Raw genomic sequence first — 43,126 nt, 5'->3', positions numbered from 1 at the left:
GTTGATAGGCCGGATCTGGAAGCACCGTGAGGTGTGGAGGTGACCGGTACTAATAGGCCGAGGGCTTGTCCTCAGTTGCTCGCGTCCACTGTGTTGGTTCTGAAACCACGAACAATCAGACCGTGTTGGTCACCGGTTGGTTGTCTGTTTCATAGTGTTTCGGTGGTCATAGCGTAGGGGAAACGCCCGGTTACATTTCGAACCCGGAAGCTAAGCCTTACAGCGCCGATGGTACTGCAGGGGGGACCCTGTGGGAGAGTAGGACGCCGCCGAACAATCATTGCGAGGAAACCCCGCACCGGGAACGGTGCGGGGTTTTCTGCGTTCAGGAGTCGTTGAAACGATACTGAACTGGGCGGGGCCACAAGGCCCCGCCTTTTTCTATAGGCGACCTGCGGCCTTGAGTTCCAGGTAGGCGTCCGCGAGTGCCGGAGGAAGCTCGTCCGGGGTCGCGTCGACGACCGTGACGCCGTGCCGGCGGAGCTGGTCGGCGATGTGGCGGCGCTCCGACTGGGCCTGTGCCGCCGCCGCGGCCTCGTACACGGCATCCGTGTGGCCGCGGGCCTCGGCCATGGCAGAGATGTGCGGGTCGGCCACCGAGGCCACGAGGAGCGTGTGGCGCTGGGTCAGCTGCGGCAGGACGGGGAGCAGCCCCTCCTCGATCGGGGCCGCGTCGAGGGTCGTGAACAGGACGATCAGGGACCGTCGAGGGGCCGACCGGAGAGCGGTGGCGGTGAGGCCACGCGCGTCGGTCTCCACCAGCTCCGGCTCCACGGTCGCCAGGGCGTTGACCAGCGAGGGAAGGAGGTCGCCCGCGGTGCGGCCCTGGAGCAGGGCGCGCACCCGGCGGTCGTAGGCGAGGAGATCGACGCGGTCGCCGGCCCGCGAGGCCAGGGCGGCCAGGAGCAGGGCGGCGTCCATGGAGGCGTCGAGGCGAGGGGCGTCTCCCACGCGACCGGCCGAAGTTCGGCCGGTGTCGAGGACGAGCAGGATGTGCCGGTCGCGTTCGGGGCGCCAGGTGCGTACGGCGACGGTGGAGTGGCGGGCCGTCGCGCGCCAGTCGATGGAACGGGTGTCGTCGCCGGGGACGTACTCGCGCAGGCTGTCGAACTCCGTGCCCTCGCCGCGGGTGAGGACGCTGGTGCGGCCGTCGAGTTCGCGGAGCCGGGACAGCTTGGAGGGGAGGTGTTTGCGGCTGGTGAACGGGGGGAGCACACGGACGGTCCAGGGGACCCGGTGGGTGCCTTGGCGGGTGAGGAGGCCCAGAGGGCCGTACGACCGGATGGTGACGCGGTCCGCGTGGCGGTCGCCGCGGCGGGTGGGGCGCAGGCGGGTGGTCACGCGGCGGCGTTCGCCGGCGGGCACTGTCAGGCTGTGGCGTGAGGCCGCCGTTTCGGTGCTGGGCTGCCAGCTGCTGGGCGGCCAGGCGTCGCGCAGGCGGGCCCGGAGCGGGCGCCCCGACGGGTTGGTGACCGTCAGGGTCACGTCGGCGGTGTCGCCCAGACGGGCAGAGGTGTCGCCGGAGCGGGTGAGGCCGAGGCGGCGCACGGGGGCGGCCAGGGCGAAGTCGCAGGCGCAGGCCGCGGCCAGCGGGGCGTTGACCGCGAGGATGCCCGTCCAGCTGGGGTCCCAGATACCGACGGGGACGGAGGCCAGGGCCGCGATGAGCGCGGCGCGTCCGGTGAGTGCCATCAGCGGGGAACGGGGACGTGGGCGAGGATCGCGTTGATCACCGAGTCCGCGGTCACGCCCTCCATCTCGGCCTCCGGACGGAGTTGTACGCGGTGCCGGAGGGTGGGGAGGGCCAGGGCCTTCACGTCGTCGGGGGTGACGTAGTCGCGGCCCGTGAGCCAGGCCCAGGCGCGGGCCGTCGACAGCAGTGCCGTGGCGCCGCGCGGGGAGACGCCGAGGGTGAGCGACGGCGACTCACGGGTGGCGCGGCAGATGTCGACGACGTAGGCGGTGATCTCCGGGGAGACGGTCGTCTTGGCGGCCTCCGCGCGGGCGGCGTCCAGGTCGGCGGCGCTCGCGACGGGGCGTACGCCGGCGGCGTGCAGGTCGCGCGGGTTGAAGCCGGCGGCGTGGCGGGTGAGGACGTCGATCTCGTCCTGGCGGGTGGGGAGGGGGACGGTGAGTTTGAGGAGGAAGCGGTCCAGCTGGGCTTCCGGGAGGGGGTAGGTGCCCTCGTACTCGACCGGGTTCTGGGTGGCCGCGACGAGGAAGGGCTCGGGGAGCGGGCGGGGGGTGCCGTCCACCGTGACCTGGCGTTCCTCCATGGCTTCGAGGAGGGAGGACTGGGTCTTCGGGGGCGTGCGGTTGATCTCGTCGGCGAGGAGGAGGTTGGTGAAGACCGGGCCGGGCTGGAAGGAGAACTCGGTGGTGCGGGCGTCGTAGACCAGGGAGCCGGTGACGTCGCTGGGCATCAGGTCCGGGGTGAACTGGACGCGTTTGGTGTCGAGTTCGGTGGCCGCGGCGAGGGTGCGGACGAGGAGGGTCTTGGCGACGCCGGGGACGCCTTCGAGCAGGACGTGGCCGCGGCAGAGCAGGGCTACGACGAGACCGGTGACGGCGGCGTCCTGGCCGACCACGGCCTTGGCGATCTCGGCGCGCAGGGCTTCGAGGGCGGCGCGGGCATTGCCCGGGGCCGCGGTCTGCCCGGCGTTGTCAGTGGTCGGGTCCATCATGGACGGCGTACCTCTCTTTCGAGGGCGTCGAGTTGGTCGGCGAGTGCGATCAGGGCCGCGTCGTCGCCGGGCGGCGGGCCGAAGAGGAGGGTGTGCAGGGCTTGTCCGTCGCCGTGTGCGCCGTGGAGGTGGGCGGACAGGGCGGGGAGCAGGGACTCGGGCGAGTCCGCCTGGGTGACGGGGACGCCTACGAGAGGGGCGAGGCGGGTGCGGGTGGCGGAGCGAAGAGCGGTGGCGGCGCGGTCGCGGGCGTTCGCCTTGCGGTAGAGGCGGGCGCGGCCTTCGACGGTTTCGGAGGCGCGGATCGCGACGGGGAGTTTTTCGGGCACCAGGGGGCCGAGTCGGCGTGCCCGCCACAGGGCGGCGAGGGCGGCGGCGACGAAGAGTTGGAGGGTGCCCCAGAGCCAGCCGGACGGGAGCAGGTCGAAGAAGCCGCGTTCGTCGTCCGGGTCCGGGAGGTCGGAGAGGGAGGGGAGGTACCAGACCAGGTGGTCGCGGGAGCCGAGGAGTTGGAGGGCGAGCGAGGCGTTGCCGTGCTCGTCGAGGTGGTTGTTGAAGAGGATGTCGCGGGCGCCGAGGACGACGGTGTCGCCCGGGGAGCCCTCGGCGGACGCCTCCGTGGAGGGGTCGGGGATGCGCAGGAGGGTGGCCAGGCGCCGGCTGGGATAGCAGGCGTCGGATTCGAGGTGGGTGCTGTAGCGGATGCCGCCGGTGTCGGCGCTGCCCGCGCGCCGTGCGGCGGGCAGGTCGCAGGCGGGGGCCAGTGTCGAGTCGACGCTGAGCGCGGGGTCGGCGGTGACGCCGGGAGCGAGGCGTTCGACGGCGGGGCCGCCGGGGGCGACCAGGACGGTGCGTCCGCCGGAGCCGGTCGTCGCGGAGTGCAGTCGCGTCTGCTGGCGCTCCGTCAGGAGGTCGGGCACGGCGACCAGCAGGGTGGTGTCGGGTCCGGCCGCGGCCCGCGCTTCGTCCAGGGTGGTGACCACGCGCGTGGAGACCCCCCGGTCGGCGAGGAGTTCGGCGACGGCGCGGCTGCCGTAGGGGTCGGCGGAGCGCGGGTCGAGTTCGCCGTGCCGGGCGTCGGAGCGGACGACCGCGATGGCGACGGCCCCGACGAGCAGCAGGACGAGGGCGAGTGCGATGCCCCGCGCGCGGGTCCACACCTGGCGGGCGGTGGGCGAGGCCGCGGTGGTGGGGAGCGTGGCCTCGGTGGTCATTCGGCGGCTCCCCGGCGGGTGTCCCGGTCCGTGGCGTCGCCCGTGCGGTGGCCGGCCGTGCTGCTCGCCAGGTGCGGTTTGCTGCGGTCCAGGTCGTGGTCGAGTTCGGTGAGGCGCCGGTACGACTCCTCGCTGCCGGGCCGGCCGCCGTACGCGACGTCGTCGAAGTCCCGTGCGGCGGCGCGCAGCCGGTCCTTGTGGTCGGGCAGGGCCCGGCCGGCCTCGGTGGCCGCCTCGTCGGCGGTGCGGCCGGGGCGGATGTCGAGCAGGGCGCGTTCCTCGAGGGCGCGGACGACGGCCCGCATGCGTTCCTGGACGGCCTGGTTCCAGTGTCCTTGGGCGGCGTGTGCCTGGGCGGCGGCGCGGTGGTCGGCGGCGCTGTGGGGACGGTCGTCGAAGAGGACGGGGGCGGAGACGGGTCCGCGGCGCGGGGTGCCCAGGCGCCACCAGAGGGCGCCCAGCACGGCCAGGACGGCCACGACGACGACCACCAGGCCCAGCGTGCCGCCGGGTGTCGCGGTGGACGCCTTGCCGAACAGCTCCTCGATCCAGTCCCAGAAGGCGTTCAGGGCCCGCTGGAACCAGCTGGGGTCGTTCTCGTGGTACATCCGCTTGGACAGCTCGCGCCGGGCGGCGTCGCGCGCGGGGTCGCGCGGGATCGTCACCGGTGGTTCGTCGCCGGAGCGCGACACCGTTCGTGCGGCGGTGCGTGTCAGCACCTCCGTGAGAACTCCCCCCGTCGGACTCACCCCGTCAGCTCCCCGGGACGGCGCCGGAGGCACCGGAGCCCTGCGGGCCGGAGCCCTGGGCCCCGGCGGCGCGGGCCAGTTCGAGGTCGAGGGCCTCGCGGCGGATGCGCTGGTCGATGTAGAGCAGCACGGTCACGCCCGCCGTGATCGGGAACGTGATCATGGAGCCGATCACCGAGCCGATGCCGCTGACGACGAGGAAGGTCCAGCCGAGGTCGCCGGTGCCGTCCAGGAAGCCGCCGACGCCGTCGCCGCCGAGGGTCGCGGCGAGGAAGGCGAAGGGGATGACGATGATCGACGCGACGACGTTGGCGATGACCGTGGCGAGCAGCTGGATGCCGAAGACGCGCCACCAGGAGCCGCGCACCAGCTTCACCGAGCGGCCCATCGCCTTCTTGATGCCCTGCTTCTCCAGCATCAGCGCGGGGGACGCCAGCGAGAAGCGGACCATGAGCCAGACGGCGACGACGCCGCCCGCCAGGAAGCCCAGGGCGGTCAGGGCCACTCCGGCCTCGCCGCCCGCGGTGGCGGTGACGAGGAGACCGGGTGTCATACCGGCCGTGACGAGTCCGGCGACGATGAGGAGCAGCAGGAGGATCAGGCCGAACAGCTTCAGCACCTGGGGGCGGGCGTCGCGCCACGCCTCGCCGGTGGTCACCGGCCTGCCGAGTACGGCGCGGCTGGTGACGGTGGTGAGCAGGGCCGTGGCCAGTACGGTGCCGATCAGGGAGATCAGGAAGATGACCCCCGAGTTGATCGTGGTGTCGGCCAGCGCGTCGCCGAGTTCGCTCAGGGTGGCGTCGGGGTCGTTGAGGGCCTCGCTGCCGGTGTCGTCCAGGACGAGGCCCTGGAGCAGCACGACGATGACCTCGGTGAAGATGGCGACGGTCAGGGAGATGCCGAGGACGGTGCGCCAGTAGGTGCGCATGGTGGAGACGGCACCGTCGAGGATCTCGCCCACGCCGAGCGGGCGGAGCGGGATCACGCCGGGCTTGGCCGCGGGCGGAGGACCGCCCCAGCCGCCTCCCCAGCCGCCGTGTCCACCGGGGGCGCCGTAGCCGCCGTGGCCCCCGCGCGGGCCGCCGTAGCCTCCGTAGCCGCCTCCGGGAGGTCCGGGCGGCGGGGTGCCCCAGCCCGGGCCGGGCGGTGGGGGAGGCGGGGCCTGGCCCCGGTCCGCGGGGCCGGTGGGCGCGGACCACTGGCCGGGGGGCGGCTGCTCCTTGGACCACTTCGTGCCGGGGCTCGTCGGTTCCGCACCCGGCCGGTCCGCGGGCGGCGCGGGCTGATCGGGGCCGGCGGGGCGGTCGGCCGGCCCGGCCGGACCGGACGCGCCGGGCTCGTGCCCGTCGGACGGGGCGGATCCGGGCGATGCCCAGCCCGGAGTGTCGTTCATCGTCGCTCCTTCACGGTGCGCGTCCGCGGTCGCGGCGGCGGGTTGGCGCCCATCGTGCCATGGGGGCGTCGGGTGCGGACCGGGCGCGGTAGGGCCTGCGCACCTTCAATTGTCCGTCGTACAGGGGGCAGACTGACCGCATGGCTGATCAGGACGCGCGAAACGGCGAGGACAAGCGGCCCACCGGGATACCGGCCCTTCGCTGGGAGGAACCCCCCGAGGGTCCGGTGCTGGTGCTGCTGGACCAGACCAGGTTGCCCGCCGAGGAGGTCGAGCTGGTCTGCACGGACCCGGCCGCGCTGGTCGAGGCGATCCGCTCGCTCGCCGTGCGCGGGGCACCGCTGCTGGGCATCGCGGGCGGCTACGGGGTCGCGCTCGCCGCCGTGCGGGGCTTCGAGGTCGAGGAGGCCGCGGCGGCGCTGGCGGGGGCGCGCCCGACCGCGGTGAACCTCGCCGTCGGGGTGCGCCGGGCGCAGGCCGCGCACCGGGAGGCGCTCGCCAGGACCGGTGACACCCGGCAGGCCGCCCGGGCGGCGCTGTCCGCGGCAAGGGCGCTGCACCGGGAGGACACCGAGGCCAGCGCCCGGATGGCCGCGCACGGACTCGCCCTGCTCGACGAGCTGCTGCCCGCCGGAGGGCACCGCGTCCTCACGCACTGCAACACCGGTTCGCTGGTGTCGGGCGGTGAGGGGACCGCCTTCGCGGTGGCGCTCGCGGCGCACCGGTCGGGACGGCTGCGCCGCCTGTGGGTGGACGAAACGCGTCCCTTGCTGCAAGGTGCTCGCCTGACGGCATACGAGGCGGCCCGCAACGACATGGCGTATACCTTGCTCACCGACAACGCGGCGGGTTCGCTGTTCGCGGCGGGTGAGGTGGACGCGGTACTGATCGGCGCGGACCGCATCGCGGCCGACGGTTCGGTCGCGAACAAGGTGGGGAGCTATCCGCTCGCGGTGCTCGCGCGGTACCACCATGTGCCGTTCGTCGTGGTGGCTCCGGTCACGACGGTGGATCCGGACACGCCGGACGGGGCGTCCATCGAAGTGGAACAGCGCCCCGGATATGAAGTGACCGAGGTCACAGCACCTCAGGTGCCGGTGGCGGGAGCGGGAGGCGGGATTCCGGTGGCACCTCTGGGGACCCAGGCGTACAACCCGGCGTTCGATGTGACTCCGCCCGAACTGGTGACGGCGATCGTCACCGAGGAGGGTGTGGTTTCGCCCGTGACGACAGAGGCCCTGGCCTTGCTGTGTGCCAGGTCACGCCAGGTAACGATTAGCTAATGGGATGATGTCGTTTATGAAGGGACGAGTCCTTGTCGTCGACGACGACACCGCACTGGCCGAGATGCTCGGCATTGTGCTGCGTGGTGAGGGTTTTGAGCCGTCTTTCGTAGCCGACGGCGACAAGGCGTTGGCCGCCTTCCGGGAGACCAAGCCCGACCTGGTACTGCTCGACCTGATGCTGCCCGGACGGGACGGCATCGAGGTGTGCCGCCTGATCAGGGCGGAGTCGGGTGTGCCGATCGTGATGCTGACGGCGAAGAGTGACACCGTCGACGTCGTGGTGGGTCTGGAGTCGGGCGCCGACGACTACATCGTGAAGCCGTTCAAGCCGAAGGAGCTGGTGGCCCGGATCCGGGCGCGGCTGCGGAGGTCCGAGGAACCGGCGCCGGAGCAGCTCGCCATAGGCGACCTGGTCATCGACGTGGCCGGTCACTCCGTGAAGCGGGACGGACAGTCGATCGCGCTGACGCCGCTGGAGTTCGACCTGCTGGTGGCGCTGGCCCGCAAGCCGTGGCAGGTGTTCACGCGCGAGGTGCTCCTCGAGCAGGTCTGGGGCTACCGGCACGCCGCCGACACCCGCCTGGTCAACGTGCACGTCCAGCGGCTGCGCTCCAAGGTCGAGAAGGACCCGGAGAAGCCGGAGATCGTGGTGACCGTCCGCGGCGTCGGCTACAAGGCCGGACCGAGCTGACATGGCCAGGGACAGTGCCGCTTCGGCGCCCGGGTCCGGGGCCCGCGCCGGACGGCCTGTCGGCCACCCGAGCGCCGGCTCCCGCCTCTTCGGTCGTGTGCTGGAGGGCGGGCTGCTGCACGGCGGGGTGCAGGGCAGCCCGGTGCTCCGTCTGTTCATGCGCTGGGTGCGCCGTCCCCTGCTGCCGGTCATGCGGCTGTGGCGGCGCAACATCCAGCTCAAGGTCGTCGCCACCACCCTGCTGATGTCGCTGGGCGTGGTGCTGCTGCTCGGCTTCGTGGTGATCGGGCAGGTCCGCAACGGACTGCTGGACGCCAAGGTGAAGGCCTCCCAGAGCCAGGCCACCGGCGGCTTCACGGCGGCCAAGCAGAAGGCCGAGGAGGCGGCGAGCACCAACGGCGACGACGGCACCCCCGCGGACGGGCGTCCCTCGCAGAACGTCATCCAGTGGATGAGCGAGCTGGTGAAGTCGCTCTCCAGCGGTGGCCAGAGCGCCTTCGACGTGGTCACCCTCCCCATGGGCGGGGAGAGCGGCAGCGGACGCGGTCCGCGCGCCTCCGGATCGGTCGACTGGGCGGTGAGCGTCCCCGAGGCCCTGCGCGAGCGGATCGACGGCGACACCGCGGCCGCCCAGAGCTACACCCGGATCGTCTACAACTCCGATCAGCCCTCCCAGCCCGGACTGGTCATCGGCAAGCAGGTCAACGACCCGAACGGCGAGCCGTACCAGCTGTACTACCTCTTCCCGCTCACCCAGGAGGAGAAGTCGCTCAGTCTGGTCAGGGGCACTCTGGCGACCGCCGGGCTCTTCGTCGTCGTGCTGCTCGGGGCCATCGCCTGGCTGGTGGTGCGCCAGGTCGTCACGCCCGTCCGGATGGCGGCGAGCATCGCCGAGCGGCTGTCCGCGGGACGGCTTCAGGAACGGATGAAGGTCACCGGAGAGGACGACATCGCCCGGCTCGGCGAGGCCTTCAACAAGATGGCGCAGAACCTCCAGCTCAAGATCAGCCAGCTGGAGGACCTGTCGCGGATGCAGCGGCGGTTCGTCTCCGACGTGTCGCACGAGCTGCGCACGCCGCTGACGACCGTACGGATGGCGGCCGACGTCATCCACGACGCGCGCGTGGACTTCGATCCGGTGACCGCGCGGTCGGCCGAACTGCTCGCCGACCAGCTGGACCGGTTCGAGACGCTGCTCGCCGACCTGCTGGAGATCAGCCGCTTCGACGCGGGCGCCGCCGCGCTGGAGGCGGAGCCGATAGACCTCAGGGAGGTCGTACGGCGCGTCGTCAGCGGTGCGGAGCCGCTCGCCGAGCGCAAGGGCACGGGGATACGCGTGGTCGGCGACCAGCAGCCCGTCGTCGCCGAGGCGGACGCCCGGCGGGTCGAGCGCGTGCTGCGCAACCTCGTCGTCAACGCCGTCGAGCACGGCGAGGGCCGGGACGTCGTCGTCAAGCTCGCCGCCGCCGGGGGCGCCGTCGCCGTCGCGGTGCGCGACTACGGCGTCGGACTCAAGCCGGGCGAGGCCACCCGGGTCTTCAGCCGCTTCTGGCGGGCCGACCCGGCACGCGCCCGTACCACCGGCGGTACGGGGCTCGGGCTGTCGATCGCCCTGGAGGACGCGCGGCTGCACGGCGGCTGGCTGCAGGCCTGGGGCGAGCCCGGCGGTGGCTCGCAGTTCCGGCTGACGCTGCCCAGGACGGCGGACGAGCCGCTCAGGGGGTCACCGATACCGTTGGAGCCGACGGACTCGCGCCGCAACCGCGGGCTCAACGACGCGGGCCTCGCCGACCCGGCGGTGGCGCGCGGCACGGACAAGTCGGTCGGCGTCCCGGCGCAGGTGCCGGCCGGGCAGGTCTCCGCGGTGTCCGCGCGGGGGCCGATAACGCCGCGGCAGGCCGCGGTGGCACCCACGGCGGATCCGACGGCACTGCCGGGCAACGGCGCGCGCGTGGTGCCGAGGCCCGTGTCGGGCGCGCGGAAGCAGGACGGCGGACCGGCACCGGAGGCGGCGGGCCGCCAGGACGCCGGTCCCGAGGACTCGAGCAGGCAGGGGGAGGCATCTCGTGGGCGCTGACCGCGGGAGGGGCGGTCGGCGGGGGCCGGCACGCGTGGTGGCGTACGCCGTCAGCGGTGTCGTACTGCTGGCCGGATGTGCGGCCATGCCCGACAGCGGGGATCTCAGGGGCGTGGAGTCCACGCCCCGGCAGGACCCGCAGGTGCGGGTGTTCGCGATGCCGCCGCGGGAGGACGCCCCGCCCGCCGACATCGTGCAGGGCTTCCTGGAGGCGCTGACCAGCGACGATCCGCACTATGAGACGGCGCGCAAGTACCTGACCGGCGACGCCGCGAAGAACTGGCGGCCGGACGAGTCGGCGACGGTGCTCGCGGGCGGGCCGGGAACGGAGTCCGACCACTCGGGCAACCGTGAGGACGCCAACGACTACTCGGTCACGCTGACCGGCACCAGGGTCGCCACGGTCGACGCGCAGCAGTCGTACGCGCCGGCCGACGGCGTGTACCGCGAGTCGGTGCACCTCACTCGGGACGGCAAGTCCAAGCAGTGGCGCATCGATTCGCTGCCGCCGGGCGTCGTGATGGGCAAGTCGGACTTCCAGCGCAACTACATGTCGGTCAACCGGTACTACTTCGCCTCGAACACCCCGGTGCGGGCGGACGCCGAGACGGGACCGGTGCGGGAGCCGGCGGCCGTCGCCGATCCCGTCTACGTGCGCCGGCGGGTGGATCCGATGACCCAGGTGGTGCGTTCCCTGCTCAGCGGGCCGACGAGGCTGCTGGGCCCCGTGGTCAGGTCCAGCTTCCCGACCGGGACGGCGCTGGCGAAGAACGCCGGCTCGCTGACACCCGACGACCGCAGCAAGCTGACCGTTCCGCTGAACGACAAGGCGGCGCGGGCCGGCGCGGACAAGTGTGACGAGATGGCCGCGCAGCTCCTGTTCACGCTGCGGAACCTCACCCCGGCGGTGCAGGAGGTCGAGCTGCGCTCGGGCGGTGAGCAGTTGTGTTCGCTCTCCGAGGACCGAGCCGAGACGGTGGCGACGCGCGGTTCTGCGCAGCCGCCCGACTACCTGTACTTCGTCGACGACCAGGACCGCCTGGTACGGATCGCGGCCGGCAGCAACGGGACCCGGGCCGAACCCGTGCCCGGCCCGCTGGGCGAGGGGCAGCAGGCCCTGCGGTCGGTGGCGGTGTCGCGCGACGAACACAGCGCGGCCGGGATCAGTCTCGACAACAAGTTGCTGTACGTCGGTTCGCTGGTGTCGGGCGGTTCGCTCGGCGACCCCGTGCTGACCAGCCAGGGCAAGAAGGAGTCGGACCGGCTGACCCCGCCCAGTTGGGATGCGCAGGGCGACCTGTGGATCGCCGACCGCAACCCGGCCGACCCGCGGTTGCTGCTGCTGAAGGAGGGCGCGGGCGATCCGGTGGAGGTGAGGACCCCGGGCCTCGACGGGCGCGTCCAGGCCGTGCGGGTGGCCGCCGACGGGGTGCGGATCGCGCTCGTCGTGGAGAAGGACGGCAAGCGGTCGCTGCTCATCGGGCGGATCGAACGGGACGGGAAGGCGGGCGACGTGCCCGCGGTCACCGTGCTCGAACTGCGCTCCGCGACCCCCGAGCTGGAGGAGGTCACGGCCATGTCCTGGGCCGGCGACGCGCGGCTCGTAGTGGTGGGGCGCGAGCGTGGGGGCGTCCAGCAGATCGGATACGTCCAGGTCGACGGCTCGACGCCGGAGGCATCGGTGCCCGCGGCCCTGACCGGCGTCAAGGAGATCGCCGCGACCGAGGACGAGCGGCTGCCGCTGGTGGCGTATTCGGAGGACCTCATCGTGCGGCTGCCGTCCGGGCTGCAGTGGCAGAAGGTGAGCGAGGGGACCGCACCGGTCTATCCGGGGTGAGGCCTCCCGTCCGGCCGGGGTGAGGCGTCCGCCGTTTCGTGGTCCGACGGGGTTTTCCACAGAGGGCCGGCCGACGTTTTCCACAGGCCTGGCGGGGCTTCGCGGGCAGGGGCACAGTGGTGGCCATGCGCGGATTGCGGACATGCCTGACACGGCGGACATGGCGGAGAGGGTGGGCGGACCTCACGGACCTGGTGCTGCCCGCCGAGTGCGGCGGCTGCGGCACGGCTCGGGCGGTGCTGTGCCCCCGGTGCCGTACGGCGCTGGGCGGAGCCCCGCCGTGCCGCGTGCGTCCGGAGCCGGAGCCGCCCGGCCTGCCCGCGGTGCATGCGGCGGCGCCGTACGCGGACGAGGTGCGGGCGGCTTTGCTGGCCCACAAGGAGCGGGGCGTGCTCGCCCTCGCGGCACCGCTCGGCGTGGCGCTGGCACAAGCGGTGCGGGCGGGTCTCGGGGCGGCGGGGCCGGACGCCGGTGGCGTGGGGGCCGGTGTGGTGGGGGCCGGAGCGGCAGGTCCCGTCCGGGCACGGGGACCGGTGCTGCTCGTGCCCGTGCCGTCGGCGCGCAGAGCGGTGCGGACACGGGGGCACGATCCGGCGCGGCGGATCGCCCTCGCGGCGGCGGCGGAGCTGCGGCGCACCGGGACGTCCGCCCGGGTGCTCGCCGTACTGCGGCAGCGTCACGCCGTGGCGGACCAGTCGGGGCTCGACGCCCGGCGGCGGCTGGACAATCTCTCCGGCGCGCTGGCGGTGGCTCCGGGCGGCGGCGGGCTGCTGCGCGGCGGTGGGGCGGTCGTCCTGGTCGACGACCTGATGACGACGGGGGCGTCGCTTGCCGAGGCTGCCCGCGCGGTGCGCGCGGCGACGGCTGCCGCCGTTGAGTCGCGGGCGGGGCCGGCTGCGTACGGGACGGAGAGATCGGCCGTGTATCCGGCCGCGGCAGGGGAAGGCAGAGAGGAACGGAAGACCGGACCCCGAATGGCGGGTCCATACGGAGGCGGTGGCGTGATCCGTGAAGCGATCTGCGCGGCAGTGGTCGCGGCTTCACCAGATTCTTTCGAAATAAACCGGAACTGACTGAGAACTTACGTCGTTGCAGGTAATGAGGGAGTCAATTCACCGGAACGGAGGTACGCCGCGGTAGAGGGTGACGACATCCGTCCGGGCGAGATATGTTCGGTTGTGAGGCAAAGCCGCAGGCCACACCTCTCAAATCCGAATGCCGTGCTGCGGGTTTTACCGTCATCACCCGCACCGGTGGAGTGGAGATCCCGCCCACGGGGGAGGAGGTGGACGTCACCGAGTCCGAGGTTTCGGGATGGACCGGAACCTGGTGCAAAAGGGAGATGCTCCGCCGTCGAGCGGAGCGATCCGGGAACGGAGTTCTGCGTGGACATCGTCGTCAAGGGCCGCAAGACCGAGGTGCCCGAGCGGTTCCGGAAGCACGTGGCCGAGAAGCTGAAGCTGGAGAAGATCCAGAAGCTCGATGGCAAGGTGATCAGCCTCGACGTCGAGGTGTCCAAGGAGCCGAACCCCCGGCAGGCCGACCGCTGTGACCGAGTGGAGATCACACTCCGCTCCCGCGGTCCGGTGATCCGGGCGGAGGCGGCGGCGAGCGACCCCTACGCGGCGCTCGACCTGGCGGCGGAGAAGCTCGGCGCACGGCTGCGCAAGCAGCACGACAAGCGCTTCTCGCGCCGCGGCGCCCGCCGGATCTCGGCGGCCGAGGTCGCCGACCACGTACCCGGCGCGGCGACACTCAACGGGAACGGCGACGTCGTCCCGACGGAGAAGCAGGACGGCGTACCCACCAAGAAGATCGGCTCGCTGGAGGTCCAGGGCGACGGTCCGCTCGTCGTCCGGGAGAAGACCCACGTGGCCGCACCCATGTCCCTCGACCAGGCGCTCTACGAGATGGAGCTGGTCGGGCACGACTTCTACCTGTTCGTCGATTCCGAGACGAAGGAGCCCAGCGTCGTCTACCGGCGGCACGCCTACGACTACGGCGTGATCCACCTGACCACGGACACGATGGTCACTCAGGCGCACGCCCCCGACGCGGGCGATGCGCTCGGCGGCTGACACACGCCGCCGGGTGACAGCGGTTCGGTGCCCCTGGAGCGCGTGTGCGCCCCCAGGGGCACCGGTGTGCGACGGTGCGCGAGGGTGTGCGACCCCAGAGCTGCCCGTTCGGTCACCCCGCTGTCGGCCGGGCATGGAATCATGGCGGCAACGGCCCAACCGGTGGGTCGTTGCTCTGGGTTGGCGATGGCTCAGGACCACGTGCCACAGCCTTCAGGGGGAGGAACGATGGCGGACAGTTTCGGACCGATGCGGGGCGCGGGCGTCGACCACGGGATCGACGACGCGGTCGCCGGCATGGGCCCGGACGCGGGCTCCGCACGCGAGGAGCCGATCAGGGTGCTGGTCGTGGACGACCACGCCCTCTTCCGCCGCGGTCTGGAGATCGTGCTCGCGGCCGAGGAGGACATCCAGGTCGTCGGAGAGGCCGGTGACGGCGCCGAGGCCGTGGAGAAGGCGGCCGACCTGCTGCCGGACATCGTCCTGATGGATGTGCGGATGCCCAAGCGGGGCGGTATCGAAGCCTGCACCTCCATCAAGGAGGTGGCTCCCAGTGCCAAGATCATCATGCTGACGATCAGCGACGAGGAGGCCGACCTCTACGACGCGATCAAGGCGGGCGCGACCGGTTATCTCCTCAAGGAGATCTCGACGGACGAGGTGGCCACCGCCATTCGCGCGGTGGCCGACGGACAGTCCCAGATCAGTCCGTCCATGGCCTCGAAACTGCTGACCGAGTTCAAGTCGATGATCCAGCGCACCGACGAACGCCGGCTGGTGCCCGCGCCGCGGCTCACGGATCGCGAGCTGGAGGTCCTGAAGCTCGTCGCCACGGGAATGAACAACCGCGACATCGCCAAGGAACTGTTCATTTCCGAGAACACCGTGAAGAACCACGTGCGCAACATCCTGGAGAAACTCCAGCTGCACTCCAGGATGGAGGCCGTGGTGTACGCGATGCGGGAGAAGATCCTCGAGATCCGGTGAGTTGGTGACCCGGTGAGCCCGTTCCCGGTCAGTCGAGCAGTCGGGCCAGCTCCCGGGTGAGGGGCTCACGCAGATCCGGAGTCTCGACCCGCTCCACCCGTACGTTCGTGCAGTCCACCCAGCTTGCCGCCTCGACGAGTGCCTGGGCCACCGCCGGGGCCGCCTTCGGACCGTCCAGCGTGACCTGCTTGGCGACCAGGGTGCGCCCCTCGCGGGCCGGGTCCACCCGGCCGACGAGCCGGCCGCCGGCCAGGACCGGCATCGCGAAGTAGCCGTGCACCCGCTTCTGCCGGGGTACGTAGGCCTCCAGCCGGTGGGTGAAACCGAAGATCCGCTCCGTGCGCGACCGCTCCCAGATCAGCGAGTCGAAGGGGGAGAGCAGCGTCGTGCGGTGACGGCCCCGCGGGGTCGTCTCCAGAGCCGCGGGGTCCGCCCACGCCGGCCGGCCCCAGCCCGCCACCGTGACCGGCACCAGGCCCGAGTCGGCGATCACCGCGTCGACCTGCTCGGCCTTGAGCCGGTGGTAGTCCGCGATGTCCGCGCGCGTGCCGACGCCCAGGGACTGGCCGGCCAGGCGGACCAGGCGGCGCAGGCACTCCGTGTCGTCCAGGTCGTCGTGCAGCAGCGCGGCCGGGACGGCGCGCTCCGCCAGGTCGTACACCCGCTTCCAGCCGCGGCGCTCCACGCACACCACCTCGCCGTACATGAGCGCGCGCTCGACGGCGACCTTCGTGCCCGACCAGTCCCACCACTCGCTGGTCCTCTTCGCGCCGCCCAGGTCCGTCGCGGTGAGGGGGCCCTCCTCGCGGAGCTGCTTGACGACGCGGTCGTAGTCGCCCTCGGGGAGGTCGTGGTTCCAGTGCGGGCGGTTGCGGTACGCACGGCGTCGGAAGGCGAAGTGGGGCCACTCCTCGATCGGGAGGATGCAGGCGGCGTGGGACCAGTACTCGAAGGCGTGGGTGTCCGTCCAGTAGGCGTCGTCGACGGTCCGGCGGCCGACCGCGCCGAGGCGGGCGTAGGGGATCAGCTCGTGGGAGCGGGCCAGGACCGAGATCGTGTCGAGCTGCACCGCGCCCAGGTGACGGAGGACGCCGCGGACGCCCGCGCGGCGGTCGGGGGCGCCGAGGAAGCCCTGTGCGCGGAGGGCGAGGCGGCGGGCCTCGGCTGCGGACAGTTCCGTGGCGGGGGGCGGGAGGGTCGTCATACGTCCGCACGATAGGGGGTGGGTCTGACAGCGGGGCCCGCGCGTGGTGCGGTGAGGTGCGGTGCGGTACGACGGGGGTGAGGCGCGGTCGGTTCAGGGGCAGCGTTCACGGGTGCCCGGTGTGGGGGCTGGGCCTGGGTGGGGACGCGGCCCGGCGTTGCGGGGTGCCGCTGCGCCCACCCGTGCCGCCCCAGCGGCACGACTGCCCGCAGCGAGGGGGAGGGGGGAGGGGCGGCATGCCCGCAGCTGGGGGGGCGGTGCGGGGCGACTGTCCGCAGTTATGCCGGGGTCGGGAGGTACGGGGACGTGGACGGGAGGGCGAGGTCCGAGGGGAGGAGGGAGCCGATCCAGCAGTCGCGGCGGACGCCCTTGTTGTTGATCGCGGAGCGCAACGTGCCCTCGATGGTGAAGCCCGCGCGCTGGGCCACCGCGCGGGAGGCCGTGTTGCCGACCTCGGCGCGCCACTCCAGGCGGTCCACGGCCCGCTCGGTGAAGGCCCAGCGGGCGGCCGTGACGGAGGCCTCGGTGATGTAGCCCCGGCCGCGGTGCTCCTTGGTGCCCCAGAACCCGATCTCGCCGGTGCCCAGCGAGATCATCGTGACGGCGAGCATGCCCACCAGGTCCCCGGGCGGGAGGAAGAGGCCGAAGGTGAACATCGAGTCGTTCGCCCAGCCGTCGGGGACCATCTGCTCCGTGAAGCCCCGGGCGTGCTCCGGGAGGTAGGGCGAGGGGATCGTCGTCCAGCGCTGGATGTCGGGATCCTGCGCGGCGGCGTACACGGCCTCGGCGTCGCGGGGGCCGACCGTGCGCAGGACGAGGCGGTCGGTGGTGAGCGTGACGGGTTCCATCGGCCGATTCTGCGCGGCGTCCCGTGGAGGCGCCAATATTTTTGCCGTGCGTGAACATCCGGTCACCTCTCGTGCGATTCGCCGGAAGGTGCGGCACCATCCGCGGGGCCCGGACGTTGAAAGGGGTGACGGCAGACAGGGATGCTGGTTGCAGGGAGCGGACGGTCCCCGTCGCAGCAGGCCTCCCGGGGCAGCGGGGTCCTCGCATACGATGGCCGTTGCCCGATCCGTCACAGGAAACCGACCGTCCCAGGCCCGACCGGCAAGGAGACCAACCCCCGTGTCCGTCCTCTCGAAGCTCATGCGTGCAGGCGAAGGCAAGATCCTGCGCAAGCTGCACCGCATCGCGGACCAGGTCAACTCCATCGAAGAGGACTTCGCTGACCTCTCCGACGCCGAGCTGCGGGCCCTCACCGACGAGTACAAGCAGCGCTACGCCGACGGTGAGAGCCTTGACGACCTGCTGCCCGAAGCCTTCGCCACCGTCCGCGAAGCCGCCAAGCGCGTCCTGGGCCAGCGGCACTACGACGTACAGATCATGGGTGGCGCGGCCCTGCACATGGGCTACGTGGCCGAGATGAAGACCGGTGAGGGCAAGACCCTCGTCGGCACGCTGCCCGCCTATCTCAACGCCCTGTCCGGCGAGGGCGTGCACATCGTCACGGTCAACGACTACCTGGCCGAGCGCGACTCCGAGATGATGGGCCGCGTCCACAAGTTCCTCGGTCTGAACGTCGGGTGCATCCTCGCCAACCAGACGCCTGCCCAGCGCCGTGAGATGTACGGCTGCGACATCACCTACGGCACGAACAACGAGTTCGGCTTCGACTACCTGCGCGACAACATGGCGTGGTCCAAGGACGAGCTCGTCCAGCGCGGCCACAACTTCGCCATCGTCGACGAGGTCGACTCCATCCTCGTCGACGAGGCCCGTACGCCGCTGATCATCTCCGGCCCGGCCGACCAGGCCACCAAGTGGTATGGCGACTTCGCCAAGCTGGTCACCCGCCTGAAGAAGGGCGAGGCCGGCAACACCCTCAAGGGCATCGAGGAGACCGGCGACTACGAGGTCGACGAGAAGAAGCGCACCGTCGCCATCCACGAGTCGGGCGTGTCCAAGGTCGAGGACTGGCTGGGCATCGACAACCTCTACGAGTCGGTGAACACCCCGCTGGTCGGCTACCTGAACAACGCCATCAAGGCCAAGGAACTGTTCAAGAAGGACAAGGACTACGTCGTCCTCGACGGCGAAGTCATGATCGTCGACGAGCACACGGGCCGTATCCTCGCCGGTCGCCGCTACAACGAGGGCATGCACCAGGCGATCGAGGCGAAGGAAGGGGTGGACATCAAGGACGAGAACCAGACGCTCGCCACGATCACCCTCCAGAACTTCTTCCGCCTCTACAAGCGCCACGACCACAACGGCAAGGAACAGCCCGGCCTGTCCGGCATGACCGGTACGGCGATGACCGAGGCCGCCGAGTTCCACCAGATCTACAAGCTCGGCGTGGTGCCCATCCCGACCAACCGGCCGATGGTGCGCAAGGACCAGTCGGACCTGATCTACCGCACCGAGGTCGCCAAGTTCGAGGCCGTCGTCGACGACATCGAGGAGAAGCACCGCAAGGGCCAGCCGATCCTCGTCGGCACCACCTCGGTCGAGAAGTCCGAGTACCTCTCGCAGCAGCTCAGCAAGCGCGGCGTCCAGCACGAGGTGCTCAACGCCAAGCAGCACGACCGGGAGGCGACGATCGTCGCCCAGGCGGGCCGCAAGGGCTCCGTGACGGTGGCCACGAACATGGCCGGCCGTGGTACGGACATCAAGCTCGGCGGCAACCCGGAGGACCTCGCCGAGGCCGAGCTGCGCCAGCGCGGTCTCGACCCCGAGGAGCACATCGAGGAGTGGGCCGCGGCCCTGCCCGCCGCGCTGGAGCGTGCCGAGCAGGCGGTCAAGGCCGAGTTCGAAGAGGTCAAGGAGCTGGGCGGCCTCTACGTCCTGGGCACCGAGCGGCACGAGTCGCGGCGCATCGACAACCAGCTGCGCGGTCGTTCCGGCCGTCAGGGCGACCCCGGTGAGTCCCGCTTCTACCTCTCCCTGGGCGACGACCTGATGCGGCTGTTCAAGGCCCAGATGGTCGAGCGCGTGATGTCCATGGCGAACGTGCCGGACGACGTGCCGATCGAGAACAAGATGGTCACGCGCGCGATCGCGTCCGCCCAGTCGCAGGTCGAGACGCAGAACTTCGAGACCCGCAAGAACGTCCTGAAGTACGACGAGGTCCTCAACCGCCAGCGCGAGGTCATCTACGGCGAGCGTCGCCGTGTCCTGGAGGGCGAGGACCTCCAGGAGCAGATCCAGCACTTCACGAACGACACGATCGACGCCTACGTGCAGGCCGAGACCGCCGAGGGCTTCCCCGAGGACTGGGACCTCGACCGGCTGTGGGGCGCCTTCAAGCAGCTCTACCCGGTGAAGGTCACCGTCGAGGAGCTGGAGGAGGCGGCGGGCGACCGGGCCGGACTGACCGCCGACTACATCGCGGAGTCCATCAAGGACGACGTCCAGGAGCAGTACGAGGCGCGGGAGAAGCAGCTCGGCTCCGAGATCATGCGCGAGCTGGAGCGCCGGGTCGTCCTGTCGGTCCTGGACCGCAAGTGGCGTGAGCACCTCTACGAGATGGACTACCTCCAGGAGGGCATCGGCCTGCGCGCCATGGCGCAGAAGGACCCGCTGGTCGAGTACCAGCGCGAGGGCTTCGACATGTTCCAGGCCATGATGGACGGCATCAAGGAGGAGTCCGTCGGCTACCTGTTCAACCTGGAGGTCCAGGTCGAGCAGCAGGTCGAGGAGGTTCCGGTCGAGGACACGGCCCCGTCGCTCGACAAGGGCGCGCAGGACGCGGTTCCGGCCCAGGCGGGCGCCCGTCCGGAGATCCGGGCCAAGGGCCTCGACGCGCCGCAGCGCCGTGACCTGCACTTCTCCGCTCCGACCGTGGACGGCGAGGGCGGTGTCGTCGAGGGCGAGTTCACCGACGGCGAGCCCGCCCAGGCCCAGTCCGACGGGCTCACGCGCGCGGAGCGCCGCAAGCAGGCCAAGGGCGGGCGGCGCCGCAAGAAGTGACGGCGCGGTGCCCGCGGGCGCCGTGACGGTGGGAAGGGCCGGTCATCTCGGGTGACCGGCCCTTCGGCCTGTCCTGGCGGCGGTCGTGTCTCCTGGCGGCCTTGTTCCGGCGGGCCGGCCGGAAACGGTCAGTCGTCGTCCGCGCGGGTTCTGCGGGGGCCGCCCACTTCCACCGCCGTGCAGCGCCAGCGCAGGTCCCTACCCCGCTCCAGGCGGAACGCCATGGCCCGCAGCCGGTCACCCGCCCCGATGCGCGCGAAGACCTCCAGCGCGCCCGGCCGGGGCTCGAAGTAGCCGATGTCGCGGACGACGGGGGAGGTGCCACGGGTGCGCAGCGGTCCGCGTTCGGCGAGGTGGGCCAGGTCGTCGTAGGCGCGGCCGACAGTGTGGCGGAGCATCGAGTGGACGGGGCGCCGACCGCTGAGGACGCCGAGCAGGAGCTCGGCGAAGTGGTCGGTGGGGCGCAGCTGTGGGACGGGCCGGCGAGGCGTCTGAGCGGGGACGACGGGCGTCGCGGAGGGCCGGGCGACCCGTCGGTGGCTTCCGGGTGCGATCCGCCCCTGGGAGAGGGCTGCGACAGGGGCCGAGGCGGCGTTCGCGGTGCGGGCGGCGGCGGAGGCGGTGGTCGGGCGGTCGGCGACCGGGACCGTGGTCGGGCGGCCGGGGACGGAGGCCGTGGCCGGGTCCGGCGCCGACTTCGGGGCGGGGGCGCCCGGGGGCCCGGTGACCGGAGCGGGCCCTGCGCCACGGCCCGGTCCGGCCGTGGGCGGGCGGGTGTCCGCCGGCCGCGTACGCGACCGCTGGGACCGGCCCGGAGACCCCGGCGGGCGTCCACCGGACGCCGCAGCACGCGTCCCGCGCGCCCCCGGCCTGCGAGGCGGCACACCCCCCGGCGCACGGAGCGGGATACCGCCGGGTTCGCCGGACAGGGTGTCGTCGGGCCCGCCGGACACGCGGGGCTCGGTGTCGCCGGGCCTACGGGACGGGGCGCCGCCGGGTTCGCCGGGCGGCGTGGCCCCCGGGCGGTACGACGGCGTGGCCCCCGGGCGGTACGACGGCGAGGCCGCCGGGGCATAGGAGGGCGTGACACCCGGGTCGCCGTAAGGCGGTGGCGGTGGCGGTGAGGTGGGAGGGGAGGTGGGGGCGGTGGGGCGGGACTGGGTTCGGGTCATGACCTTGCGCATGGGGGTCCCCGTTCGGCGGCCCGGGTGATACCGGGCGGTAACTTCGCGGTCGGTGATCTTGTACGGGGTGGACGGGCGGCACGGCAAGGACGCGGACGGTCGGGTCGCGGGGGTCGGGAGGTTCACCTATCAGAGTGATGCGGGGGAGTGGAGAGGCCGGGACTGCGGGGCGGGGCGGGTGAATTCCGGGACCGGGGTAGACGCGTCGGACGCCATGGGCGGGGACTCGAAAGGGGACACCCGCACGTATCCTGAAGGCTCTCCCCCGGGTCGCCGAGTGCTCCGACGGCGTCCCCGGCGTCCCGACCACGAAAGCGGCAGACTCATGCGCGTCTACGTCCCCCTGACCCTGTCCGGCCTCGCCGAGGCGCACCGGGCGGGGGAACTGGGGGCCGGGCCGCTCGTCGCGTACGCCGTCACACCGGCGCTGCGCGAGTGGTACCTGTCGGACGACATCGAGGAGCTGGAGTACGCCGCCCTCGGCCGGGCCGCCCTGGCCTCGCTGCGGCTGCTGGCGGCCGGCCCGGGCGCGGCACGGCGCCGGGTCGTGGTCGCCGCCGACGTCCCCGACGGCGCCGCCGTGGCCGACCCCGACCGGGGAGTCGATCCGGCGGCGCTGGGCGAGGTCCGGGTCTCCGGACCGCTGCCGCTGGCCAAGGCGGCCGCGGTGCACGTCGACTCCGCCGACGCCGAGGCGGACGTGCGTGCCGCGGCCGAGGCCCTCGCCGCGGCGGACGGCGGGGACGACGACGCCCAGTTCGTCGTGGACGGCGCGGAGGACCACGAGCTGCTCTGGTACGCGACGCAGGAGATCCCGAACCTGGTGTGACCAGGTACGTCGCATCGCGGTGTCCCGATTGTCAGTGGTGCCGGGTACGTTTTCGGGCATGGGGATGCAGACGGGCGCACACATCGTGTGGGACTGGAACGGCACGCTGTTCCACGACAACGACGCGATCATCGGAGCGACGAACGCGGCGTTCGCCGAGCTGGGGCTGGCGCCGATCACACTGGAGCGGTACCGGGCGCTGTACTGCGTGCCGGTGCCGAAGTTCTACGAGCGGCTGATGGGGCGGCTGCCCACCGACGCCGAGTGGGAGGTCATGGACGCGGCCTTCCAGCGCCACTACAGCGTGCACCGGAGCCGGTGCACGCTCGCGGACGGCGTCACGGAGCTGCTCACCCGGTGGCGGTCGGCGGGGCGCAGCCAGTCGATCCTCAGCATGTACGGCCACGACGAGCTGGTGCCGCTGGTCAAGGGCCTCGGGATCGAGACGCACTTCATACGCGTCGACGGCCGGACCGGGCCGTCCGGGGGCAGCAAGGCCGAGCACATGGTGCGGCACCTCGCGCAGCTGGCGCTGTCCGGGGTGGAGCCCGCCCGCACGGTGGTGATCGGGGACGCCGCCGACGACGCGGTGGCGGCGAGGCACGTGGGCGCCGGGGCGGTGCTCTACACCGGGGGGTCGCACAGCCGGGCCAGCCTCGAGGGGGTCGGGGTGCCGGTGGTGGACACGCTGGGAGAGGCCGTGGCGGTGGCGGAGCGACTGGCGGGATGACGGCGGCGTCCGGTACCCCGGACCACTCCGTTACCCGGGCGTAGCTGTGCGGAACGTCCAAGTCGAGGGCCCGGTTTTGTACACATGCGGCTCATGACGAGGAGCCCGTGCGGGGCGATAGCCTTGTGCCGTGATCAGCGCGATAGTTCGCGGGGGCACTGGTGCCCCTGCCCTGCGCCCGGCACCCGCGGACGACATCCGTGGCCGGGCGGCGGTCGCTGATCCTCGCGGGCGGGACGGGGCATCGAAGACCCCCGGTACGGCGCCGCGCACTCCCCGGACGGTGACGGCGAGAGCGAAGTCACACCCGGTGGGAGCGGCGACATTGGCTGATATGCCCCCGCTCCTCTCATCTTGCGGCATAGCGTCGGAGCAGACCGGACACCCCGTGTCCCGACGTCATGCCGGAAGGCAGGAGACCGTACTTCCTTCTACGTCACGCAACGGCGCGCGACAGGAGTCAGAGGACAATGCAGACCAAGCTGGACGAAGCCAAGGCCGAGCTGCTCGAAAGGGCTGCGCGGGTAGCTGAGAACAGCCCGGTCGGGGGGCACCTACCGACCGGGACGACGGGCGAGGGAACTCCGGGCACCCCGGACGGCCCGGACGGCGCCCCGGACTACGCATCCGTGTTCGCGTTCCTCCAGCGCTACTACCGGCACACCGCCCCGGAGGACCTCGCCGACCGCGACCCGGTCGACATCTTCGGGGCCGCCGTCTCGCACTACCGGCTGGCCGAGAACCGCCCGCAGGGCACGGCGAACGTCCGCGTGCACACCCCGACGGTCGAGGAGAACGGCTGGACGTGCAGCCACTCCGTCGTCGAGGTGGTCACCGACGACATGCCCTTCCTCGTCGACTCCGTGACCAACGAGCTGACCCGACAGGGCCGCGGCATCCACGTCGTCGTCCACCCGCAGATCGTGGTGCGGCGCGACATCGCCGGCAAGCTCGTCGAGGTGCTCGCCGGTCCGCCCGCCGCCGACCTGCCGCACGACGCGCACGTCGAGTCCTGGATCCACGTCGAGATCGACCGCGAGACCGACCGCGGCGACCTGAAGCAGATCACCGCCGACCTGCTGCGCGTCCTGAACGACGTCCGCGAGACCGTCGAGGACTGGGGCAAGATGCGCGACGCGGCCGTGCGCATCGCGGACCAGCTGTCGACCGAGGCGACCCCCGAGGACCTTCCCGCGCGCGAGCTGGAGGAGGCCCGCGAGCTGCTGCGCTGGCTGGCCGACGACCACTTCACCTTCCTCGGCTACCGCGAGTATCAGCTGCGCGAGGACGACTCCCTCGCCGCCGTCGCCGGTACCGGCCTCGGCATCCTGCGCTCCGACCCGCACCACGCGGCCGACGAGAGCCACCCCGTCAGCCCGTCCTTCGAGCGGCTGCCCGCCGACGCCCGGGCCAAGGCCCGCGAGCACCGGCTGCTGGTGCTGACCAAGGCGAACAGCCGGGCCACCGTGCACCGCCCCTCGTACCTCGACTACGTCGGCGTCAAGAAGTTCGACGAGAACGGCAACGTCGTCGGCGAGCGCCGCTTCCTCGGCCTGTTCTCCTCCGCCGCCTACACCGAGTCCGTCCGCCGGGTGCCGGTGGTGCGGCGCAAGGTGGAGGAAGTGCTGGAGCGGGCCGGCTTCTCGCCCAACAGCCACGACGGGCGGGACCTGCTGCAGATCCTGGAGACCTACCCGCGCGACGAGATGTTCCAGACCTCGGTCGAGGAGCTGGAGCCGATCGTCACCTCCGTGCTCTACCTCCAGGAGCGGCGCCGCCTGCGGCTCTACCTGCGCCAGGACGAGTACGGCCGCTACTACTCGGCCCTCGTCTACCTCCCCCGCGACCGCTACACCACCGGTGTCCGGCTGCGGATCATCGACATCCTCAAGGAGGAGCTCGGCGGCACCAGCGTCGACTTCACGGCCTGGAACACCGAGTCGATCCTGTCCCGGCTGCACTTCGTGGTCCGCGTCCCGCAGGGCACCGAGCTGCCGCATCTGTCCGACGCCGACAAGGAGCGCGTCGAGGCCCGTCTCGTCGAGGCCGCCCGCTCCTGGGCCGACGGATTCGGCGAGGCGCTGACCGCCGAGTTCGGCGAGGAACGCGCCGCGGAGCTGCTGCGCCACTACGGGTCCGCCTTCCCCGAGGGCTACAAGGCCGACCACGGTCCGCGCTCCGCCGTCGCCGACCTCGGCCACCTGGAGCAGCTCGACGAGGAGAAGACCTTCGCGCTGAGCCTGTACGAGCCGGTCGGCGCCGCGCCCGAGGAGCGGCGCTTCAAGATCTACCAGAAGGGCGGCTCGGTCTCCCTGTCCGCCGTGCTGCCGGTGCTCAGCCGGCTCGGCGTCGAGGTCACCGACGAGCGCCCCTACGAGCTGCGCTGCGCGGACCGCACCACGGCCTGGATCTACGACTTCGGTCTGCGGATGCCCAAGGCCCCGTCCGGTGGCGCCGACTACCTCGGCGACGACGCCCGCGAGCGCGTCCAGGACGCCTTCGCCGCCACCTGGACCGGCAAGGCGGAGAACGACGGCTTCAACGCCCTCGTGCTCAGCGCCGGACTGACCTGGCGCGAGGCGATGGTGCTGCGCGCGTACGCCAAGTACCTGCGGCAGGCCGGTTCGACGTTCAGCCAGGACTACATGGAGGACACCCTCCGCAACAACGTCCACACCACGCGCCTGCTCATCAACCTGTTCGAGGCGCGGATGGCGCCCGAGCGGCAGCGCGCCGGGCGGGAGATCGTCGACGCCCTGCTCGAAGAGGTCGACGCGGCCCTCGACCAGGTGGCGAGTCTCGACGAGGACCGGATCCTGCGGTCCTTCCTCACCGTCATCAAGGCGACGCTGCGGACCAACTTCTTCCAGGAGGCGAGCGGCGGCGTGCCGCACGACTACGTCTCCATGAAGTTCGACCCGCAGGCCATCCCCGACCTGCCCGCGCCGCGCCCGGCGTTCGAGATCTGGGTGTACTCGCCGCGCGTCGAGGGCGTGCACCTGCGCTTCGGCAAGGTCGCGCGCGGTGGTCTGCGCTGGTCGGACCGGAGGGAGGACTTCCGGACCGAGATCCTCGGCCTGGTCAAGGCGCAGATGGTGAAGAACACCGTCATCGTGCCGGTCGGCGCCAAGGGCGGCTTCGTCGCCAAGCAGCTGCCCGACCCGAGCGTCGACCGCGACGCCTGGATGGCGGAGGGCATCGCCAGCTACAGGACGTTCATCTCGGCGCTGCTCGACATCACCGACAACATGGTGGCCGGCGAGGTCGTGCACCCCGCCGACGTCGTCCGGCACGACGAGGACGACACCTACCTCGTCGTCGCCGCCGACAAGGGCACCGCGAAGTTCTCCGACATCGCCAACGAGGTCGCCGAGTCCTACAACTTCTGGCTCGGCGACGCCTTCGCCTCCGGCGGCAGCGCGGGCTACGACCACAAGGGCATGGGCATCACCGCCCGCGGCGCCTGGGAGTCCGTCAAGCGGCACTTCCGGGAGCTGGGCGTGGACACCCAGACCCAGGACTTCACGGTCGTCGGCATCGGCGACATGTCCGGTGACGTCTTCGGCAACGGCATGCTGCTCAGCGAGCACATCCGCCTGGTCGCCGCCTTCGACCACCGGCACATCTTCATCGACCCGACGCCGGACGCCGCCACCTCCTACGCCGAGCGCCGCCGGCTGTTCGAGCTGCCCCGCTCGTCCTGGGAGGACTACAACACCGAGCTGCTCTCGGCGGGCGGCGGGATCTTCCCGCGCACGGCCAAGTCCATCCCGGTCAACGCGCACGTCCGCGAGGCCCTCGGTATCGAGCCGGGCATCACCAAGGTGACCCCGGCCGAGCTGATGAAGGCGATCCTCAGCTCCCCGGTGGACCTGCTGTGGAACGGCGGCATCGGCACGTACGTCAAGGCGTCCACCGAGTCCAACGCGGACGTCGGCGACAAGGGCAACGACGCCATCCGCGTCGACGGCAAGGATCTGCGGGTCCAGGTCGTCGGCGAGGGCGGCAACCTCGGCCTGACCCAGCTGGGCCGGATCGAGTTCGCGCTGCGGGGCGGCCGGATCAACACCGACGCCATCGACAACAGCGCGGGCGTGGACACCTCCGACCACGAGGTGAACATCAAGATCCTGCTCAACGGTCTCGTCAAGGACGGCGACATGACCGTCAAGCAGCGCAACAAGCTGCTCGCCCAGATGACCGACGAGGTCGGCGCGCTGGTCCTGCGCAACAACTACGCGCAGAACACCGCGATCGCCAACGCGCTCGCCCAGTCCAGGGACATGCTCCACGCCCAGCAGCGCTTCATGCGGCACCTGGTCAGGGAGGGCCACCTCAACCGGGCCCTGGAGTTCCTGCCCACCGACCGCCAGATCCGCGAGCGGCTGAGCAGCGGACACGGGCTGACCGGCCCGGAGACGGCCGTGCTGCTGGCGTACACGAAGATCACCGTCGCCGAGGAGCTGCTGCACACCTCGCTGCCGGACGACCCGTACCTCAAGGGTCTGCTGCACGCCTACTTCCCGACGGCGCTGCGCGAGCAGTTCGCCGAGCAGGTCGACAGCCACCCGCTGCGCCGCGAGATCACGACGACCGTCCTGGTCAACGACACGGTCAACACGGGCGGTACGACGTATCTGCACCGGATGCGCGAGGAGACCGGCGCGTCGCTCGAGGAGATCGTGCGGGCCCAGACCGTGGCCCGGGCGATCTTCAGCTCCTCCCCGGTGTGGGACGCGGTGGAGGCCCTGGACACCAAGGTCGACGCCGCCGTCCAGACCCGGATCCGGCTGCACTCGCGCCGCCTGGTCGAGCGCGGCACGCGCTGGCTGCTCAACAACCGGCCGCAGCCGCTGGAGCTGGCCGAGACGGTGGAGTTCTTCGCCGAGCGGGTCGAGCAGGTGTGGTCGCAGCTGCCGAAGCTGCTGCGCGGCGCGGACGCGGAGTGGTACCAGCACATCCATGACGAGCTGACCGCCGCCGGGGTGCCGGACGAGCCGGCCACGCGGGTGGCCGGGTTCTCCTCGGCCTTCGCGACGCTGGACATCGTGTCGGTGGCCGACCGCATGGGCAAGGAGCCGCTGGACGTCGCGGAGGTGTACTACGACCTCGCCGACCGGCTGGGTGTCACCCAGCTGATGGACCGGATCAGTGACCTGCCGCGGGACGACCGCTGGCAGTCCATGGCCCGCGCGGCGATCCGCGAGGACCTGTACGCGGCGCACGCGGCGCTGACCGCGGACGTCCTGGCGGTGGGCAACGGGTCGTCTACGCCGGAGCAGCGGTTCAAGGCGTGGGAGGAGAAGAACGCGGCGATTCTCGGGCGGGCGCGGACGACGCTGGAGGAGATCCGGCAGTCGGACGCGTTTGATCTGTCCAACCTTTCGGTGGCCATGCGGACGATGCGGACGCTGCTGCGTACGCATTCGTAGGTCGGCGGTTGCGGTGGTTGCGCCGCTTGCCGTGTGAGGCGCCCCGGGCCGGGTTCGGTCCGGGGCGCCTTGGCGTGTGCGGCGGGGTGGGAGCTGGGCGGAGGTGGGTGCGCAGCCCGGCGTTGCGGGGTGCCGCGCGCCCACCCGTGCCGCCCCAGCGGCACGATTGCCCGCAGGAAAGTCAGCGCAGGACGTTGGCCAGCAGGCGGGCCGCTCTCCGTGTCCTGGGTGTGGACAGGCGGCGGGCGGCTGGGCGGAGGACCGTGGCGGTGGCGCCCACCGGCTGCCAGGTGATCTGGAGGCGGCCCGGGTTGTGGCCCTCCGGGCGGAGCGTGATCCGGTGGGGCGTGAGACCGGTGCGGTAGGGGACGCGCGCCGTGAGGGGCGGGAAGGCCAGCGGCGCCAGGAGGATGCCCGTGTGGGTGCGGCCGCGATGGCGGAGGCGGAGCACGGGATGGCGGGTACCCGCGAAGCCGTGCAGGGGGAGTCGGGCCGCCGCCAGGTCCAGGCGGACGCGGCCCTCGAAGAGGCCGGGGCGGACGGGTGACAGGCGGAAGGGCACCGTGAGACGGCGGCGGCCGGGGGAGAGGTGGAGCACCGCGCGCTGGGGCCCGACGGGGAGGCGCAGGGCCGGGTCGTAGGTGCGGACGGTGAGGTCGACCGACGCACCGGGGCCGCGCGTGATCTCCGTGATCTCGTGCCGGAGCAGGGCGGTGAAGAACGGGCGGGTGTCCAGTTCGAGGTCGGTCAGGTCCAGCTCGCGCCGGGCCTCGGGAGAAGCCGGGACCTCCTCGCCCCAGTACACGCGGCCGCTCTCCTCGTCCGGTGTCACCCGGCGCGGTGCCACGTCGTGGCCGAGCCCCCGGGCCGCCGTGCGGACGTCGGACAGGCGCCGGTCGCGCAGCAGCCGCAGGACGATCCGTTCGGCGCGGGGCAGCCGGGCGTAGGCGCCCTCGGCGAGCGTGTCGAGGTAGGGGTTCATGAGGTCCGCGAAGGAGGCCAGCCAGGTGTCGTCGCGGTAGGGGAGGTCACCGGCGTACATCCGGAAGTCGTGCTTGAGGAACTTGAAGTCCTTGTCCTCGCGCAGCGCCTCGTGCCCGCTCTCGGCCAGGAACGCGTCGATGAGGCGCTGCACGTGGACGCGGTCGCGGACGTTGGTGAGCTTGTGCCGCTGGTTGGAGATGGAGGCGGCGTCGGAGGCGGCGTAGGGGGCGATGTACCAGCGGTAGACCGGGTCGGGGACGACGGTGAAGGTCTTGGCCAGGCAGTACGCCTGGGCCGAGAAGAGCTGGTCCTCGTAGTGGATGCCCTCGGGGAAGCGCAGGCCGTGCCGGTCGAGGAAGGCGCGGGAGTACATCTTGCTGGTGGAGAGGTGCTCGAAGAACAGCCGCGGGTCGGCCTCGATGCCGTCGAGGGTGCGGCGTTCGGCGACCAGGTGCGGCATCCAGGTCGTGCGGCGTCCGCCGTCCACGCGGATGCGGTGCACGGCGCCCATGGCGAAGTCCAGGTCGCGTTCGCGGTGGGCGGCGAGCAGGACCTCGACGGCACGCTCGGGGAGTTCGTCGTCGCTGTCCAGGAACATCAGGTACGGCGCCCGCGCGATCTCCAGGGCGCGGTTGCGCGGGGCGCTGCACCCGCCGCTGTTCTCGGGCAGCCGGAGGTACACGATCCGCGGGTCGTGGGCCGCCAGTTCGCGGGCCACCTCCTCGGTCGCGTCGGTCGAGTGGTCGTCGCTGATGACGACCTCGATGTTCGCGTGGGTCTGGCGCAGCACGGAGGCGACGGCGCGGGGCAGGCGCTCCGCGTCGTTGTAGACGATGACCGTGACGGTGACGTCCGGGATCCTCATGGGCGGGAGGATGGCGGTGGCCGGGCTCGTGGCGGCTGTCCTCATGACGCGCAGGCCTCCTCGGGGCTCGGGGCCGGGGTGCGGTCCTCGACCGGCAGGACCGGGGGCAGCGTCCGCTCGTCCTCGCCGAGGAAGACCCGGCGCACGACGCGTTCGGCGGCGCGGCCGTCGTCGTACTCGCAGAACCGGCGCCGGAAGGCGGTCCGGGCCTTCGTCGCGCGCTCGTCGTGCCAGGCGTCGGAGGTGAGGATCTCCGTCAGCTCCGCCTGGGTGCGGGCGACCGGCCCGGGGGCCTCGGCCATCAGGTCGAAGTAGACGCCGCGGGTGGTGCGGTAGGTCTCCCAGTCGTCGGCGTGGATGACGATCGGGCGGTCGAGGTTGGCGTAGTCGAACATGATCGACGAGTAGTCGGTGACCAGCGCGTCGGCGGTCAGGCACAGCTCCTCGACGGGTTCGTAGGACGAGACGTCGACGAGGCGGCCGGTGCGGCGCAGGCCCGCCAGCGGGGCCGAGGGGGCGGCGGCACTGTCGTAGAAGTAGTGGGCGCGCACCAGCAGAACCGTTTCTTCACCGAGTCGGTCGGCGAGGGCCGCGAGGTCCAGGCGCGGCGTCCAACCGGCCTCGTAGTCGCGGTGGGTGGGCGCGTAGAGGACCGCGCGGCGGCCGGGCGCGATGCCGAGGCGTTCGCGGGCCGCGCGGACCTCGGCGGGACCGGCGGTGTAGTACACGTCGTTGCGCGGATAGCCGTGGTCGAGGGAGAGGTGGCGGGACGGGTAGGCCCGCTGCCACATGCGGGTGGAGTGGCTGTTGGCGGAGACGCTGTAGTCCCACTTGTCGACGCGCTCCAGCAGCGCCTGGAAGTCCAGGCCGTGGGCGGCGGCGGGGTACGGCAGCTGGTCCACGCCCATGCGTTTGAGCGGGGTTCCGTGGTGGGTCTGGAGGTGGACGGTGCCGGGGCGTTTGACCACCGCGTCCGGGAAGTTGACGTTGTTGACCAGGTACTTGGCGCGGGCCAGCACCTCCCAGTAGCGGCGGGTGCCGGGCACGACGTGGTCGGTGCCGGGCGGCAGCAGCGCCGCGCCCTGCGCCGTGACCACCCACACCGGGTGGACGCCCGGGGCGAGTTCGGCGAGTTTGGCGGCGATCGCGGCCGGGTTGCAGGCCACCCCGCGGTTCCAGTACGCCGAGAAGACCGCGAGGTGCGGGTCGAGGGGGCGGGCCAGGGCGGCGCGGTACTGGAGGGTGCGCAGCCGGGTGCCGGCCCGGCGTCTGCCGGTGCGCGCGGCGGAGCGCACCCCGCGGCGGGCGTGGCTGGCGGTCTGGAGGGCGCGGTACCTGCCGTAGGCGCCCTCCTCCAGGAGCGAGCGGCGTACGCCCTCCAGTCCGGCCGGGCGCCTCAGTCCCTCGGGGCGGTGGCGCCGGGCGGTCACCGACGCCCGGTGGAAGAACTCCCGCGCCACGTCGTCCGGCATCCCGGCCCGGGCGAAGGTGTGCAGGCAGTCGCGGATCATCAGGTCGTACAGGACGCCGTGGACGGCGGGCCGGTCGGCGGTGAGGCCGAGGAGCGCCTCGTAGCGGTCGACCAGCGCGTACCGCTCGGCGGGTGTGGGCGGCGGCAGGCTCTCGGGGCGCAGCCGGCGGTCCTCGTACGCCGGGTGCGGCAGGCAGGCGACACGGTCGGCGAGCAGCAGCGCGGCGTACGCGGCGAACGGCTCGTCCTCGGTGGTCAGGAGCCGTTCACGGGCCCGCCAGAAGGCGGCGCGTACGGCACGGTTGCCGAGCAGCGGGGTCAGGCGGAGCAGCCCCGCGCGGTCGTCCAGGGCGAGATCGGCGCGGCCCGCGCGGGCGAGGCGGGGGCCGTCGGGGGAGGGGAGGCCCGAGGCCCGCCAGGAGCCGCGGACGTGGTCGAGGAGCAGGACCTCCACGGCGTCGGGGAGGGCGCCGGCGCGTTCGGCGACGGCGTGCGGGGCGCCGACGGGCAGCCCGTCCTTGGCGTGCACGAAGTGCAGCCACCGGCCCCGCGCCCGGGCCGCCCCCGCCGAGCGGGCCGCGGCGTCACCGGCCCCGTCCGGCAGGGGCAGCACGGTGAAGGCCGGGGCGTGCCGCTCGGCGACCTCCCGCGCCCAGTCCCCGACGGCGGCGACGATCACCTCCACGCCGGTGAGGGGATGGGCGTCCAGGGAGTCGAGGAGGGCGGGCAGGTGGTCCTGGACGTTGGGGCCGTGGACGATGACGCTGAGGTCGGGGGTCGTCTCGGACATCGCGGGACTCCTTCGCTGCGTCGCTCCCGGAGCACTCCTCTGGGTCGGCTTCTATTCGGACATAGTGACATCAATCAGGCAAAAGGATTAATCGTGGCTGCCGTGCGTACGCCTCCCGGGGGACAGGGCGCTCACGCGACCGCCTTGGCCTTGGGGGCGGGGTCGGGCGCGGCCTTGGGTTTCGCCGCCGGGCCCGGGCCTGCGGTGAACTTCTCGTACTCCTTGAGGACGTCCTCCGTCGGCCCGTCCATCCGCAGTTCGCCGCGCTCCAGCCACAGCACCCGGTCGCAGGTGTCGCGGATGGACTTGTTGCTGTGGCTGACCAGGAACACCGTGCCGGCGTGCTTGCGCAGCTCCCGGATGCGCCGCTCGGACCGCTGCTGGAAGGAGCGGTCGCCGGTGGCCAGGGCCTCGTCGACGAGGAGGACGTCGTGGTCCTTGGCGGCGGCGATGGAGAACCGCAGGCGGGCCGCCATGCCGGAGGAGTACGTGCGCATCGGCAGGGTGATGAAGTCGCCCTTGTCGTTGATCCCGGAGAAGTCGACGATCTCCTGGTACCGCTCCTTGACCTGGGCGCGGGACATGCCCATCGCCAGGCCGCCGAGGTACACGTTGCGCTCGCCGGTGAGGTCGTTCATCAGGGCGGCGTTGACGCCGAGCAGGGAGGGCTGCCCGTCGGTGCAGATGCGGCCGTTCTCCACGGGAAGCAGGCCCGCGACCGCCTTGAGCAGCGTCGACTTGCCCGAACCGTTGGTGCCGATCAGGCCGATGGCCTCGCCCCGGTACGCCACGAAGGACACGTTCTTCACGGCGTGCACCCGGCGCACGCCCGCGGCCTTCTCGGTCTTCTTGCGGCGCAGGATGCGGTTGAGGGCGGCGGTCGCGGAGCCGCGGCCGGCGCCGGTGCCGTTGACCCGGTAGACGATGTCGACGCCGTCGACGACGACGGTGGGCACGCGCTCGCCCGCCTGCTCGGTGGCAGTGCTGTTGTTGTCAGCCACGACCGTAGGTCTCCTCGGCCTTCCAGAAGTAGATGAAGCCGCCGATCCCGGCGACCAGGGCCCAGCCCACCGCCAGCGCCCACACATGGGGCGGCAGCTGGCTTCCGCCGAAGGTGTCGATCAGGGCGAAGCGCATCAGGTCGATGTAGACGACGGCGGGGTTGAGCTGAAGGGCGGTGCCGACCCAGGACGGCAGGCCGCTGTCCGGGCCGGTCATGTGCTCGATGCTGAACATGACGCCCGAGGCGTACATCCAGGTGCGCAGCAGGAACGGCATCAGCTGGGCCATGTCGGGGATCTTCGAGCCCACCCGGGCCATGACCATCGCCACGCCCGCGTTGAACAGGAACTGGAGCACCAGTGCCGGGAGGGCGAGCAGCCAGGACGGGGCGGGCGGCACGCCGAAGGCCAGCAGGATCACGAGGAGCGCGGCCATCGAGAACAGCAGCTGCTGGAGCTGCTGGAGGCAGAACGACACCGGCAGCGCGGCGCGGGGGAAGTGCAGGGCGCGGACGAGGCCGAGGTTGCCGGAGATGGCGCGGGTGCCCGCCATGATCGAGCTCTGCGTGAACGTCCACACGAACACGCCGGTGACCAGGAACGGGACGAAGTCCTCCACGCCGCGCTTGGTGTCCATCAGCAGGCCGAAGATGAAGTAGTACACCGCCGCGTTGAGCAGGGGCGTCATCACCTGCCAGAGCTGGCCCAGCTTGGCCTGGCTGTACTGGGCGGTGAGCTTGGCGGTGGAGAAGGCGCCGATGAAGTGCCGGCGCGCCCACAGCTCGCGGACGTACTGGGGCAGGGAGGGGCGGGCGCCGCTGACCGTCAGTCCGTGCCGGGCGGCGAGCGCGGCGAGGTCGGTCTCGGCGGCGGGGCCGGACTCGGTGGTGAGGGGGGCGGCCTGGGCCGATGCCCGGGTCGGGGGAGGGGGGTCGAGGACCTGGCTCACATCCGGTGCTTTCGCTCGGGGGAGGGGGCGAGAGGGCGACGCCCGTCGTTCACCTGGGTGACCGTGTGGGTTCATCTACGTCGGGACGGCACCGTATCGTCGTGACGTGAGCGTAGGCCGTGACGACGCCGGAACGCAACCGTTTCGTCGTTACGCCCTATGCTTGACTCGCATGACGACCAACGCCGCCGCCGACGAGCCGACGCCGCGCCCGCGCCGCCGGGCCCCCGCCGGGGCGGCGGTGCTCCGCGAGGACGTGACCGAGGCCATTCGCGCGGCGGTCTTCGAGGAGCTGGCGGCGGTGGGCTACGCCCGCATGTCCATCGAGGGCATCGCGCGCCGCGCGGGGGTCGGCAAGACCGCCGTCTACCGGCGCTGGCGCTCCAAGCTGCACCTGGTGCTCGACATCGTCTCCGCGCTCGCCGTGCAGGGGCTGCCCGCGCCGGACACCGGCTCCCTGGAGGGGGACCTGCGGCTGCTGTACGAGGTGACGTCCCGTGCCCTGCGCCACCCGGTGGCCTCGCAGATCATCCCCGACCTCCAGGCGGAGGCGGCCCGCAACGCCGACATCGCCGAGGCGTTGCAGAAGACCCTGCGGGAGGGCCAGGACGGCGTCGCCAGCAAGATCCTCGCGGCGGCGGCCGAACGCGGCGAGCTGGACCCCGGCCTCGACACCGACCTGGCCCTCGACCTGATCTCGGGCCCGCTGTACTGGCGCTCGGTGGTCGTCCGCGGGGCGAAGCCGCCGAAGGGCTACCTGGGATCGCTGGCACGGGCCACGGCGGAGGGGCTCAAGGCGCTCTGAGCCCCGCGGCGGTTGTCAGTGGGTCCTGTCACCATGCCCCCATGGAACGAGTGGAACCGACGGAGCCCGTGGACGTGTCCGGACTGACGGAGCTCGTGGACGTGGTCGGACCGACGGAGCCCGTGGCCGTGGTCGGACCGACGGAACCCGCGGCGGTCGTGCGGGAGTTCTGGGTCCGGATGCAGGCCCGGGACTGGGAGGGCCTCGGTGCGCTGCTCGCCGACGACCTGGTGGTGGAGTGGCCGGTCAGCGCCGAGCGGATCGAGGGCCGGGCGAACTTCGTGGGCGTCAACGCGGAGTATCCGGAGGGCTGGTCGATCGAGGTGATACGCATCGTGGCCGAGGGCGCGACCGTGGTCTCCGAGGTGGAGGTCCCGCACGAGACGATGGGCGTCCACCGGGCCCTGTCGCTGTGGACCGTACGGGACGGGCGCATCACCGGGGGCCGTGAGTACTGGACGGAGCCGGGCTCGGACCCGTCCCCGCAGTGGCGGGCGTCCTTCGTGCGACCGCTGTAGCCGGCTCGCCCCACCCTCACCAGCCGGCGAGCCGGACGACCTGCGCCGCGATGTCCGGCACCGCCCGGCCGTCGGTCGGTACCCGCACCGTGCCCACCGGGGCCTCCTCGGCCAGCCGCCGCGCCATGCGCAGACTCCGCTCGATGTGGACGCCGAGCTGCGATCCCGTCTCGCGCACGGCGAGCCGTTGCCGCACGGTGGCCTCGTCGGCGGTCAGCAGGACGCAGGTGACCCTGACCTCGTCCCCGCCCATGGCCCGCCCGATCATCGGCGCCTCGAGGATGCTCACCGTGTTGGTGTAGAGCAGCCGGCGCTGACCGAGCGCCGCGTAGTTCGCCCACACCGCGGCGATGTTCCGCTCGGTGATCGCCGTGCGGTGCGGGTCGCCGTCGGGTGCGGGATGGATCTGGTCCATGCCGTCCCCCTCGATCAGGCAGTGCGCGGTTCCGGCCGCCCGCAGCAGCGCGGACACCTCCCAGCCGACGGTGCTCTTGCCGACGCCGGAGCCGCCGCCGAGGAGTAACAGGTCGTAGGTGCCGGCTTCTTGGTCCATGTGGGCAGTGTGCGTCATGACCGGTCGGCATACGATCGGACCGTGACGATCACCTACCGGTGGCGGGGCGACGTCGACAACGCGCTCCTCGGCGCGCTGCACGCCGACGGCTTCGGCCACCCGGCCGACGGGACCGACTGGCGGACACGGCTGGAGCGGCACAGCCTCGGCTGGGTCTGCGCCTGGGAGAACGGCTCGCTGGTCGGCTTCGTCAACGTCGCCTGGGACGGCGGAGCACACGCCTTCCTCCTGGACACGGTGGTCGCCCGGCACTGCCGGTCACGCGGAGTCGGCGCCCAACTGGTCGCGGTCGCCGCCGAACAGGCCCGGGCAGCGGCGTGCGAGTGGCTGCACGTCGACTTCGAGGACCACCTGCGCCCGTTCTACCTCGACGCCTGCGGCTTCAGGGAGACGTCGGCCGGGCTCATCGCCCTGTGACCCGACGCCCCTTGACCGGGCTGGAGGGGGAGACTGGGCCCATGACCCCGACAGATCCCAAGGCCGACCTCCGCTTCTACCTCCAGTCCGCCCGCGACGCCCTGCTCTGGAAGCTCGAAGGGCTCTCCGAGTACGACATACGGCGCCCGGCGACGCCGACCGGTACCAACCTCCTCGGGCTGGTGAAGCATGCCGCCACCGTGGAACTGGGCTATCTCGGCGAGGTCTTCGGGCGGCCGTCGGCCGAGCCGTTGCCCTGGATGGGGGAGGGCACCGAGGCCGAGGCGGACATGTGGGTCACCGCCGACGAGTCGCGCGAGTACGTCGTCGGGGTGTACCGCCGGGCGTGGGCCCACGCGGACGCGACGATCGAGGCGCTGGCGTTGGACACGGTCGGCAAGGTGCCCTGGTGGTCGGCGGGCAAGGACGAGGTGACGTTGCACCATGCCGTGATCCGCGTGATCGCGGACACCCAGCGGCACGCCGGTCACGCCGACATCGTCCGGGAGCTGACCGACGGCGCCGTGGGGATGCGCGAGGACAACGTCGGGGTGCCGGAAGGGGACGCCGCGTGGTGGGCGGCGTACCGGGACCGGATCGAGCACGCGGCTCGGGAAGCCGGGCGCCGGGGGACGTCGGACCGGACCCGATGAGGCGGGCGTGGACGGGCCCGGTGCTGCTGCTGATCGCTGGAGCGGGGGCCGTGACCGGGCCGTTCGTCCAGGGGCGCACCGGGACGTGTGCCGTGCTGCTGCTGGTGTTCGTGCTGCTGGCCGGGCTGACCTCGCCCCTGGTGTTCCCGAGGTCGGTCGGCGCGGCGGAGGCGTGGCGGCGCAGTGCCGCAGACGGGCGGCCGGTGGTGTTCTGGCGGCCGGGCTGCGCCTACTGCCTGCGGCTGCGCCTCCGGCTGGGGCGCAAGGCCCGGCGGTTGCACTGGGTCGACATCTGGCGGGACGAGGCCGGCGCGGCAGCGGTGCGCGAGGTCAACGACGGCAACGAGACCGTGCCCACGCTGCTCGTGGCGGGCCGGGCCCACACCAATCCCGACCCGGCATGGGTGCGCGAGCAGGTCTCGTCGCCCCGCTGACCCGGCGCCCCCCGGGGCGTCAGTCCCGCGCCGCCTCCGGGTGGAGCCGTACCCAGCCCGCCCATGCCGACGCGATCATGTCCTCGACGTCGTACTTGGCCTTCCAGTCCAGTTCGACGGCGGCGCGGTCGGCCGAGGCGACGACGCGCGCCGGGTCGCCGGGGCGGCGGGGGGTGACCGTCGGCGGCTGGCCGTAGCCGGTGAGGGCGTTGATGCGGTCGATCATCTCGCGGACGGAGACGCCCTCGCCGCGGCCGATGTTCAGCGTGAGGGAGGTGCCGGGGGAGGACTGGAGAACGCGGGCCGCGGCCACGTGGGCCTCGGCCAGGTCGACGACGTGGATGTAGTCGCGCACACAGGTGCCGTCCGGCGTCGCGTAGTCGTCGCCGAAGATCCGGGGGGCCGCGGACTCCGTGAGCTTCTCGAAGACCATCGGGACGAGGTTGTAGACGCCGGTGTCGGCCAGGTCCGGGCTCGCCGCGCCCGCCACGTTGAAGTAGCGCAGGGACGCCGTGGCCAGCCCCGCGGCCTTGCCCGTGGCCCGGACCAGCCACTCGCCGGCCAGCTTGGTCTCGCCGTACGGCGACATCGGCACGCAGGGCGTCTCCTCGGTCACGAGGTCGACGTCGGGCATGCCGTACACCGCGGCGGAGGAGGAGAAGACGAAGGACGGGACCCCGGCCGCGGTGACCGCGTCCAGCAGGACGCGCAGGCCCTCCACGTTCTGCCGGTAGTAGTGCAGCGGCAGGTCCACCGACTCGCCGACCTGCTTCTTGGCGGCCAGGTGCACCACGCCGGTGACGGAGTGGTCGGCCAGGGCGCGGGCGACCCGCTCGCCGTCCAGGACCGAGCCCACCACCAGGGGCACGCCGTCGGGCACGCGCTCGGCGATCCCCGTGGACAGGTCGTCGTACACCACGGCCTTCTCGCCCGCTTCGGTCATCGCCCGTACGACGTGCGCCCCGATGTATCCGGCGCCGCCGGTGATCAGCCAGGTCATTGCGGCTGTCCCCTTCGTTCGGTGGTCCTTGGTAGCCATGATCCGTCATCGCGGCACCCGCCGGGCGCCCGCACCCGTCAGGACGGTTCGGGTGCCGGACCGGTGCCGTACGCGTCCAGCGCCGCCGTGAGCCGGTCGAGGCGGGCGCGCAGGTCCTGCACCTCGGTCAGGTCGAGGCCGGTCGCCGCGGCGATCCGGCGGGGCACCTCGACGGCCCGCTCGCGCAGCGCCGTGCCCTCCGCGGTCAGCCGCACCTCCACCGACCGCTCGTCGCGCGTGCTGCGCTCGCGCCGGACCAGGCCGGCCGCCTCCAGCCGCTTGAGCAGGGGCGACAGCGTGCCGGAGTCGAGACGGAGGTGCTCGCCGAGCCGCTTCACGGGCAGCTCGCCGTGCTCCCACAGCACCAGCAGTACCAGGTACTGGGAGTAGGTGAGCCCCAGGTCCTTGAGGACCACGCGGTAGACGCTGCCGAAGGCGCGCGACGCGGCGCTCAGGGAGAAACAGATCTGCTGGTCCAGGCGGAGCCAGTCGGTCGCGGGCTCCGTCACGGGCTCCGTTGCGGGCTCGGTCGCGGGCGTGCTCATGCGGTCCAGCGTAACCGACCGGCCTTGCCCGCTATTTAGTTGTGTGCAATCTAGTTGCGTACAATCAAATGGCGTGCTCTACTTGTGGCTGTCAGGCAGGCAGCCCCCCGAACTCCTGAGAAGGACGGTTCTCCCATGGACGCGCTCTACACCGCCGCCGCCACCGCCACCCACGGCCGTGACGGCCGTGCCGTCAGCTCCGACGGCACGCTCGACCTCGCCCTCGGCATCCCCGTCGAGATGGGCGGCAACGGGCAGGGCACCAACCCCGAGCAGCTCTTCGCCGCCGGGTACGCGGCCTGTTTCGGCAGCGCCCTCGGCGTGGTCGGCCGGGCGGCCAAGGTCGACGTCAGCGACGCCGCGGTGACCGCGGAGGTCGGCATCGGCAAGCAGGGCGAGGGCTTCGCGCTCGCCGTCACCCTCCGGGTCGAGCTGCCCGAGGGCCTCGACGAGGAGACCGGCCGCAAGCTGGTCGAGCAGGCCCACCAGGTCTGCCCCTACTCCAACGCCACCCGCGGCAACATCCCGGTCGACCTCGTTATCGAGTAGTCACGACGGCCCGGCGGCTCGGCCGACCCGCGCCAGCACCTCCCCCGTCCGCTCGCTCCACGCCACCACCACCGCCTCCTCGGGCACCGGGTGCCAGCGCGTCAGCAGCAGCCAGCGGACGTGGTAGCGGCGGACGACGGCGGCGCGCTCGGCGCGGGTCGAGCCGGGCGCCAGGTACGCCTTCACGTCGGCCACCCGCCGCCCGCGCTCCCGCTCGTCCAGCGCCGGGTCCGGCCAGGCGGGCGCCGCGAGGTTCGGCCCGTACCCGGCGATGGCGTGCCCGGCGTAGTAGCCGTCGGTGATCACGACCTCGCCGGGGCCGATGTGCCGGGCCGCCCACGTGTACGCCGGCCAGTCCGGCGGCTGCTCGAAGCCGACCGGGTCCAGTGCCCGCGGCACCACCGCCCCCGCGTGGACCGCGAGGAACCCCAGCAGGGCGCCCGCGGTCGCGGCCCAGCCCAGCACCGCCCGCCATCGCCCCCACGGCCGGGGCGCCGCCAGTTCCACCGCCAGGGCGAACTGCAGCGGCACCAGCGTGAGCCCCAGGATCCGGCCGTAGGTGTAGTGCCCGCTCAGCCAGCCGTACGCCACCACCGCGCAGTCCAGCGCGAACATCAGCACCAGCGGGTCCCGGCCCGAGCGGCGCCCGCGCGCCCACAGGGCCGGCAGGCCGAGCAGGGCCAGCCAGAACTGACCGGGCAGGTCGAGGTAGAGGACCCGGTGCATGGCGTCCACGCTGTCGTCGCCGGCCAGCGCGAACACGTCGAAGTACGGCCAGCCGGCCGCCGCTCCCACCGCCACGCCGCCCGTCAGCGCCCACCGCCCCACGACCGGCCCGCGCCACCCGCGCTGCCATCCGGTCACCAGTGCCACCGCGCCGAGCGCCGCCGCCACCGAGGTGATCGGGTGGACGAGGAGGATCAGGCCGTACAGGACGCCCAGCGCCCCGTATCCGGGCAGGCCGCGCAGTCCGCTCGGCCCCACGTACCGCACCCGGCGCCCGTCCCGCGCCCGCGCCCCGGTCAGCGCCCAGGCCCAGAAGGTCAGCCCGATCGCGAAGGTCGACGGGTAGCCGAGGTTGCCCGTCATCGACATCAGCCCGAGGTAGCCGCTCCACCAGGCCCGCTCGGTGCCCCACAGCAGGGTCATGGCGCCCAGCGCCAGCACCGGCGCCCACGGACGCGGGGTCAGCACCCGGACGAAGCGGTTCAGGCCGGTCAGCAGCACCAGCAGGTTCAGCGGCCCGGCGAGCCGCACCACCTCCCAGCCGCCCAGCCCCGTCAGCCGGGCGAACGCGCCCTGCGCCACCGCGTACGGCGAGTAGTACGCGCTGCCCGCGCCCGGCAGGTCGGCCATCGGGTGGCGGGGGTGGAGCAGGTCCGCCTTCAGGCGCTCCACGACGGCCGCGTGCTGGCCCGCGTCGCAGCACAGCGGCACCGCCCAGTACGCCAGCGTCATCACAAGGAAGAACAGGAATCCGGCGACCTGGTAGGGGGTGGGGCGCCAGGCGCGTCCGCCGCGCAGTGCCGTCGCACCGCGCACGGGCCGCCGGACGAGGACGTCGGCGCTCACGAAGCAGAGGAGGTGTGGGGCATTCGGGACATTTGGCGTATGTTCCCGGTGGGGTCACCCCCGCCAATCGCTCACCGGTCCAAGTCACCCGGGCGGCGGACGCCCAGGACGCCCAGGACGCTCAGCCGATCGCGCCCGCGCGCTTCGGCTGCCCCTGCGCAGGCAGCGGCACCCGTCCGCCGCGCACCACCGGCGCCAGCAGCAGCGGCACCCCCACCACCGGCAGCAGCCACGCCAGCACGATCAGCCGCTCGCCCCAGATGTTGATGTCCGGGTGCCCGGCCTGGGTGAGGAGCCCGGTGCACGCCGCCGCCACCAGGAAGCCGCCGACCGCGCCCCCGCGCCGGAGCGCGCCCCACGCCCCGGCGGCCAGCGCCGCCACGAACAGCGGCTGCCACGCCTGCCGGCGCAGCCACTCCACCCAGAAGTTTCCCTGCAACTGCCAGAACTCCGGCCACGGGTGCTTGCGGTCGGGGCGGTTGAAGTGGTCGGTCAGCAGGTCCTGGAGGCTGTCCGCCTCGGACGGGTAGTGCAGCAGCCGCGCCAGCAGCAGGGTCGCGGCCGCGCCGGCCAGGCCGACGGCCGCGAGCGCCAGCACGTCCCGGGACGCCGGACCGCCCCGCCCCCGCAGCCGCCGGGCCCGCCGCCGGTACCGCCGCACGGCGATCACCCCACCGGCCGCCGCCAGGCACAGGCCGAGGAACAGCGCCTGGGAGTGCTTGACCGTGAACAGGGCGATCAGCGAACCGGCGACCACCGCCAGTCCGGTCCGGTTCCGCCCCGCCCGCAGCACCAGCGCGCAGCCCCACACCGCCGCCAGGGTCAGCGCCATCAGCAGGCCCTCGGTCATCGGGCGCATCGCCGTCGTCCCGCACGGCAGCACGTAGTACAGCGCCTGCCCGGCCAGCGCGAGCGGCACCGCCACCGACAGGGTCCGCAGGATCAGGAAGACCAGGACCCCGCCCGCGCACGCGACGACGACGCCCGCCGTCCACAGGCCCCACGTCACCCCGAAGGCCAGGACGAACGGCACCAGGAACGCCGGATAGCCCGGCCGCGCCTCGAAGATCGCCATGAAGCGCTCCGGCATGTACGGCACGGTGTGCCCGCCGGTCTGCCCGGCCGCCAGCCGCGGCCGGACCACCGCCCACTCCTGCTTGCGGCACTCGGCCAGCACCCCGGCGGTGGGGTCGGCGCGGTGGAAGCGGACCACGTGCACGCTCTGGTCCCGGCGGGCCCGCTCCGCCCGGCTCGCGCACACGTAGTCGATGGTGGCCGTCGCCGCCGCGCGCTTGCTCTCACCGGTCAGACTCAGGGCGTACGACAGGTAGTTCCTGGTGTCGGGGGTGTCCCGGCCGGTGACGTTCGCCAGCTGGAGGGCTGCGAACACGGCGGCCAGGAGCAGCACCCCGACGACGGCGCCCCGGCCGCTCACCCGGCTGGCGGGTCTCATGTGGAGGGCAGCAGGTCGCGTCCGGACGGGACGGCTCGGGCGCCGGGGACGCCGGAGGGCTCCGGCGCGGGCATCGGCTCGCCCAGGAGCAGCGTCCGCACCACCCGTTCGGCGGCCCTCCCGTCCTCGTACTCGCAGTACCGGGCGCGGAAGGACGCCC

At 72.5% G+C, this 43,126-nt stretch carries 35 protein-coding genes and 1 rRNA gene (1 of these 36 only partly in view); 18 read left to right on the top strand and 18 right to left on the bottom strand.

Annotation, left to right across the window (positions count from 1 at the left end):
- Positions 1-158: 158 nt before the first annotated feature.
- Positions 159-275 (top strand): 5S ribosomal RNA (gene rrf, locus ACFYZ3_RS17085).
- A gap of 106 nt (positions 276-381) precedes the next feature.
- Here rrf and ACFYZ3_RS17080 read toward each other — a convergent pair.
- The 5 genes from ACFYZ3_RS17080 to ACFYZ3_RS17060 are packed head-to-tail and all read right to left on the bottom strand — an operon-like array spanning position 382 to position 6,040.
- Complete coding sequence (locus ACFYZ3_RS17080; RefSeq protein WP_388517847.1) at positions 382-1,692, bottom strand: DUF58 domain-containing protein; 1,311 nt, start codon at positions 1,690-1,692, stop codon at positions 382-384.
- Positions 1,692-2,681 carry an AAA family ATPase gene (locus ACFYZ3_RS17075; RefSeq protein WP_388517900.1) on the bottom strand — a complete coding sequence of 330 codons (990 nt, stop codon included), beginning with the start codon at positions 2,679-2,681 and terminating at the stop codon, positions 1,692-1,694. Before ACFYZ3_RS17075 ends, ACFYZ3_RS17080 begins: the two co-directional genes overlap by 1 nt.
- A complete protein-coding gene (locus ACFYZ3_RS17070) occupies positions 2,681-3,898 on the bottom strand; it encodes a DUF4350 domain-containing protein (RefSeq protein ID WP_388517844.1) in 1,218 nt (405 codons plus the stop codon). The genes ACFYZ3_RS17075 and ACFYZ3_RS17070 overlap by 1 nt, the downstream gene beginning before the upstream one ends.
- The gene (locus ACFYZ3_RS17065) at positions 3,895-4,617 is read right to left on the bottom strand and encodes a DUF4129 domain-containing protein (protein ID WP_388517841.1); all 723 of its coding nucleotides are present in this window, start codon (positions 4,615-4,617) and stop codon (positions 3,895-3,897) included. Before ACFYZ3_RS17065 ends, ACFYZ3_RS17070 begins: the two co-directional genes overlap by 4 nt.
- 34 nt (positions 4,618-4,651) lie before the next feature.
- A complete protein-coding gene (locus ACFYZ3_RS17060; protein WP_388517838.1) occupies positions 4,652-6,040 on the bottom strand; it encodes a glycerophosphoryl diester phosphodiesterase membrane domain-containing protein in 1,389 nt (462 codons plus the stop codon).
- Between the two features lie 140 nt (positions 6,041-6,180).
- Between ACFYZ3_RS17060 and mtnA the strand changes: the two genes are divergently transcribed.
- From mtnA to ACFYZ3_RS17025, 7 genes are all read left to right on the top strand, one after another.
- Positions 6,181-7,323 carry an S-methyl-5-thioribose-1-phosphate isomerase gene (gene mtnA / locus ACFYZ3_RS17055; protein WP_388517835.1) on the top strand — a complete coding sequence of 381 codons (1,143 nt, stop codon included), beginning with the start codon at positions 6,181-6,183 and terminating at the stop codon, positions 7,321-7,323.
- 4 nt (positions 7,324-7,327) lie between these two features.
- Positions 7,328-8,017 carry a two-component system response regulator MtrA gene (mtrA, locus tag ACFYZ3_RS17050; RefSeq protein ID WP_003975799.1) on the top strand — a complete coding sequence of 230 codons (690 nt, stop codon included), beginning with the start codon at positions 7,328-7,330 and terminating at the stop codon, positions 8,015-8,017.
- A 1-nt stretch (position 8,018) separates the two neighbouring features.
- Positions 8,019-10,094 carry a two-component system sensor histidine kinase MtrB gene (gene mtrB, locus ACFYZ3_RS17045; protein WP_388517831.1) on the top strand — a complete coding sequence of 692 codons (2,076 nt, stop codon included), beginning with the start codon at positions 8,019-8,021 and terminating at the stop codon, positions 10,092-10,094.
- Positions 10,084-11,931: an LpqB family beta-propeller domain-containing protein gene (locus ACFYZ3_RS17040; RefSeq protein ID WP_388517828.1), complete on the top strand. Its 1,848-nt coding sequence runs from the start codon at positions 10,084-10,086 to the stop codon at positions 11,929-11,931. Before mtrB ends, ACFYZ3_RS17040 begins: the two co-directional genes overlap by 11 nt.
- Before the next feature lie 125 nt (positions 11,932-12,056).
- Positions 12,057-13,004: a ComF family protein gene (locus ACFYZ3_RS17035; RefSeq protein WP_388517826.1), complete on the top strand. Its 948-nt coding sequence runs from the start codon at positions 12,057-12,059 to the stop codon at positions 13,002-13,004.
- A gap of 312 nt (positions 13,005-13,316) precedes the next feature.
- Positions 13,317-14,009 (top strand): ribosome hibernation-promoting factor, HPF/YfiA family, encoded by a 693-nt coding sequence (gene hpf, locus ACFYZ3_RS17030; RefSeq protein ID WP_016326377.1) that lies wholly within the window; start codon positions 13,317-13,319, stop codon positions 14,007-14,009.
- A gap of 228 nt (positions 14,010-14,237) precedes the next feature.
- Positions 14,238-14,996: a response regulator gene (locus ACFYZ3_RS17025; RefSeq protein ID WP_388517823.1), complete on the top strand. Its 759-nt coding sequence runs from the start codon at positions 14,238-14,240 to the stop codon at positions 14,994-14,996.
- 28 nt (positions 14,997-15,024) lie between these two features.
- Here the strand turns inward: ACFYZ3_RS17025 and ACFYZ3_RS17020 are convergent, their stop codons facing one another.
- Together ACFYZ3_RS17020 and ACFYZ3_RS17015 are read right to left on the bottom strand one after the other, a co-directional pair.
- Positions 15,025-16,200 carry a winged helix-turn-helix domain-containing protein gene (locus ACFYZ3_RS17020; RefSeq protein WP_388517820.1) on the bottom strand — a complete coding sequence of 392 codons (1,176 nt, stop codon included), beginning with the start codon at positions 16,198-16,200 and terminating at the stop codon, positions 15,025-15,027.
- A gap of 278 nt (positions 16,201-16,478) precedes the next feature.
- Entirely contained in the window at positions 16,479-17,048 is a 570-nt protein-coding gene (locus tag ACFYZ3_RS17015; RefSeq protein WP_388517818.1) for a GNAT family N-acetyltransferase, read from the bottom strand.
- A gap of 280 nt (positions 17,049-17,328) precedes the next feature.
- Here ACFYZ3_RS17015 and secA point away from each other — a divergent pair, with 280 nt between their 5' ends.
- Positions 17,329-20,172: a preprotein translocase subunit SecA gene (gene secA / locus ACFYZ3_RS17010; protein WP_388517815.1), complete on the top strand. Its 2,844-nt coding sequence runs from the start codon at positions 17,329-17,331 to the stop codon at positions 20,170-20,172.
- A gap of 128 nt (positions 20,173-20,300) precedes the next feature.
- Here secA and ACFYZ3_RS17005 read toward each other — a convergent pair whose 3' ends face one another.
- Entirely contained in the window at positions 20,301-20,570 is a 270-nt protein-coding gene (locus tag ACFYZ3_RS17005) for an Rv3235 family protein (protein ID WP_003975808.1), read from the bottom strand.
- 1,111 nt (positions 20,571-21,681) lie between these two features.
- On the opposite strand from ACFYZ3_RS17005, the gene ACFYZ3_RS17000 reads away from it, so the two are divergent.
- The 3 genes from ACFYZ3_RS17000 to ACFYZ3_RS16990 all read left to right on the top strand — a co-directional run bounded on the left by ACFYZ3_RS17000 (position 21,682) and on the right by ACFYZ3_RS16990 (position 28,347).
- Positions 21,682-22,185 carry a DUF6912 family protein gene (locus ACFYZ3_RS17000; protein ID WP_388517812.1) on the top strand — a complete coding sequence of 168 codons (504 nt, stop codon included), beginning with the start codon at positions 21,682-21,684 and terminating at the stop codon, positions 22,183-22,185.
- 58 nt (positions 22,186-22,243) lie between these two features.
- Positions 22,244-22,915, top strand: a complete 672-nt coding sequence (locus ACFYZ3_RS16995; protein ID WP_388517809.1) for an HAD family hydrolase — start codon at positions 22,244-22,246, stop codon at positions 22,913-22,915.
- 470 nt (positions 22,916-23,385) lie between these two features.
- Positions 23,386-28,347 (top strand): NAD-glutamate dehydrogenase, encoded by a 4,962-nt coding sequence (locus ACFYZ3_RS16990; RefSeq protein ID WP_388517806.1) that lies wholly within the window; start codon positions 23,386-23,388, stop codon positions 28,345-28,347.
- Between the two features lie 181 nt (positions 28,348-28,528).
- Here ACFYZ3_RS16990 and ACFYZ3_RS16985 read toward each other — a convergent pair whose 3' ends face one another.
- The 4 genes from ACFYZ3_RS16985 to ACFYZ3_RS16970 form a co-directional block, all read right to left on the bottom strand.
- Entirely contained in the window at positions 28,529-30,196 is a 1,668-nt protein-coding gene (locus tag ACFYZ3_RS16985; RefSeq protein WP_388517803.1) for a glycosyltransferase family 2 protein, read from the bottom strand.
- A gap of 41 nt (positions 30,197-30,237) precedes the next feature.
- On the bottom strand, positions 30,238-32,457 hold the full coding sequence (locus ACFYZ3_RS16980) for a CDP-glycerol glycerophosphotransferase family protein (RefSeq protein ID WP_388517800.1): 2,220 nt from the start codon (positions 32,455-32,457) through the stop codon (positions 30,238-30,240).
- 131 nt (positions 32,458-32,588) lie between these two features.
- On the bottom strand, positions 32,589-33,458 hold the full coding sequence (locus ACFYZ3_RS16975) for an ABC transporter ATP-binding protein (protein WP_388517797.1): 870 nt from the start codon (positions 33,456-33,458) through the stop codon (positions 32,589-32,591).
- Entirely contained in the window at positions 33,451-34,407 is a 957-nt protein-coding gene (locus tag ACFYZ3_RS16970) for an ABC transporter permease (RefSeq protein ID WP_388517794.1), read from the bottom strand. Before ACFYZ3_RS16970 ends, ACFYZ3_RS16975 begins: the two co-directional genes overlap by 8 nt.
- A gap of 172 nt (positions 34,408-34,579) precedes the next feature.
- On the opposite strand from ACFYZ3_RS16970, the gene ACFYZ3_RS16965 reads away from it, so the two are divergent.
- Positions 34,580-35,212: a TetR/AcrR family transcriptional regulator gene (locus ACFYZ3_RS16965; RefSeq protein ID WP_388517792.1), complete on the top strand. Its 633-nt coding sequence runs from the start codon at positions 34,580-34,582 to the stop codon at positions 35,210-35,212.
- A gap of 41 nt (positions 35,213-35,253) precedes the next feature.
- On the top strand, positions 35,254-35,730 hold the full coding sequence (locus ACFYZ3_RS16960) for a nuclear transport factor 2 family protein (RefSeq protein ID WP_388517789.1): 477 nt from the start codon (positions 35,254-35,256) through the stop codon (positions 35,728-35,730).
- Between the two features lie 16 nt (positions 35,731-35,746).
- Here the strand turns inward: ACFYZ3_RS16960 and ACFYZ3_RS16955 are convergent, their stop codons facing one another.
- Positions 35,747-36,283: a hypothetical protein gene (locus ACFYZ3_RS16955; RefSeq protein ID WP_388517786.1), complete on the bottom strand. Its 537-nt coding sequence runs from the start codon at positions 36,281-36,283 to the stop codon at positions 35,747-35,749.
- Positions 36,284-36,325: 42 nt separating this feature from the next.
- On the opposite strand from ACFYZ3_RS16955, the gene ACFYZ3_RS16950 reads away from it, so the two are divergent.
- The 3 genes from ACFYZ3_RS16950 to ACFYZ3_RS16940 are packed head-to-tail and all read left to right on the top strand — an operon-like array spanning position 36,326 to position 37,808.
- On the top strand, positions 36,326-36,721 hold the full coding sequence (locus ACFYZ3_RS16950; RefSeq protein ID WP_388517783.1) for a GNAT family N-acetyltransferase: 396 nt from the start codon (positions 36,326-36,328) through the stop codon (positions 36,719-36,721).
- Between the two features lie 41 nt (positions 36,722-36,762).
- Complete coding sequence (locus ACFYZ3_RS16945; protein WP_388517780.1) at positions 36,763-37,374, top strand: DinB family protein; 612 nt, start codon at positions 36,763-36,765, stop codon at positions 37,372-37,374.
- A complete protein-coding gene (locus ACFYZ3_RS16940; RefSeq protein WP_388517778.1) occupies positions 37,371-37,808 on the top strand; it encodes a glutaredoxin domain-containing protein in 438 nt (145 codons plus the stop codon). The genes ACFYZ3_RS16945 and ACFYZ3_RS16940 overlap by 4 nt, the downstream gene beginning before the upstream one ends.
- A 19-nt stretch (positions 37,809-37,827) precedes the next feature.
- On the opposite strand, the gene galE is transcribed toward ACFYZ3_RS16940, so the two are convergent.
- The gene (gene galE, locus ACFYZ3_RS16935; protein ID WP_388517775.1) at positions 37,828-38,808 is read right to left on the bottom strand and encodes a UDP-glucose 4-epimerase GalE; all 981 of its coding nucleotides are present in this window, start codon (positions 38,806-38,808) and stop codon (positions 37,828-37,830) included.
- A gap of 77 nt (positions 38,809-38,885) precedes the next feature.
- Positions 38,886-39,392: a MarR family winged helix-turn-helix transcriptional regulator gene (locus ACFYZ3_RS16930; RefSeq protein ID WP_388517772.1), complete on the bottom strand. Its 507-nt coding sequence runs from the start codon at positions 39,390-39,392 to the stop codon at positions 38,886-38,888.
- Between the two features lie 135 nt (positions 39,393-39,527).
- On the opposite strand from ACFYZ3_RS16930, the gene ACFYZ3_RS16925 reads away from it, so the two are divergent.
- On the top strand, positions 39,528-39,941 hold the full coding sequence (locus tag ACFYZ3_RS16925; RefSeq protein ID WP_003975825.1) for an organic hydroperoxide resistance protein: 414 nt from the start codon (positions 39,528-39,530) through the stop codon (positions 39,939-39,941).
- Here the strand turns inward: ACFYZ3_RS16925 and ACFYZ3_RS16920 are convergent, their stop codons facing one another.
- The 3 genes from ACFYZ3_RS16920 to ACFYZ3_RS16910 all read right to left on the bottom strand — a co-directional run.
- A complete protein-coding gene (locus ACFYZ3_RS16920) occupies positions 39,942-41,513 on the bottom strand; it encodes a hypothetical protein (RefSeq protein ID WP_388517769.1) in 1,572 nt (523 codons plus the stop codon).
- A gap of 121 nt (positions 41,514-41,634) precedes the next feature.
- Positions 41,635-42,966 (bottom strand): hypothetical protein, encoded by a 1,332-nt coding sequence (locus ACFYZ3_RS16915; RefSeq protein ID WP_388517766.1) that lies wholly within the window; start codon positions 42,964-42,966, stop codon positions 41,635-41,637.
- Positions 42,963-43,126: the end of a CDP-glycerol glycerophosphotransferase family protein gene (locus tag ACFYZ3_RS16910; RefSeq protein WP_388517763.1), read on the bottom strand. 2,074 nt of this gene lie beyond the right edge of the window; 164 of the gene's 2,238 nt are visible here — the last part of the coding sequence; the start codon falls outside the window, past its right edge; the stop codon is at positions 42,963-42,965. Before ACFYZ3_RS16910 ends, ACFYZ3_RS16915 begins: the two co-directional genes overlap by 4 nt.

Source organism: Streptomyces sp. NPDC001599 (assembly GCF_042893535.1).
Classification (GTDB): domain Bacteria; phylum Actinomycetota; class Actinomycetes; order Streptomycetales; family Streptomycetaceae; genus Streptomyces.
Note: the sequence above shows the minus strand (reverse complement) of the source record. Positions and strands in the feature narration are given on the sequence as shown.

Excerpts from the sequence above, each read along its gene's own strand:
- ACFYZ3_RS17080 (WP_388517847.1), bottom strand. The coding sequence starts at position 1,692 with ATGGCACTCACCGGACGCGCCGCGCTCATCGCGGCCCTGGCCTCCGTC.
- ACFYZ3_RS17075 (WP_388517900.1), bottom strand. The coding sequence starts at position 2,681 with ATGGACCCGACCACTGACAACGCCGGGCAGACCGCGGCCCCGGGCAAT.
- ACFYZ3_RS17070 (WP_388517844.1), bottom strand. The coding sequence starts at position 3,898 with ATGACCACCGAGGCCACGCTCCCCACCACCGCGGCCTCGCCCACCGCC.
- ACFYZ3_RS17060 (WP_388517838.1), bottom strand. The coding sequence starts at position 6,040 with ATGAACGACACTCCGGGCTGGGCATCGCCCGGATCCGCCCCGTCCGAC.
- mtnA (WP_388517835.1), top strand. The coding sequence starts at position 6,181 with ATGGCTGATCAGGACGCGCGAAACGGCGAGGACAAGCGGCCCACCGGG.
- mtrA (WP_003975799.1), top strand. The coding sequence starts at position 7,328 with ATGATGTCGTTTATGAAGGGACGAGTCCTTGTCGTCGACGACGACACC.
- mtrB (WP_388517831.1), top strand. The coding sequence starts at position 8,019 with ATGGCCAGGGACAGTGCCGCTTCGGCGCCCGGGTCCGGGGCCCGCGCC.
- ACFYZ3_RS17035 (WP_388517826.1), top strand. The coding sequence starts at position 12,057 with ATGCGCGGATTGCGGACATGCCTGACACGGCGGACATGGCGGAGAGGG.
- ACFYZ3_RS17025 (WP_388517823.1), top strand. The coding sequence starts at position 14,238 with ATGGCGGACAGTTTCGGACCGATGCGGGGCGCGGGCGTCGACCACGGG.
- ACFYZ3_RS17020 (WP_388517820.1), bottom strand. The coding sequence starts at position 16,200 with ATGACGACCCTCCCGCCCCCCGCCACGGAACTGTCCGCAGCCGAGGCC.
- ACFYZ3_RS17015 (WP_388517818.1), bottom strand. The coding sequence starts at position 17,048 with ATGGAACCCGTCACGCTCACCACCGACCGCCTCGTCCTGCGCACGGTC.
- ACFYZ3_RS17005 (WP_003975808.1), bottom strand. The coding sequence starts at position 20,570 with ATGCTCCGCCACACTGTCGGCCGCGCCTACGACGACCTGGCCCACCTC.
- ACFYZ3_RS17000 (WP_388517812.1), top strand. The coding sequence starts at position 21,682 with ATGCGCGTCTACGTCCCCCTGACCCTGTCCGGCCTCGCCGAGGCGCAC.
- ACFYZ3_RS16995 (WP_388517809.1), top strand. The coding sequence starts at position 22,244 with ATGGGGATGCAGACGGGCGCACACATCGTGTGGGACTGGAACGGCACG.
- ACFYZ3_RS16990 (WP_388517806.1), top strand. The coding sequence starts at position 23,386 with ATGCAGACCAAGCTGGACGAAGCCAAGGCCGAGCTGCTCGAAAGGGCT.
- ACFYZ3_RS16985 (WP_388517803.1), bottom strand. The coding sequence starts at position 30,196 with ATGAGGATCCCGGACGTCACCGTCACGGTCATCGTCTACAACGACGCG.
- ACFYZ3_RS16980 (WP_388517800.1), bottom strand. The coding sequence starts at position 32,457 with ATGTCCGAGACGACCCCCGACCTCAGCGTCATCGTCCACGGCCCCAAC.
- ACFYZ3_RS16965 (WP_388517792.1), top strand. The coding sequence starts at position 34,580 with ATGACGACCAACGCCGCCGCCGACGAGCCGACGCCGCGCCCGCGCCGC.
- ACFYZ3_RS16960 (WP_388517789.1), top strand. The coding sequence starts at position 35,254 with ATGGAACGAGTGGAACCGACGGAGCCCGTGGACGTGTCCGGACTGACG.
- ACFYZ3_RS16955 (WP_388517786.1), bottom strand. The coding sequence starts at position 36,283 with ATGGACCAAGAAGCCGGCACCTACGACCTGTTACTCCTCGGCGGCGGC.
- ACFYZ3_RS16945 (WP_388517780.1), top strand. The coding sequence starts at position 36,763 with ATGACCCCGACAGATCCCAAGGCCGACCTCCGCTTCTACCTCCAGTCC.
- ACFYZ3_RS16940 (WP_388517778.1), top strand. The coding sequence starts at position 37,371 with ATGAGGCGGGCGTGGACGGGCCCGGTGCTGCTGCTGATCGCTGGAGCG.
- galE (WP_388517775.1), bottom strand. The coding sequence starts at position 38,808 with ATGACCTGGCTGATCACCGGCGGCGCCGGATACATCGGGGCGCACGTC.
- ACFYZ3_RS16930 (WP_388517772.1), bottom strand. The coding sequence starts at position 39,392 with ATGAGCACGCCCGCGACCGAGCCCGCAACGGAGCCCGTGACGGAGCCC.
- ACFYZ3_RS16925 (WP_003975825.1), top strand. The coding sequence starts at position 39,528 with ATGGACGCGCTCTACACCGCCGCCGCCACCGCCACCCACGGCCGTGAC.
- ACFYZ3_RS16915 (WP_388517766.1), bottom strand. The coding sequence starts at position 42,966 with ATGAGACCCGCCAGCCGGGTGAGCGGCCGGGGCGCCGTCGTCGGGGTG.